We start from the raw sequence: 57,671 nt of genomic DNA, 5'->3' as shown, positions 1-57,671 counted from the left end.
AACTACAACAATTACATTAGGAGCAGAAAGTGTTACCACACCTGCATTACCTTGTGGAACATTAGTGGAAAATTATGACGGTTTGGGTACAAGCTCTTGGTATACAAGTACCACAGCACCTCGCACGGGAAGTAACCACATGCGTATTGATAAAAACCCTGACAACACTACAAATTTGGATGATTGGTTTTTTTCGCCACCAATTAATGTAACAGCCGGTAAGGCATATCGGGTTACTTGGTATGACAGAATAGCAAGCGGTACAACTATGGAATATTTTTCGGTTTATTTTGGAGTAAGTTCAGCTGATGCCAGCACTATGACTGGTGCTACACCCGGATTTAATGGTATGGCGAACAGCACTACCTATCATAAGGATTCAGCTACCGATTTTTTAGCAACAAGTACCGGACAAATTTACTTTGGCTTTAGAGCAACAAGCCCACATAATCAAGGCAGTCTTTATATTGATGATATCGAAGTTAAGGAAATGCAAGTAACAGCTCTTACATCGGGTTCTTGCAATACAACTCTAAGCTCAAGTAATACAATAAATGTAACAGCTGTTACAGGCGCTACAAATTATCAATACAAGTTTGTAGGGACTGGAGGGCAATCTGGCTATAATTATACACATGGAACCTTTAATTCAGCAACAAGTTTTGATATTATTAGTAAAGCACCCGGAGTTATATATGGCTATACCTATAATGTATCTGCTTCTTTCAAGAAAAACAATGTATGGAGTCCATTCGGTGTTTCTTGTCCGGTAACACTTTCAGCTTTTCCGCAAAATAAGTTAGCCGACAATCCATCAACTCCGGGATATTGTGCATACACAGTAACGGATCAACATGATTTAATAGGAGTAACAACCATTCCGGGCGCAAGCAAATACCAATACAAAATTATTGAAAATGACACTACTAATAGCTATGTCTATGACACCACATCAACCACTTTCAACGCAGTAGGTGAATTACGATTGGACATGACCACCATTAGCCCAAAAGTGAGGTACGATTATTATTACAATGTGCAAGTGCGTGGACTTGTTGGAAGTACAAACTCTACTTATGGAAGCAGACCGGGTGAATGGGGCACTTATGGACAAACTTGTGTTGTTCACGTTTCAGGAAAACCAACAACTTCCTTAACATCCACTTATTGCAATACTAATTTAACCACCTTAAACGATGTCTTTTCTATTACACCAATAAGTTCGGCTTCGATATACCGTTACCATATTACAGCAAGCGGATACGATAACACCATTGCAACTTCTAACTCAAATACTGATTTCCGATTGACTTTAATCCCAACTTCGGGTTCACCGGGCGGCGTTAAATATGGAACGGTATACACAATTGAAGCGGCTGCTTATGTTGGTGGTGAATGGCTCCCTTATGGATCAAGCTGCACTCTGACAACTCCAACCGCACCAACAACTAAATTACAAACTTCGGATTGTAATATTTCAATCAGTTCCGGTGCAACCAGTTTGCATTGGAATTCAATTTATGGAGCAAGCAATTATCAATACAAGGTTTCAGGAGATTACAGCAATGGATATCGTTCACATGAGGTCTATAGGAATAACGCTTTAACTGATTTTCATCTGTCACAAGCCAATCAATCAGGAAGTACCATACTTGCCAATAAAACCTATTATGTGCAGGTTAGATATTATGCAGGCCAATGGGAAGCTTATGGAGATTCTTGTAGCATCACAACAAACTCAAATTATTCTAGATACCTTGATTCCTTGCTTTTTGAGGAATCGAAACTTTCAATCTTATCTATGAATGTCTTTCCAAATCCCAATAGCTATTTAAATGAGTTTTCGGTGGAATTTGATGGCTTAAAAGAAAGCAATCAAAAAGTTGATTTATCAATTTTTAATGCATTGGGTAAAAGTGTCTATCATGCAAAAATTGTTACAAAGGAGGAAACTCAATTTGTAATAAAGCCAGATGTAAAGCTTCCTCCCGGACTATATGTAATTATGGGAGAAGTAAATGGCGAGCGGCTTCAGAGGAAGTTTGTTGTGGATTAAATTAATAGTAATTGATAATCAAAAAGCAAATTGAATTGAAGTAGCGCAAATTTCAAAAAGTAAAAATTGTTTAAGAATTTTTTTAAACGCAGTTTTCATTGAAAATTTTGATAAAACTATTATTGATAGGAACCTGCCTCTTCGATTGAATAAATGAGATGTTACACATAACTTACAATCAAACACTAAAAAACTTACCTTCATCGGAATTTACTTATCGCACTTTTTTATTACAAAATGTGAATATTTAATTATTTTATTACATTTGCGTAATATAAAATACAAAATGTACACACCTGAAGAAATTCAAAATTACTTTAAAAGCAGGACTGATAGCGAACTATCAGCCGAATTGCTCACCATTTTTCCTAAAGCTTTTCATGCTATAATCCCACTTGGAAAAACAGATGTTTCTCCAAGAACCTTTTTCCATTGGAAGGAAAAAGGACTTATCCCCGAATTAGCCAGCGATGATTCAGAATCAAGAAAATGGGTTAGATTGAATTTAATAGAGTATTTATGGGTAAAATTTATTCAGACTTTACGAGATTTAGGAATCGGATTAAGCGAAATAAAAAAAATAAAAGAAAGCCTTCTTGTTGATCCTTTGAAGGGAATTTTAGAGAATTTAGACTCCCCTTCGTTTCTTGAATTTTTTAGGAATTTTTCTTTTGTAAGAAAAGAAAACCGCGATATCCTAATACAAACTAGAAAAGCATTCTCTACGATGCCGCAAAGTCATAAGATTTTCGGTACTATGTTTGGCGGATTAATCAAGGAAATTTATGTGAATAAGGATGATATTTCAATTTTAATTTTTTCCAAAAAAAGCGAAGTTCAAGCAGTAAAATCAACTAAAAAGCCAACCCAAAAGGAGAAAATCATAACCAAAACAGAATTGATTATTACCGTTGAAGGCAAAAATGCAAATCATTTACCTAAATATATAATTGATGAATTAACTACACTTCCACATATTAAGATTCCTTTAAAGCAGCTAATGATAGGCTATTTTGAGGATGAATCAAATTTGAAACATTCGAGCGATTTTGGTATCATAAATAAAGAAGAGATGGCTTTACTTGAATGTGTTAGGAAAAACGATTTTAAGGAAATTATCATAAAAAAAGACAAAGGACAATTAATTCTCGAAATAGTTAAGGAAGAAGATTTGAAAGAAGAAAAACTAAAAGAACTCAGAAAAATATTAGGGTTAAAAGATTATCAAAAAATTTCAATCACATATAGAAATGACAAACACGCCTATATCGAAAATAAAGTGAAAAAAGTATTATGACCTGATGGACTCAGCTCAATAATAAATAAGCCTAAGACCTCCGAAAGAGCTCCATGGTAGTTTACAAATTTAAATGTTGCCAATTGATGAATGCAGAAAATTATTAAGTGAAGAATACCAGAATGTTTCAGATGAGGAAATTATAGAACTGTGCAAGATACTTGATACTCTTGCAGAAGTAGCTATTAAAACATTTTACTATGATGATAACTAAACTAAAACGTGCCGCTCTAATGTGCAGAGTAAGTAGCGATGAACAGGTAAAAGGATATTCATTGGATATCCAAGATGAAGCATTACGCAAGTACTGTGAGAGGTATGGTATTGAGATAGTATATACTTTTCGTGAAGACCACTCAGCAAAGGATTTCAAAAGACCTGAGTTTACTAAGTTTTTAAACTTTCTAAGCAAGAACAAGGGTAAAGTAGATTGTTTACTATTTACTTCGTGGGATAGGTTCTCAAGAAATGTGACGGACTCACTTATCATGTTGAGAAGGTTAGAGAGTTATGGTATTACTTCTCAAGCAATAGAGCAACCTATAGATATGTCTATCCCGGAAAACAAAGCTATGCTTGCGATATTTCTCACACTTCCTGAAATTGACAATGACCGAAGATCAATAAAAATAAGAGGTGGAGTGAGAGCTGCATTAAAAGCAGGAAGATGGTCACGAATTGCACCTGTTGGATATATTAACTCTCGTGATGCTAACAACAAGCCTTTAATTACACCTTCAATAAAAACTGCCCCACTTGTAAAAAAGGCATTTGAGTATGTTTTATATGGCACCCCACAAGTTGAGATAATCAGTACATTAAGAATGAAGGGCTTAAATACCAATAAATCAACATTATCAAGCTTATTACGTAATCCAATTTACATGGGAAAAATTGCGGTGCCAGCTGAAGGTGAAGAATTATTTACCCTTGTGAATGGAGTTCATGAAGCAATTGTTTCTGAGGACTTGTACTATAAAGTTCAGGATTTATTGAAGTCAAAACAAAGAAATCTCAACAAGGCTTTCTTTACAACTAAAAGAGAAGAGTTACCGCTTAGAGGAAATTTACTTTGCGCTCGCTGCGGAGAGCATGTCACAGGGAGCGCTTCGAAAAGTAAGACAGGTAAAAGGCATTTTTATTATCACTGCAATCACTGTCATTCTATTCGAGTTCCCTCTGAAAAAGCAAATACGCATGTAAAAGATATTTTGAAACTTCTAAAGTTTGAAGGTAGTTTTGATGAACTTTATTCAGCATTATGTGATAAAAGGTTAAAGAATTTAAAACCGATTGAAAAGAATCAAACAGTCAAAAAAGAAAGAATTGATGAATTAAAATCCCGTCTGATAAATACGCAAGATATGTTAGCCGATAACAAAATTTCTTATGAAGTTTATATTGAAATGAGGAATAGATATGCTTCAGAATTGGAGCAACTTGAATCAGAAACAAAAGAATTGGATACTATTTCCAAAGAAACAAAAGAGCGAATAAAACAATGTCATTCAATCCTCTCAAATCTCGATAACCTTTATGACAAAGCGAACTTAGAAGGAAAACAGAAAATAGTGAGTTCGATTTTCCCTGAAAAAATCATATTTGGCGAAAAGAAAAGTCGAACTCCAAGATTAAATCAAGCTGTACTTCTATCCCTCAATAATGGCAAGGCTTCCACAAAAAGAAAAACCGAACAACTCTCTGAAATATTTGAGTTGTCCGGTCTAGTGGAGTCGGAGGGAATCGAACCCTCGTCCAAACAAGGAATCAATAAGCCTTCTACATACTTAGTGAATTTTTAATTTTCGTCAAAAAGCAGGCAAACTCACACACCAACCTCTTGCTTATCTTCTTTATCTCGTTCCTGCATCGAAGCATGCAAAAACCAGCTTCACATTTGTGATGCTGCTACCGGAACGCTGTGAAGCGAAGCTTCCCGGGCAACATTGTTGGTTAATACCTAGTATTAAGCAGCAAGGGCGTAGTTAGACTCGCCATTTATAGATTTTGAGAATTAGGATTTTCGAGCCATATTCACAACACTCGGTATGCTTACTCACCAATCGCACTCGCTGTCGAAACCTGACGACCCCATTGGTGGTGCAAAGATACGGAATTTTGGCGGATTAATTTTTCTTCCTAATCAAATCGCTAAAGCGCACTAGGCATAAGTAATACCTAAGTTTTAATTCTGAAAAATTGTCCGTAATATTGTAAGCAAAACCAAAATAAGTATACACCCCAAATGAAATATAAGTTCACTAAAAGTGCGCTATTCAGTTTCGCCCTTCTTGTTCTTTGCTCTTTTGGATTTGCGCAAACCTGCCCCTATTCTCTCGGCAACGATACCGCCATTTGTCAAGGCGTTCCAATTAATTTTAGTTTAATTGTACCTGCAGCAGCCACCGGATTTACGCAAACGTATTTGTGGGATAACTCTACTACAACTGCCACGCGAAACGTAAACGCCTATGGCAATTACTACTGCAAAGTCACCCGAAAGGGAACCAATAAAGTTACAAATGGAAATTTTTCTTCCGGAAATAACGGATTTACTAGTGGCTACATTGTGGGAACAGGCGGTAGTTTTGGCCCAATATCAGCAGCCGGTACTTATTTGGTAACTACCAATGCCAGTATTGCGCATACCAATTTTCCTTCTTTCGGAAACCATACTACAACCGGCACGGGCAACATGATGGTGGTGAATGGTTCTCAAAATCCAAATACCTCGGTTTGGTGCCAAACAATTCCGGTTACACCGAATTTAAATTATAACTTTTCAACTTGGGTGGCAACCTGTAAAGGCACGCTTACCGCTGAATTGGCCGTATTACAGTTTTCAATAAATGGGGTTCCCTTGTTTTTAAATGGTTCTACTACTCAAAACACCTTCACTCCGCCCCCACAACCATTGCCTGCATCCAGCAATTTACCTGCACCTTGGGCATTGTTTGCGGCTACATGGAATTCGGGCGCAAACACCAGCGCATCCATTTGCATTGTGAATCAAAACACCACCGGCTCCGGAAATGATTTTGCCTTAGACGATATCTTTTTTCAGGAAGTGTGCGAATACACCGATACCTTAAAAGTTACTCCAAAACCCTTCCCGACTGGCTACAATGCCGGATTGGACGCGGTTATTTGTTCCGGACAAACTGCTAATTTAAACGCAAACAACGGCGATGGAAGTGCATTTTCCTGGTCCAGTGTTCCTCCTGGATTTAGTTCCTCAACGCTCAACAATACAGTGAATCCAACCGATACCACTGCCTATATTTTTACCTCGGAGTTAAACGGTTGTAAAAAATCAGATACAGCTACGGTCTACGTGGGCGCAACTCCGGTTCCCAGTGCAGGTACAGATGATGCAATATGCGAAGGGCAAAGCTATACCCTTAATGGTAATCCCGGTGGAGCAGCAGTTTTTGGATGGACCAGTTTACCTGCCGGATTTACCTCCAATCAAGCAACACCGCAAGTTTCACCATTGGTAACAACTGAGTTTATTTTGACGGCATCGAATGGTAATTGTGTAGCAACTGCCTCGGTAAAAATTGATGTAAACACCTCCCCTGTGGCTGATTTTACTGTGGCTCCGCTTGATTCTAGTTGTAATTCTTATTCTCTTTCCTTTACAAACAATTCCACCAATTCACTCAGCTATTTTTGGGATTTTGGAGATGGTGAATTATCTTCGGATGTGACACCTATTCACACCTACACTTCCCAAAATATCTTTAACCTACAGCTTACAGCAAAAAATACCGGATGCAGCGATACCAAAATTCTTCCGCTTAAAATCGCCTTTAGCGAAAATTCACTTTTTGTTCCAAACTCTTTTACCCCGAACAACGATTTAAAAAACGATACTTTTTATATTCCAAAAGGTTGCCTCAAAAGTGCGGTGGTGAGCATCTACGATCGCTGGGGCCAACTGGCAAAGCGCTGGGATACACTTAGTGGCAACTGGGATGGTAAAGTGGGCGGTTTTCCGGCTCCCGAAGGTGTTTATGTGTATACCATTGATGGCTTTTTCCTGAGCGGCGAAAGAGCGCGTAAAAAGGGTACTATAACTTTGTATCGTTAACATTAATCTCAGCAAAGCATAATTTGCCCCCTAGCCCATTTCTGCTATCTTTGCGCCCGTTATAAAAATTGCCTAAAATTTCATGATTAAGATAGGAATACTTCGAGAAGAAAAAATCCCGCACGATAAACGTGTACCCTTTACACCCGATCAATGCGTGTACATAGAATCCATTTTTAAAAATATTAAACTATTTGTTCAACCAAGCGACTTTCGCTCCTACAGTAATGAGGAGTACAATCGACTTGGTATTACCTTGCAGGAAGATGTGAGTGAATGCGATATTTTAATTGGTATTAAAGAAGTACCACCCCAATTTTTGATTCCAGAAAAAACATATTTATTTTTTTCACATACCATTAAGAAGCAAGCTCACAATCAAAAGCTGCTGCAGACCGCAATTAAAAATAAAGTTAAATTAATCGATTATGAATGCCTCACCGATGAAGAGCATAATCGCATTATAGGATTTGGTCATTATGCAGGAATTGTAGGTACTTACAACGGTATTTTAGGTTATGGGAAAAAATACAACTTGTTTGATTTAAAACCGGCTCACTTGTGTCACGATAGAGAAGAACTAAAAGCCGAGTACGATAAAGTGCGCTTGCCTAACATTAAAATTGTGGTAACGGGCAATGGTCGCGTTGCTAATGGTGCAATTGAAATGCTGGGTGCCTTGCAAATTCGCCGCATTACGCCTTTTGAGTTTACGCATTATTCATTCCGCGAGCCTACTTATGTTCAACTGCATTCGAACAATTACAACGAGCCCATTGATGGTTCAGCCTGGAATACCGAACAGTTTTATAAGCATCCTGAAAAGTTCAGAGGCACTTTTACAAAATATACCAAGCATTGCGATTTATTAATTCATTGCTCCTACTGGGCTCCGGCTGCACCGGTATTATTTACTAAAAAGGATATGCGTTCGCGCGATTTCAGAATTAGTGTTATTGCAGATGTTACCTGCGATATTAATGGTTCAATTCCTTCTACAACGCATGCCAGCACCATTGAGGATAAGTTCTACGGTTATAATCCGCTTACCGAAACAGAAGGAGATCCCTTTAATAACAATACAATTACGGTAATGGCTGTGGATAATTTACCCTGCGAATTACCACGCAATGCATCCGAAGATTTTGGAAAAGAATTAATTGACAAAGTGCTTCCCGCACTTATTATTACAGATGATGCAAAGATAATTGAGCGCGCTACGATTGCTAACCAGGGTAAATTAATGCCACGCTTTGAATACTTGTCGGATTACGCTTTCGAAAAATCGATGAATTAATTCACACGCACACCATGATGAATTCATCCCTTTCATCGCTAAAACAGCTGCTTAAAAGCCTATTGCTTGGGATGCTTTTATACAGTTTGTGTCGTTTTTTATTTTATGGATTCAATTTCTCCTACTTTTCTCACCTTTCTGTTGGCGAGCTTTGCCTGATTTTTTTGGCAGGATTGCGTTATGACTTATCAGTATTGCTGATGATTAATGCAGTTTTTTGCTTATTTGTTTTGCTTCCGCTGATAAATAAAGCGAACAAACACTATCAGCAATTTTTGAAACATTTTTTTGCCCTTAGCAATGCACTTGGCTTGTTGCTGAATTGTATTGATTTTTCTTACTTTAAATTTACTTTAAAGCGCACCACTGCCGAATTGTTTTTTATACGCGACGATGTCGGAAACCTTTTGCCACAGTATCTTATAGATTATTGGTACATTTTGCTTATTTGGATAGGAATGGTGTTTTTGCTCTATAAATTTTTCCCAAAAAGAACAGAAGCTGCGCCGCTAAAAATGAATAGATGGATTAATTTTTTGGGAGAAACAATTACCTTAATAATTGTTGCGCCATTAGTATTGATTGGCATTCGAGGCGGAATTCAAGTTAAACCCTTGCGCATAATTAATGCCGCCGAATATACCGATGCACGCAATATTCCTTTAGTAGTGAACACTCCATTCGCTGTCATAAAATCTATTAATTCGGATTATTTAGTAGAATATACCTATTTTAAAAAGGATGAAATCGAGAAGCTGGCTCCTTTCATACATCCTGCAAATGCAAAAGAATTTAAAAAGCAAAATGTAGTTATAATCATTCTCGAAAGTTTTTCGAAAGAGTACATTGGTTATTTTAATAATGGTAAGGGCTATACTCCTTTTTTAGATTCATTGGCAGCACATTCATTTGTATGTGAAAATGCTTTCGCCAACGGTAAAAAATCCATTGAAGGCATACCTGCAGTGCTTGCAGGTGTTCCCTCTTTAATGGAAAATCCTTATCTCACCTCTGTTTACGGTTCCAATCAAATCGATGGACTAGGTGCTCTTTTGCAGCGAAAAGGATACACCACTTCTTTTTATCATGGCGGCAATAAGGGAACAATGGGTTTTGATGCCTTTGCCAAACTAGCAGGATTCGCGAATTATTACAGCCGAAGTGATTATACTAATGAAGCCGATTTTGATGGCAATTGGGGGATTTACGACGAGCCTTACTTTCGCTACTTTGCGCAACAATTGCAAAAAACGGATCAGCCTTTTTGCAGTGCCATTTTTTCGCTTTCCTCCCATCATCCTTATCCAATTCCTGAAAAGTATAAAAATAAATTCCCCAAGGGGACACTCGAAATTCACGCCAGCATTGGATATACCGATTATGCATTAGCTCAATTTTTTGCACTCGCCAGTCGAATGGATTGGTTTAAGAATACACTTTTTGTGATTACTGCCGACCACACTTCTTTAGCTGAAACTCCATATTACCAAGGTAAAATCGGAAGTTATTCCATTCCAATTTTGTTTTACAAAGCTGATAACTCTATGACTGGAAAGTCAAATGAAATAACCCAACAAATAGATATTCTACCGAGTGTATTAGCTGCGCTTAATTATAACGAATCTTATTTTTCATATGGGAACAGTGTGTTTGACACGGTACAAAATCATTTCAACATCAATTACCTGAATGGAATTTATCAGTACATTCATGCAAAACATGCACTTCATTTTGATGGTGAAAAAACCAATGCATATTACGATTTAAGTATGGATAGCCTGTTGCAGAACAATATCAGCACACCGGACAATATCGCGCAAATGGAGCAAGAGAAGCACTTGAAAGCTTATTTACAACATTTTAATGCGGCACTCATTCACAATCAAATGACTGCTAAATCAGCAAAGTAAAATGCGGAAAAAAATTTGCTTCATCATAAATCCTATTTCCGGAATTGGCAAACAAAAAGTGGTCGAGCCGCTTATTGCGAAACTATTCAGCTCGCACGATTTTGAGGTAGAAATAAAATACACCACACACGCCAAACATGCTACCACACTAAGCCGTAACGCTGTGCTCGAAAAGTACGATACCGTTGTAGCCATTGGTGGGGATGGTTCGGTGAATGAAGTGAGTTGCGGATTAATTCACAGTGGCGTAAAACTCGGAATTGTTCCTTGCGGCTCAGGTAACGGTTTTGCGCGGCATCTGGGAATACCGATGGACATTACAAAATCGTTGGAAGTAATACGTAATGGAAATTTTATACTTTCAGATTCAGTAAAGGCAAACGAAAATATTTTTGTTAATATAGCAGGCCTAGGCTTTGATGCGCAAGTAGCACATCTTTTTGCTGACTATGGCAAGAGAGGGCTTATGAGCTACGTGAAAATTATTTTTAACCATTATTTTCAATCCAAAGAACAATCTTTTTCGTTCGAAATAAACAATAAAAATCACATTGAGAAAGCATTTATTTTTAGTGTTGCCAATGCATCCCAATATGGAAACAATGCCACTATTTCGCCGCTGTCGAATATACAGGATGGAAAAATAGAGCTTGTTCTGTTAAAAAAAATACCTTTCTACCTCTTGCCAAGCGCAGCTTTTCGCTTATTTAATAAAAGTTTGAAAGACTCAAGTTACTATCATCACTATTCATCGTCAAAAATAAAAGTTGTGGCACCTTCCGGAAAAATCCACTTAGATGGAGAGGCAATTGAAACTGATTCAGAAATTACTTTTGAAGTTTTACCCTTATCTTTGGCTGTGTTAGTGCCCTAAAATTTTGGCTTATGAAAAACAAAGAACGCATCAACGTGGTGTATTCCACCAACCCTAATTTTAAGTATCAATCGGATGAAGCTGCTGAACAAAACACCCTTCCGCCGCAGCAACAAAACTTAAGAATTCAACTTGATAAAAAGCAAAGAGCAGGAAAATCAGTTACGCTAATTACCGGTTTTATTGGGAGTTCAGACGATTTAAATGAACTTGGTAAAAAACTTAAAACAAAATGCGGAGTGGGTGGAACTGCAAAGGAAGGAGAAATTTTAATCCAAGGCGATTTTCGCGATAAAATTTTAGAACTGCTCACCAAAGATGGTTACAAAGTAAAAAAGATTGGTGGCTAACTATCATAAATAAATTCCGCACACCTAGCTATATTCCACCTCCTTCTTTAAAAGGATGAATATTTTTATAGGCTATCCAATTTTCAAATTGCTTTAAAATCGAAAAGGACCGGCCTATGAGAAATTGGCGTTAAGAAATTTAAATTCATTTTTAAGCGCGGGCCCTGTGTAAGCAATCCTCGAGCGAGCAAATTAAATATTTTCCTTTTACAGAATATGTCGAGCGCTTGGGTTGCGTGAAAAAATGAATTTAAATTTTAGCCAATTGCTCATCAGACTTGATTTTTTGCTTACTTTTTTATCAAGTAAAAAGTAAGAAATGCTCCTTGAAAGTACTGTCAACAATAGCTTTCAGCAAATAAAATTAATGCCTATAACAATCAGTTGAAAGCGAACTAATGCGCATGCGCTTTCTTTAAAACCCGGTCATAAAGCGCTTCATAAAGCGGCAAAATGGCTGCAATATCAAACTTCTTAGCCTGTTCAAAAGCATTGTGCTTAAATTGTGCAAGCACCTTCTCATCTTTCAAAATAGAAATAGCATGCTGCACCATGGCATCCACATCACCCACATCGCACAAATAACCCGAATACCCATTCACATTCACTTCGGGCAAACCACCGGTATTACTCGAAATCACGGGAACTTTACTCGCCATTGCTTCTAAAGCAGCCAATCCAAAACTTTCGGTTTCAGAAGGCAATAAAAACAAATCTGCTCGTGATAAAATTTGAATGGGATCCGTAACTTTCCCCATCATCCGTATATCGTTAAAGGAATCTAATTCCCTGCTCATTCTTTCAATATTAGCACGCTCAGGGCCATCTCCCACCATAATTAATTTTGCAGGAATTACCTTTCTCAATTTATCAAACACATGCAACACATCCTCAACCCGCTTTACTTTCCTAAAATTCGAAATGTGCATGACCACCTTCTCGCCTTTAGGAGCAAAGAGTTCGTGACTGCAGTCGGAGCTATGCTTTTCGTAATCCGATATTTTTACAAAATTTGGAATCACCTCAATTTCGCGGGTTACTGCAAAATGTTTAAAGGTATCGGCCTTTAAACTCTCCGATACAGAGGTAACCGCATCGGATTGATTGATGGCAAAAGTAATTACCGGTTCAAAGGAGGCATCCCGTCCAACCAAGGTAATATCGGTACCGTGAAGTGTTGTAATAAATGGAATATGTATGCCTTGAGATGCCAATATTTGCTTTGCCATGTACGCTGCTGATGCATGTGGAATGGCATAATGCACGTGCAATAAATCCAACTTCTCGTATTTCACTACATCCACCAGTTTGCTCGAAAGCACCAGTTCGTAAGGCTGGTAATCAAATAAAGGATAATCGGAAACCGCCACTTCATGATAAAATATATTCTCCGAAACAAAATCAAGCCGCACCGGTTGACTGTACGAAATAAAATGAATCTGATGACCTTTGTTGGCCAGCTCAATACCAAGCTCTGTGGCCACTACTCCGCTACCGCCAAAGGTGGGGTAACACACAATTCCGATTTTCATAAATTAATGCACAATTATTTACCAAAGGTAATCTTCTGAATAGAAATAAAACAAAGTATGGCTACCTTAAAAAAAACAAAATCCGCCTAAAGCGGATCTGTTCAACTATTCAGCGGTGAGGGAGGGATTCGAACCCTCGGTACAGTTACCCGTACGACAGTTTAGCAAACTGTTCCTTTCGGCCTCTCAGGCACCTCACCAAATTTTGGGTGTGCAAAAATAGAAAATTGTAAGCTTTGTGCAAATTAATTATTTTTTCATTTCTAATTCCTTGTCATTACAGCAAATACAAATCAGTTGGGAATATTATATTTGTGCATATACAAGCCAATTATACTGTATGCATTTTAAAACCTTAATTTCTTACGTTTTAGCATTACTAACTGTGCTGTTGATTGCCTGCTCAGATGCCGGACATTCGGGCAATGGCAGTGCTGATGCACAATTAGGCGACTCGGGTAATTTTATTAAAAATAGCGATAATATGCCTTTTCAGGCGGATTGGTCGAAAGAAAATACCGTGGTTTTTCATTGCACCTCCTTGCCCGACGATATGCATCCCACCAATGGTAACTCCTCCGGAAGGGCGTTCATCAATAATTACACGCAAAAAAAGTTATTGGCGAGCGATATAATTAACCTTGGTATTCGTCCGGATTTAGTTAAAACAATGCCAATAATTTCAGATGATGAACTACATTTTACCTACGAACTGCGTGATGAGCCCTGCTGGGACAATGGAAAGCAGGTTACTGTTGAGGATGTGCTATTTACATTTAAAGCCAATGTCTGTGCTTTAACCAACAATCCTGCTGCCAAATCCTATTTGGAAAACATGAAAAATATAGTGCCGGATGCCTCAAATGCAAGGAAATTTAGCATTGAAATGAAGAAACGTTACATACAAAATCTCGTTTTCCTAACAGAAATCCCCATTTTGCAGCGCAGCTATTTCGACCCGAAAAATGTACTGAATAAATATACCTTTCTTCAATTGGCTGATAGCACTTTTAAAGCGGATAAACAGCCTGAACTAACTGCCTGGGCAAATGAATTTAATGAGGCACAATACGGGCATTCTTCTGATAAGTTAGTTGGATTGGGGCCTTACCAAATCAGCGCTTGGGAAAATGGACAAACACTTAGTTTAACTAAAAAGAAAAACCATTGGACACAAAAATTATCTGGCCAATCACCTTATGAAAACGCATATCCCGATAAAATCATTTTCAAATTAAATCAAGATGAAAATGCCCAAATACTTGAATTTAAAAATCAAAGTATGGACGCCTCCACCTGGCTTGCAACTAAGACCCTACTTGCCTTGCAAGAAGATTCAAATTTTAACCGCAATTATTATTCTCGCTTTACTGATTCTTTTGATTATACCTACATGGGATTTAACATGAAACCCGATGGAGTAAATCACAAAAAATATTTTACCGATCAAAAAGTGCGTAAAGCATTGGCCTACCTCACTCCTGTTGATCAATTTATTTCGCTTGTATTTAAAGGAAAAGCAAAACGCATGGCCAGTAACATTGTACCTGCTAAGAGAGCTGAATACAATTCAAATTTGGCAATTATCCCCTTTGATGTAGAGCAGGCTAAAAAATTATTAGACGAAGCCGGATGGAAGGACTCAGACGGCGATAACATTCGCGATAAACTAATTGATGGTGAAAAAGTACAGTTAAGCTTTAACCTGAATTATATGTCGGGCCCCTCGTTTATAAAGGATATTGTGACAATAATTACAGAAGCTATGTATAAAGCTGGTGTGAAAGCAAATCCGCAAGGCCTCGACTTTGCCGTGTTTTATGAAAAAGCCCAAAAGCACGATTTTGATGCCATGTTAGGTGCCTGGAGCGGCAGCTGTTTCCCGGATGATTTCACACAAACCTGGCACAGCAGTTCCTGGATTTCACAAGGCAGCAACTATACTGGATTTGGAAACGCAGCCAGCGATGCGCTTATTGATTCTATAAAAGTTACCTTAAACGATGCATTGAGAATTCCAATGGTAAAGCGACTTCAACGCATAATTTATGAAGAGCAGCCTTATGTTTTTTTATATTCAGCGCAACGAAAAAATGTGATTCACAAACGCTTCAACAATGCCAATATGTTTTTTGAACGACCGGGTGTGATGCTAAATAATTTGCTAGTGCGAACAAATTAATTTTTTAAAACACGATTTATTGCATTGCACAATTTGCCATAGAGAAACACTAAACGCATAATTCTTATATTAATTTATTCCATGAGTACTAAAGCAGTATGAAGAAATATATACTTAAAAGAATTCTGCTTTTTATCCCCACTCTGTTTATTATTTCCTTACTCGCTTTTGCAATAAGCACAAACGCTCCGGGAGATCCTGTGGCGCGTATGACGGTAACTAGTCATGACGGTGGAGAAGAAGCAAATTCTAATACTAGCGCACAAAAGGAATTCTGGAACCGAAAGTTGGGCTTAACACTTCCTCTGTTTTATTTTGAACTATCCGATTGGTCAAGTCCCGATACACTTTATCGGATTTCAGATAAAGAGAAAAGGGAAACTTTAGCGCGTTTGCTTCACGGATGCGGAAATTGGGCTGCTGTTGCTAAATATGCAAGTGCTTTGCAAAATTTATCCATTTCTCTTAACAGCCTCAAGACTGATACATTTTTTTTAAATCAAAAATCGGCAACACTTCAGCAACTAAATTTGAATAGTTCTATTGCGTCAGTGAATTTTCTTCGCTACACACATATTAACAGTAGCATAGTATTTCAGTTTAAGAAACTCGATAATTCACTTGCGGCGCTTAAACACTTCAAGCAACTATCCGTTCAATTTAATGCCCTAAAGCAATGTTATCAGGGTCTTTCTCAAAATAAGAGTATTTGGAAAACCTATCTTCCTACAATGCACTTTCATCCCCAAAATCAATACCACCGTTGGATTTTTGGGGATAGTAACATGTTTACCGGAAGCGGAAGTGCATTTACAAAAGGCATTATTCGGGGCGATTTTGGGACCTCATTTGCCAGTAAAGAACCGGTTTCGGATAAAATTTGGAAGCGCATAAAAGTTTCACTTTTGTTTTCACTGCTTTCTATTCTGCTTGCCTACCTGATAAGTATTCCCATCGCTTTAAAAGCGGCCGAAAAACCACAGGGAGTCTTTGATACAGGAAGTTCACTGGTTTTGTTTGCGCTCTATGCACTGCCCTCCTTTTTTGTTGCAACTTTATTATTAATGACCTTCTCAAACCCTGATGTACTTAATTGGTTTCCGGCTTCAGGTTTGCAACCGGCTACCGGAATAGCCGAAAATACAAGCATTATCGAGCGTTTACGCATTCAAATTCCGTATTTAGTTTTGCCATTGATTTGTTATGTATACAGTTCACTCGCCTTTCTAAGCAGGTCTACACGTGCTGCTTTACTTGAGAATCTTCCATTAGAATACATCCGTACAGCAAGAGCAAAAGGCCTTTCGGAGCGCCGGGTACTTTACAAACATGCCTTCAAAAATGCGCTCTTGCCACTCATTACTTTATTTGCAAATGTGTTTCCTTATGCATTAGGCGGTTCTGTTATTTTGGAAAGTATTTTCACTCTACCCGGAATGGGACTCGAAACGTTCACAGCCATTCAAAATCAAGATTATCCTGTAATTGTTTGCGTATTTACCTTAGCTGGATGTATGACGGTTGTAGGTGCTTTACTTGCCGATTTGCTCTATGCTTTTGTTGATCCAAGAATTTTATTTCACAAAACACGATGAGTCAAACAGAAGCAAATTCGGGAGGTGCAGCAATTGTTTCATGGAAGCAATTTTCGCACAGGCAAAAAAACAAGGGCTTGAAAAAGGGGATTTTCTTACTTGCGCTTCTTGCTTTAATCGCATTATTGGCGCCTATTCTGGCAAATGAAAAACCACTCTACATGAAGTTAAAAGGAAAGCATTATTTCCCTGCTTTTACCGATTTAAATCCATTTAACGTTACAAAAAATTATGTTTTTGAATCCCAACGCGGGGAACATTTACCTGCGTTACAACTCGATATTGCAGATTGGAAAAAGCTACCTTATGAAACAATACTTTGGTGCCCTATCCCCTATTCGCCGGGGAAAAGTGATTTTTCCAATTCAAATTACGTTTCACCTTTCGGGGTGCAAGTTTCAGCTACAGGTGAAAATTTACCTTTTCGATTCCGACATTTTTTAGGTAGTGGTATGCGGGGTGAAGATGTATTTGCTGGATTAATTCACGGAACCCGCACCTCCATGAGCATTGGTATGTTATCAATGATTATAGCGGCTTTCATCGGACTTTTATTAGGCAGCCTTTCGGGATATTTTGGCGATGATGGTTTTAAATTACCACGGGCGACTTTAATTGCGCTTATTTTTGCTGTTAGTATCGGATACTTTTATGCATTCTACACCCGCAGGTTTCAGCTCCTTGATGCGATGCAGGTATCAACATTAACAATGCTTGCAGCGTTATTTACTAGTTTCATTTATTTTTTGGGTATTGTTTTATTGGGTTCACGAATTGCAACCCTTTTTAAACACACAGCTTGGGGAGGCCGCTATATTGCCATCCCACTCGATAGTATCATCTCCAGATGTATCGAAATCATTTTATCCTTACCTGTTTTTATATTGATTATTAGCATTGCCGCCATCTGCAAACCGTCTATTTTGAACATTATACTGATTATTGGTTTTACCTCTTGGACAAGCATAGCTAGACTAACACGCGCTGAGTTATTGAAAGTAAAAAAGCTCGAATATATCCAAGCCGCCCATTCGTTGGGCTATAGCCACACCAGAATACTATTTCGACACGCACTCATAAATGCTATGTCGCCTGCATTGGTGGCACTTGCTTTTGGAGTTGCTGCTGCAATATTAATAGAGTCATCCCTTTCCTTTTTAGGAATTGGATTGCCTTTCGACACTGTTTCCTGGGGGGGCATGTTAAGCGAAGGCCGACATCAATTTAGCGCTTGGTGGATGACTTTGTTTCCCGGGATTGCTATATTTTTGAGTGTTACACTTTACAATTTTTTAGGTGAAGCATTGCGCACAAACCAAAAACTGAATCTGAGTGAATGATGCATCATTATTCCACAGAAGAAGCAGAATTGAAAGCTGAATTTTATTAATCAAAATAAGAAATGTATACCATCTCCAACGAAAAAACACTTTACAAAGATCTTTTCACCATTCAGGAAGCAGAAATTCAACAACGTGGGAAGCGCTTCCGTCGGGTTAAGATAAAGAAAGAAAATGCAGTTGCAGTTTTGGTATTCAATCACCAAAGCAATAAAATTATTTTAACCAAACAATTGCGTTATCCAATTGCCGACCAGCATCCGGAACCATTACTCGAAATTTTGGCCGGCAAAATTGATGCAGGCGAAGATCCCTTGCATGCAGCTTTACGCGAAGCAAAGGAAGAAATCGGATATACTATTCAACCTGAAAACATTCACTTGTTGCTTTCCTGCTATCCAACACCAGGTTATAGTTCAGAACTTTTTTATATTTATTATGCAAGCGTAAACAATGCTGATAAAATTAATTCAGGTGGCGGAATGGACAGTGAAAACGAATTTATTGAAGTTGTTGAAATGGAAGCAGAAGAATTTTATGCTCAAATTAAAAACGGTGTGCTAAAGGATGCCAAAACCTATCTGGCTGCACTCTACATGCTAATTCATTCTTCTAAATAAAACTTTTTTGATTAGAAAAAGTCACAAAAAAACGCTGCAGAACTAAATCTACAGCGTTTTATTTTTTACAAATCTGTAAGCCGGGTTCTGTCTGCAAACTTTTCAGTTTGCAGTTCTATCATTTATCTGGGTGGGCCATTGCTGACACACTCTATCAACCTACCCTTCTCACCATCATTTTGCAATGAACAGAAGCGAGCAGCTCCTAATGTGAGGTTTATTTGGTCTTTCAACACCTGAGGTTTACCCGATTTTGATATCGCTACCAAAATCCGTGAGCTCTTACCTCACGTTTTCACCTTTTTCCACCAATGGCGGATAGTTATTTTCTGTGGCACTAGCTGTTCCCGCAATTAACGAGACCTTTCTGTTAGAAAGCAAGTTGCTCTGTGTTGCCCGGACTTTCCTCCCTTGTTGGCACGAATGCCAGCACTGACGATAGAACGATTTGTGCTGCAAAGGTAAGCAATCTTTATATTTAATTTATTTTACTGCACTTGTTCCTAAAACCCAATCCCTAGGCAAGTAGTGTTTACAAAGAAAACAAAGCATATTAAGCTGTTTTTTCTATTTTTACCGCACTAAAAAATGAAACGATTTTTTTTACTTTTTATACTATTTCTGTTTTTTAACTTTGAAAAAAGTAAGGGGCAAAACCAAGCCAATTACCAGCTTGGATTCCGCTATCACTATGGCTTTGTGATGGTGCATACGCCAAGCCTGCAACAATTTTCAAGCGCACATTTTCCGGTGTATGAGCTCACTTTTACAAAGCTAACACTAGGCAATAAGGAGTGGCAACGAGCCTATCATAATCCTGACCTAGGTCTTTCATTCTTTGCGACAGATTTTGGTAAAAATAAAGTGTTGGGAAGAGGATATGCGCTTTTCCCAAACATTAGTTTTCATTACTTGCGTAAGAAATGGATTCACGCCAATTTTCGATTTGGTGCTGGCCTAGGATATATTGAAAAGCCATTTGACCGCTTGAACAATTATAAAAACAATGCCATTGGTTCGCATCTGAATGCTGCAATAAGTGTTTTGCTTGAAACCAAATTTAAACTTGGTCCAAATACTAATTTGGGAATTGGTTTAGCCATGAATCACTTTTCTAACGGCGCAACTAAAACACCTAACTTGGGAATTAATCTTGCCACAGCAAACCTTGCATTAGCTTACACCTTTGCACACAAGTCTGTGCCTGCTTATGACAGTAATGCTACATTTAAAAAACGAATCGAATACTTTGTAGTGCTGTGTGGTGGCATGAAGGAGATAGCACCTGCAGGAGGAGATAAATATGCTATTTTAAATGCATCGTTCAATGTGGCACGATTGCATAGTATTAGAGGTAAATGGGGTTTTGGCTTAGATATTTTTCACGATGCATCAATTTACGAGCAATTTAAAAGAAATGAAGTGCCGGTGAGTCAAACTAATATTACACAAGCGGGCATAAATATTTCCTGGGAAGTAATTTTTGGAAAGGTTTCGTTTCCTATTCAAGCCGGAGTGTATGCCTTATCTAAATACAAAAGCAATGGCATAATTTATAACCGATATGGGATTCGCTATCATTTTTCGAAACGCTTTTTTGCAAACGTTTCACTTAAAACGCATTATGCCAAAGCCGATTATTTTGAATGGGGAATGGGATACAATTGGAACTAAAAAATGAAACGTAATATTGAATTAATTCCTTTACTCTTTGTCTTTATGCTGCTTTCATGCAATAAAGAAACAGCCCCGGACTATTTACAAACTACAGGAACATTAACAAGCGTAGAACGCGATGTTGCTGACTTTACGGAGATTGAACTTTTTAATAACATGGATCTTGTACTAACACAGGATACTTTTAATAGCTTAATTATTGAAGCCGGAGAGAATCTTATTCCAGACATTACTACAGAAATTAAGGACGGGAAAATGCAAATTAAAAACACTAATAAATTTAATTTTTTGCGTTCTTATAAAAAGAAAATTACAATTTTTATTCACTGCAAAAATTTGCAACACATTACATATAGAGGTGCCGGAAACATTAGCACCACCAATACTTTAAATGCTTCAGTTTTTAATTTCGATTGTCACAAAGGTACAGGCGATATTCAGTTAAATTTACTAGCGCAAGAAGGGCATTTTAATATTCATACAGGGCAATGTAAACTGGTAGTTAGTGGTACTATCGGACTCAATTATCTGTATCAAGCGGGCAATGGATATACGGATGCTTCGGAGCTAAAAACAGGCTATACTTATGTTACAAATAAGGGCACGAACGATTTGAAAATAAATGTCGACCATGTTTTGTATGCCAAAATAAATTATCTTGGAAACATTTATTACAAAGGAAATCCCTCTGATTTAGGTTCGGAAATAACTGACAGCGGAAATTTGATTAAAATCGAAGAATGAAAAGTATCCTCTTTTTGCTGAAAGTACTGCTCTTCTGGTTGGCTTTATTTTTTATTCAACGGGTATTCTTTCTTGTTTATAATTTAAATTTTGTAATAGAAAATGCAGTTCCTGAAGCTGCAAAGTCATTCTTTTATGGCTTGCGCCTAGATTTGGCAACGGCTTCTTATTTGAGTTTTATTTTCTTTATCGTAATGATTATTTCTTTTGCAATTCCTTCAAAGGCAATTTCGAAGTGGAATAATTATGTTGCGTTTTTGTTGATATTACTGGTGTTGCTAATTAGTTTAGGCAACACCCTCTTGTATAAGGAATGGCAAAGTTTACTGAGCAAAAGAGCACTGGCCTTTTTACTTTATCCGAAGGAAGTGATGGCTTCCCTTAGCCTTTCTTATATATTTATTGCCGTGTTGGTACTTGCACTAATGCAATATTTGGTGTTTCGAGCTTGGATAAAATTCATACACCTGCCGGAAAGCGAAATCAAATCAGGTGTTGTATTAAAAATTGTGATCACTTTACTTGTACCTCCATTTTTATTTATGGGAGCACGTGGCGGGTGGCAACTGATACCCGTTAATGAGAGCGCCGCCTATTTTTCTTCGCGATTGGCTATTAATCATGCCGCAGTGAATCCGGTTTGGTATTTAGGAAGCAGTATATGGAATCCGGTGGAGGAGGAAAATAAATTTCATTTCATGAACGATTCCATTGCAAATAAAGTGTGTGCTGAACTATTTCAATGCACTTTAGATAGCAACAAAATTATTTTAAAAAACAATCGGCCCAATATTGTTATTATTGTGATGGAAAGTCTTACTGCTGATGTAATTGGCGCTTTGGGAGGTGAAAAAGGAATTTGTCCGAATTTAGATAGTATTGCCGAAAAGGGAATTTTATTCAGTCATATTTATGGAAGCGGTTCACGCACCGATCAAGGATTAATTAGCATACTCAGTGCTTTTCCGGCACAACCGGATAAGTCAATCATAAAATACACTGCTAAATCGAATAAGCTTCCCTCCTTGTATCGCGACCTCATGGTGCAAAAATATAAGAGTTCATTTTATTATGGAGGCGAAGTCGAATTTGCCAATATTGGCGCTTATCTGCGTCAATCAGGTGTAGAAAAAATTTGTACAAAAAATGAATTTTCTGTCAATCAAATTAACAGTAAATGGGGAGCACACGATGAATTTGTATTGAGCAAACAACTTCAGGATTTAAGTACAGAAAAGGAACCCTTCTTTTCGGTACTACTTACACTTAGTAATCACGAACCCTTTGAAACTCCCGGTATTCCTAAATTTAAAGGCAATGATGATGGAACTAAATTTAGGAACACCGCCGCATATACCGATAAATGCTTAGGAAACTACTTTCGAGAAGCTTCCAAAACAAGCTGGTATAAGAACACTCTCTTCATCTTGGTCGCTGATCACGGTCATCGATTACCCCAGCAAAATGATATGAATATGGCAAAATCAAAACATATACCCATGTTATTTTATGGCGAGGTGCTAAAAGAGAAGATGCAAGGAATGCAATGCACAAAAATTGGAACACAGGAAGATATAGCTGCCACACTGCTGGCTCAATTGCAACTTAGTACTCAAAAATACACCTGGAGTAAAAACTTGTTTAACTCAACAACAAAGGATTTTGCATACTACAGCAATCAAAATGTAGTAGGTTGGATTTCTGCCAATGACTCGATTGCCTATTCCTTTGTTGAAAAGAAAAACATAGCTGCTACCCAAACAAATGAAGTCAGCCTAAGTCAAGCAAAAGCGTATTTGCAAAATTTATACGCTGAATTTTTAAACTTTTAGAAAGTTAAGATTCATTATAATTTATGCATGGAATCTAATTTCATAAATAAAAGAACTTTTGTTTCTTCATATTTTAATGAACTCAATGATTGAATTCATGCAACATCAAATCTTTCGATTCCATTTGAGTTTATAAGTATGATGCTTTCAGCATCAAAAAAAAATGACACACTATTCCATAAATGTGGGATGCTTTCAGCATCACATACAGGCGTCCAATCTACAAGTCATCATACATAACAATGTGAACTTTGCACTTTTACTGCAAACAATAAATTTAATGCAAGCATTCTTTCAAAAATAAAAAACAAAATAGATGTCAAAGACATCACACCTCTATAACCAAACCAAAACACAAATCAAGATAGATGTCAAAGACATCACACCCCTATAACCAAAACACGAATCAAAAAGGATGTCAAAGAAATCCCACCCCAATAACCAAAACACGAATCAAAAGGATGTCAAAGACATCACACCCCTATAACCAAAACACAATCAAAAAGGATGTCAAAAACATCCCACCCCTATAACCAAAACACGAATCAAATGGATGTCAAAGACATCACACGTCTATAACCAAAACACGAACAAAAAGGAAGTCAAAAACATCCCACCCCTATAACCAAAACACGAATCAAAAGGATGTCAATGACATCCCACCTCTATAACCAAAACACGATCAAAAAGGATGTCAAAAACATCCCACCCTTATAACCAAAACACAATCAAAAAGGATGTCAAAAACATCACACCCCTATAACCAAAACACGAATCAAAAGGATGTCAAAGACATCACACCTCTATAACCAAAACACGAATCAAAAAGGATGTCAATGAAATCCCATCCCTATAACCAAAACACGAATCATAAGGATGTCAAAAACATCCCACCTCTATAACCAAAACACGAATCAAAAAGGATGTCAAAGACATCACACCCCTATAACCAAAACACGAATCAAAAGGATGTCAAAGACATCCCACCTCTATAACCAAGCAAAGCCGAGTAAACACGATGCAGACAGCATCGTACAAAGTCATCATCGAATTCGAAAACATTAAAATAAAAAACCGTAGCTCTTATTAATCGTAAAGGATTTGGAGTAATTATACTATATAGCACTCAACGTTCCAACCAATCAAAAAGGTACTGGTCTTCATAGGTTACATCAAATTTTTTTAGAAACTCCGTGTATTCGTTTCTAAACGATTGTTTTCGGTGATGATCCTTTTGATTTTGTATATATCTTATTACATTCCCAATACTCGAATGACTGTAAGAAAATGCGCCAAAGCCCTTTTGCCAGGAAAAACTACGTTGAGAGAGCAGATTTTCGTTTATAAACTCATTCGAAGATTTTTTTATTTCTCTAACCAAATCCGACAAACAAATTGATGGCCGCATACCTATAAAAATATGTATATGGTCGGGCATCCCATTTATGGCCAACATTTTTTGACCCTTATTTTGAAGAAGGCCTGTGATGAATTTGTACAGCCTTTCCTCCCATACAGCATCAATTAAACATTCTCTGCATTTAACAGCAAAAACAATTTGTATATAAATTTGGGAATATGATCCTGCCATGAAAAAATTTTATGGCAAAAATAGCCCGTCAAAAAAACAGTAACAAACATCTTTTATCGTCTTTTTGAGTGAAATTTGAAGTGAAGATTAAGGCTTCATCAATAAACTTAAAACAATTCTACATTAAAAAAAATGCTACGTTTCTTTTCCTTCAATTTATATCTTTGCGCCACAAAAACAATAACATGAAAGATACAGCCCTCACACAAACACACATTGCACTTGGTGCCAAAATGGTTCCCTTTGCCGGATACAATATGCCCGTTTCTTATGCAGGAATCAATTCTGAGCACGAGTGTGTGCGCAATGCGGTGGGTGTATTCGACGTAAGCCATATGGGCGAATTTATTTTAAAAGGCGAAAATGCCCTTGATTTAATTCAGCGTGTAACGAGTAATGATGCAGCGTTACTCACCGATGGGAAAGTTCAATACTCTTGTTTTCCGAATGAAACAGGAGGAATTGTGGATGATTTATTAGTCTATCGTATCGATGCCAAAACCTACATGTTAGTTGTAAATGCATCCAATATTGAAAAAGACTGGAACTGGATTACAAAATTCAATTCCAAAAATGTGGAAATGCATAATATTTCTGAAAAGACTTCTCTGCTTGCTGTTCAAGGACCTAAAGCGGTTGAAGCCTTGCAAAAATTAACCGACATGAATTTAAAAGACATGGTCTATTATACCTTTGCGAAGGGTACTTTCGCAGGTGTTGACAATGTATTGGTTTCTGCCACAGGATATACCGGTGCCGGAGGATTTGAAGTGTATTTTGAGAATCAGCATGCCGATAAAATTTGGAAAGCCATTTTTGACGCCGGGAAAGAATTTGGTATTGCTCCCGTTGGACTTGGCGCGCGCGATACGCTTCGTTTGGAAATGGGTTTTTGCTTATATGGCAACGATATTAATGACAGCACGTCTCCCATTGAAGCAGGTTTGGGTTGGATAACAAAATTCACGAAAGAGTTTACAAATAGTAAAGCCTTACTGGCACAAAAAGAGCAGGGTGTTGCATCGAAATTGGTAGGTTTTGAAATGATTGACCGCGGTATTCCTAGACATGATTACTTGATTAAGGATGCATCAGGTGCTATAATTGGAAAGGTAACTTCCGGCACACAGTCACCATCACTTGGAAAAGCAATTGGAATGGGTTACGTAGCACCAGCATTTGCTAAAGCAGGTTCAGAAATTTTTATCGACATCCGCGAAAAATTAATTAAAGCACAAGTAGTTAAAATACCATTTTATAAAAAGTAATCGTTGCCTTGCAAACTTCGCTAAAAAGCACCCGGCTGCAGCTGCACCCGCTAAGCACAGGCGATACAGCTTTTATTTTTGAATTGGTGAATACACCCGATTGGATAAAATTTATTGGCAACCGTAATATCAATAGTTTAGGTAATGCATTGGGTTATATTCAGCGGATTCTCGACAATCCTGCCAATACCTATTGGGTAGTAAAATTAAACGAAAGCCTTGAATCCATTGGTGTAATAACTTTAATAAAAAGAGACTACCTGGAACATCCTGATATAGGCTTTGCATTTCTTCCGCAATTTTATGGAAAGGGGTATGCCTATGAAGCCGCACGTGTAGTACTGTTGCAACTCTTAAATAATAATTCAATCACACAGCTTTTTGCTACCACACTGGCTACAAATGAAGCCTCGATTCGCTTGCTTAAGAAATTAGGATTATTTTTTAACAAAGAAATACGTGTTGAAAATGAATCGCTACTCTTATATTCAGCAACAGCCGATACACTGGAAATAGAGCATATTACCGAAACTTTTTATAGCCTGTTCACCAATAAATACAAGAGGCAAGCAAAACTCGAAGACCTATACAGTTTGTGTTTAAAAAATATAGAAATAATTAAGAAAGATGGTTTGCAAGAAGAAAAATTCAACCTTGGCTCTTTTGTAGAGCCGCGTAAAAAGCTACTCAGTGATGGCACTATAGTTGAATTTGAAGAAAAGGAAACAGGTAGTGAAACAAAAATTACCGAATCCACAGCGCATCGACATAGTAATTACAAAAAATCAGGAATACTAAATGGCAGTTCTTTTGAACTAATGGGTAAAAAATATTTTCAATATAAAAAAACACCCTATGGCTGGAAGATAGCCGCAATCATTTGGGAGGATGAGAAAAAATAAGTACCATCAAATTAATCTCAAAAATAAAACAATAAGTCATTACATTTGTTCACAAGCTGCTATCATAATCATATAAAAATTAAAAGAAAATTTGATAGCCTTACAAACCGAATCAGCAAACATGCAGTGAAAAAAAAGCACTACCGTTTCTTCTTCCTATTAATACTGGCACTTTCATCGACTGCGGTAAGTGCGCAAAACTCAGAAATAGATAGTCTTAAAAAGGTTATCGCGTCACTTCCCGACGACACCAATAAAGTAAATACACTTAACACTCTTGCCAAAAGTTACTTCAGTACCAATGCGGATGAAGCTATTCAAACCAGCAACAAAGCGCGTGATCTAGCTGAAAAAATTAATTTTACCAAAGGAGTTGCACTTGCATTAAAAAATTCGGGGATTGGCTTTTATAAAAAGGGACAATACGTGGAAGCGCTTAACGATTGGGAGCTTTCCAAAAAAATTTATGAGAAGGCAGGTGATAAAAAGGGAGTTGCGAATATGCTCAGTAACCTTGGAGTTATTTATCGCGATCAGGCAGATGATGAAAAAGCCCTGGACTTATATCTGCAGGCATTAAAAATTGCTGAGGAGATTAAGGATTCCGTGCGCACCATGACTGTATTACTTAACATTGGAACCATCTATGGCGAAAAGCCATCAACTTACGACAAAGCCATAAATTATTACGAAAAGGCATGGCCTTATGCCGAAGTAATGTTAGATAATGATGCAATAGGTACCATTAGTGGAAATTTGGGTGAAATTTATTTAAAAAGCAACAAGGATTCACTTGCGTTGATAAATCTTGAGAAGTCTTTAAAAGCTTATGAGGGAACCGAGAATGTGCCTTATGCGTTAAATTTAATTGGTCAAGTTTATGCTAAAAGAAAAGAATACGACAAAGCTCTTGTTTACCAACAAAAAGCGCTAAGTATAGCAGAAAAACTGGAAGCAAAATTGGACATGGCCAAGTCTTTATTAGGAATTGCCGATACCTACAAACACCAAGGAAATGTTAAGGATGCACTGACAAATTTTCAACAAGCCGAAATAATTGCCCATGAAATCGGTGCGAATTTGGAATTAAAAAAATCGTATGAAGGATTAGCTTTTTCTTATTCGGCGTTGAAAGATTTTAGCAATGCATTTAAATACCAGGCATTGCTCACCGATATTAAGGATACCTTATACAACATCGACATCGATAAAAAATTAGGGACCTTATTATTTAATTTTGAAATTGAAAAAAAGCAAGGCGAAATCAATTTGCAGCAAAAGGAAATCAGTAAGCAAAAAATTGTGCGCAATAGTTTTATTGGCGGATTTGCCATTGTGTTGTTATTTGCCGCAGTATTTTTTAAACAACGAAATCGCATCTCCAAAGAAAAACAACGCAGTGAAGATTTACTCTTAAATATTTTACCATCTGAAACCGCCGATGAACTAAAGGCTACAGGGGCTGCTAAAGCTAAAAGTTTTGACAGTGTTACCGTTTTATTTACCGATTTTAAAAATTTTACCCGTGCCAGTGAGTTGCTTAGCGCAGAAGAATTGGTGCAAGAAATTAATTTCTGCTACAGCGAATTCGATCGCATCATTACCAAATACGGCATCGAAAAAATAAAAACCATTGGTGATGCCTACATGTGCGCCGGCGGCTTACCCGTTATTAATACAACGCACCCCATTGATGTGGTAAAAGCAGGTTTAGAAATGGTTGAATTTATTGAGAGAAACAAACAAGAGCGTATTGCACTCAACCAACCCTATTTTGAATTACGTCTTGGAATACACACAGGACCTGTTGTTGCCGGTATAGTTGGAATTAAAAAGTTCGCCTACGACATTTGGGGCGATACAGTAAATACTGCCTCCCGCATGGAAAGCAGCGGAGAAACAGGCAGAGTTAATATTTCTGAAACCACTTACGAATTGGTGAAAAATATTTTTGCTTGCAGCCATAGAGGTAAAATAAAAGCCAAAAATAAAGGCGAAATTGATATGTATTTTGTGGATGGTGTGATGTAACAAAATGCAATCTACCTAAAAGAATGTGGCTAATTAATACCTCTAATAACTACTCTATATAACACGCTTTCCTGATTTTAAAATTAAAACGAATCTTAAAAGCAGGATGATTCTTCAAGTCAAAAGCACCTAATTTGCCAGAATTCCCTTCCCGGATTTAACCGAAACACAGGAAAGGACTATCAACATTAGGAAATGCTTTTGAGTTTGTTGTAATTAATACCCTATGTTTGTCCAAATATCCTTGAGGCAAAAGAATTAAATAATACTTCAAGAAAATTAGTTTCAAAACGAATGGAAAACGAAAAATCAAATCCCAAAATATTAAAAAACAAGTACATCCCAACGGCTGAGTTTTACAGTCAAATTATTGATAGCTTACAAGATTATTCCATTTTTACGTTGGATAACGATTTTATCATTAATAGCTGGAGTTCCGGAGCTGTTAAAATATTTGGGTATGAAACCGATGAAGTGATTGGCGAACACTTTAATTTAATTTTTACCGAAGAAGATATAAAAAATGAAATTCCAAATAAAGAAATTCAAACCGCATTAAAGGAAGGCAGAGCTACTGATAACCGCTGGCATATTGCTAAAGATAAAAGTACATTTTATGCCTACGGTTTAGTTTTTCCGCTTACCGGGATAAATGGTGAGATGCTGGGATTTGTTAAGATTCTCCGTGATTTAACAGAAAGAAAAAAATCGGAAGATGCCATAAAAAAATACATGAAAGAGTTGGAGGAACTCAATACGCACAAGGAAAGTGTATTGGCCATTCTTTCGCTTGATTTAAGAAGTCCTTTATCCGCAATTATAGGAACAGCAAAATACTTGAAATCACATTTTAAAAAAATGGATCCCGAAAAAGTACAGGAAATGCTGGATATGTTATATAAATCCTCCACAGATGAGCTGGATATGCTGGACTATTTGGTAGAATGGGCGCGCATAAAATATGCCTCAGAAGTATTTAATCCAAGCCAAATTGAGCTGGCACACTATGTTGATAAAGTTTTCGAAAATTTGAGTGATACTGCGTCCGTTAAAGCAATAAACCTGCATCACGAAATTGAAGCAAATACAAGTGTCTTTGCAGATAGTAAAATGCTTATTTCAATCATTCAAAACATTGTTTCAAATGCTATTAAACATACTGAAAAAGGTGGTGATATTACAGTAACTACCAAACGAACAGAAGAGAAAATAATTGTTCAGATAAAGGACACCGGAATTGGAATTTCCAAAGAAATGCAAGAAAAATTGTTTGCTCCTCAAGTCAAAGCGCTGAGTGAGGCACGAAAGCAAGATAAGGGGGCGGGAATTGGATTACTCTTGGTGAAGGGATTTTTAGAAAAGAATGCCGGTGAAATTTGGGTGGAAAGTGTAGAAGGTGAAGGTTCCTCCTTTTATTTTACCTTGCCCATTGAAAAGCCTTTTAAAATAGGTAGTTCAGATGAAATTATGTTTGATGAAAGCCCTTAGTATGGGCAATCATTAGCACTATATAAACGGGGTCACTTTCCTATTTAACTGCTAAAGTTTCCATTAAAATAAGTAGTAAGAAAAAGCGATTAGGAGGTAATTTAACTATTCCTCCTTTTTTAGTTGGATAAAATCTGCAGCACTGGTAAAATATTCCAAGCCCAACATCCAAATTAAAACAAAACCGAGCAACACTTTCTGCATGATGGGTAAATAAACTAATTGGAAACTGAAATAATACATGCTGTTGCAACAATAATATACAAGTAAAGTGACTACGGAAAGTACCTTAAAAAAATGGAGATTTGTTTTGAAAACTAGTGCTGTGATATAAAACATGCTGATGAGTTCAAGCGTCCCTGAAAGGGTAACCATTTGATTATGCAAAGGACTAGCAATTAATGGTGTAAAACACATGGCACCAATACCCGTGAAGCGAATAATTTTTGAAGGTTTTGCCAAGGGAATTTTTTTAGAAAAACGATAAAAAAACAAGGCAAATCCCACACAAAAAAATAGCATTCCAGCTATAGCCCAATAGTGTGAGGCATTCTCAGCACCATTTACCGCTTTCTCTCCAAAAAGATTACAGAAATAATTGCTTGAAAAATCATAACCAATAGAATTTGAATTTTCTTGTGAGCCACCGGGATAATAGCGGGTTGCTATAAATAGCAATAATAGTGCGCAACATACGCATATTAAGATGAAATACTTTTTTAGCATATTTGAATCCAAGCGGTTTTCAACTTCATTAATTTTCTATTAAATTCTTATTTAACGTTTATCCAAAAAAAGCTGCGGTTTCCGACCGGACTCGCTTCCTTGTAGTTTAGTAATTTCTTCAACTGAACTCAAAACAATACTTGGACTGAAGCGAAGTTTGGCTCTGAAATGATCTTTAATTTCGTGTTCAAAATTTTCGGGAACATAGCGGCAGCCAATGCGAATCAGTATTTCGTCAGTTCCTAAGGAATTGGTACTCGCTTCCACTACATAATTCTCTACATGCGAAATGTTGTTTAAAATATCGTAAAAGGCCGAAGGGTAAATACTAGTGCCTTTATACTTTATCATCTGCTTCTTACGCCCTAAAATCGGTCCAATGCGCAAAGTGGTTCTTCCGCAAGTACAAGCTTCGGAATAATGCATGCACACATCGCCGGTTTTGAAACGCAGCAAAGGCATGCCTTCCACGCCCAAGGTGGTCACTGTAACTTCGCCGGCTTCATGTGCTTTTACAGGATTATCTTGCTCATCCAGAAATTCAACTATCACTAATTCGGGATGGTGATGTCCACCTTTACCGGCACTGCATTCGGTAAACGCTGCCCCCATTTCGGTTGAGGCGTAGGTGGAAAACAATTCGATATCCCATTTTTCCTTAATTTTTTTTCCCAGTGTATTCAACTCAAAATCCGCACTTCGTATGGGTTCTCCAATACATATTGCTTTTTTGATGCTGCTGTTTTTATAATCGATTTGATGTGCTTCACCGTATGCTATTAGTTTTAAGATAAAAGATGGAACTGTAATAATTGCACTAGGCTTTATACGTGCAACAGTATCCCACTGCAATTCAGGTATTCCCGAGCCTACCCTTACCACACCTGCACCCAGCATGCGTGCACCTGAAAAATACGCCAAACCCGCCATAAATCGCCTGTCGAGCGTAGCCATTAATTGATATATTTCGTTTTCATTGCCACCTGTGCAGGCTAAGGAAATGCACTCATTGTAAGCTAAACGCTGCAAATCCTTTTCAGTAAGGCAAAATGTTACCGGGTCACCTAAGGTTCCGGAGGTGGTAACATAATCAATAATTTGAGCAGGTGAAACACAAACAAAATCCGCGTTAAAGCTTTGCAAATCTTCCTTAGTGGTGACAGGAATGCGGGCTAAATCAGCTATTGATTTTATAGTAGAAAGCGATATGTTATGTTTCTTAAAATGGTTTTGATAAAAAGTGGAATGTTCATTTAGGTACTGCAAGTGCTTTTGTAACGCAATTTCTTGAATAGCATTAATCTCCGCAACCGATTTTTGTTCTATTTCAGGAAGGTGCATAAGGCTATTGCTACTGATTAGGGATGCTTTTGATTGTATAGGGCAACAGCTTCTTTTAGATTTTTGTATTGAAAAAATTCAACGGTATATCCTCCGGCCTGACCTAAGACAAGTACAGCCACTCCGGCACCTGCCAACGTTTTTTGCTCTGGCGTTATATCGTTATAGGTATTTGAACTTATGCCTAACACAATAAGCCCAACCACTCCGCAAGGTATCGAAACAATTTTTAATACAGGTGCAAACACTGAGCATACAATGCTTCTTGATACCAAGGAATTTATTTGAGCATTTTTTTCATTTCGCAATAAACTATACAAACGGCTCTTGCCCAATCGCCTATTGTGATAATAAAATTTTCGTCCTTCTACGCCAATGTTATCGCTCACTTTTATTTCTTCGATAGGATCAGTTTTAACATAATCGGGTTCAAGAGTAGCATTAAACACATCCTTACTCCCATTTGCATAGCGTATCATAAAAACCTCAGTTTTAGCGATGGTCTGCACTTCAGGGCGTATAGAATCATTCGCAGGAATCTGCGTGTAATTAATAGTGCTGCTGCCTACTTCCAACACTTTGCAATTCAGTTCATCGCCATTTTTTTTCAGTATAACGTCTTGGGCAAGTAGCCATGAAGATGCAAGTAATATATGTAGAAGTAGAAGTGTTATATGTTTCATAATAAGATTGGCTTGGTGTTCAAATATAATAAAAGCTTTTTTGCGATGATATGCCATTTCATTTTTTGACACAAATTAATTAAATAGCAATTAACAGCTAATTTTATGAATACAAAGACATCGGCTTTAGCAAGGTTGGATTAACGCACTATGCTTAAGAGTATATAGCTTCTTACCTTACATTAAAATGCACTGAAAAAAATATTCATCCAAAAAAGAATTCCCTTTTCGCTGCCATTCCTTTTTAGTTCCATTCTTTTCAAACCCACACTTTTCAAAAAGTGCAATACTGGGAGCGTTCTCGGATAAAATAGTGCAATATAGCTGATGTAAATTCAGTTTTTCTTTGGCATAGCTTTTTAAAAGTGATAAGGCTTCACTAGCATATCCTTGCAATCGGGCAGCCTTGTCGGCTATTAAAACCCCCACTCCTGCGCGTAAATTTTGAGGATCAAAATCAAATAAATCTATGCAGCCAATTGCTTTTCCAGAAAGGTCGCAAATCATTAAGCGCAATTGTTTTGTGGTGTAGATGTCATGGTGCGCCTGCTCAAGATAGGTTTTAAGAATTTTTTTTGAAAACGGTACAAGGGTATTGCTCAGGTGCCAAAATTCGGTATCGTTTTCCCAAACATATAGTAATTCCAAATCTTCCGGCTCGAGCGCCCTTAAGCTAATCAGTTTTCCATTTAGCATACATCAAATATTATACATCCCTTTATACACAAATTCAGCAGGTCCGTGTAACCATATATCTTTAAATGAAGTATCGGCTTGTTGCTCAAAACTTACTTTTAGTTTACCACCCGGAGTGGCTATAGAAAATTGTTTTGCCGCCTTTTTTATTCCTCTAAATGCCGCAACTAAAGCCACCGCGGTTACTCCGGTTCCACACGATAAAGTTTCATCTTCTACTCCCCTTTCGTATGTTCTTACTTTAAGCACAGTTCCAGCTGGCTCCACAAAATTTACATTTGTACCAAGCTTTTTGAATCGGCTACTGTTCCTTATTTTTCTTCCTTCGCCAACTACATCATAGGCGGCTAAGTTCTCTACAAAGCGCACGTAATGTGGTGATCCGGTATTCAAGTAAAAGTCCTTTCCTATTTTCTCAATGCCTATTACATCGGCCATTTTAAGCATTATAAGCTTGTCTTTAAGCAAGGCTTCATGTTTTCCATCACTTGCGTGGAAGGCTGTTTCGGTTTTAATCAACTTTAGTTCTTGCGCAAATGCAGCTACACAACGTCCACCATTCCCGCACATCGAACCAATGTTTCCATCGGCATTAAAATAAAGCATTTCAAAATCCAATTTTGCATGATTTTGAAGCAATATCAATCCATCGGCACCCACACCAAACCTCCTGTCGCAAATCCTTTTAATTAATTGGGTATTATGCTCAGGAAAATTCAAGTCGCGATTATCCACCAACACAAAATCATTACCGGCACCTTGGTATTTATGAAACTCAATTTTCATCGCACTTCTTGCTAGAATAGAACTTGATTATTTATTTAATAAAGCAATCACTTGTGGGTTTGAGACCTTTTCAAAAGCCTTGTAATCGTTATAATTATCGAGCTTAAAAAAAGTATCGGCGTATTTAAGATAAGTGCTTTCGTTGAGGTAAAATAATTTCAATGGCGCATCTTGATCTAATCCATAAACCACCAGTTTATTTTTGGCCATTTTATACCCTTTGTAATTAATGGGTGATTTCCAAAGTTCAACCTGGTAGCTATATTTAGCTAAGTTCATTTTAGAATTATCGCGGATTCCACTTGCGGTTTGCAAAAGCGAATCAGTATGGTTGTTTTGCTTGGCTGATGCAAAATCGAGGTTTATCAAATCCACCATTTTTGTAATCAGCATTTCATCTTTTTTGATAATGATTTCGTCATTCAAATTAAGCATCGCAACTGCACCGGAAGCAGCCGAATCAACAGAAGCAGAATCAATTGATGCTTGAACATTAGCAGCAACAACACTTGTGCTGTCCAATACTTGAGGACTCTTTTTATCGTTCGATTTGGCTGACAAAACTTCTTTATTTTTTGAATTTTTGTCAGGCGTTTCTGCCTTTGCAGATAGGGAATCATTTGCTTCTTTTTTGCTTGAAACTAAACCGTAAACCTTATTCACAATTTGTTCAATCATATTTTCAGAAACCTCACCGTTGCTATCGGGCTTAGGACTGGATACATACACAACTGTTGCACCAACCAATAATCCTATGGTGATTCCTAAAGCAAAAAGTAATGCCCGAGACTTTTTTTCGTTCATGTTATTTGAAAATTTCCCCCGCCAAAAATAGAATGCAAATGTAGGTAAAATTCCTTACTTTTGCTTAACAATAATTAACACACAAGCCACGCTCCAACTGCAATAAGGAAAGGCGCCTTTCGTTATACTTGCATCAAATTTGTTAGGAACAATTTTTGATTTTTCAAGCCAAAACTAAAATTAAAAACATGAACTCAATAAAAAAATTAGCAGGTATTTTAATGGTCTCTGCAATAGGAGGCGTTATGGGTGTAGGAATTTATTCATCGTTTGAAAAAAAGCAAGAAAGAACTCAATTAGGTGCAAATGCCGCACCGGTGCGAATAGTAAATAATGCAGGTGGATTGCCGGATGGAACTGTAAATTTTGTGGAAGCTGCTGAATTAACGGTACATACCGTCGTGAACATTAAAACCGAATATCATCAAGACAGCTTTAACAACAATTTCTTTTTTAATGACCCTTTCCATAATTTCTTGTTTGGCGATCGTGGTCGTGGTGGAATGTATCCTCCGCAAACACAAATGGCGAGCGGTTCGGGAGTTATTATTTCTGAGAATGGATATATCGCAACCAATAACCATGTGGTAGATAAGGCCGATAAAATTGAAGTTACTTTAAATGATAAACGCACCTACACCGCCGAAGTAATCGGTAAGGATCCTACCACCGATTTAGCTTTATTAAAAATAAATGAAAAGGATTTACCTTTTATCACTTACGGAAATTCCGATGATGTAAAAGTGGGTGAATGGGTGCTGGCAGTGGGCAATCCCTTTAATTTAACAAGCACAGTTACCGCTGGTATTGTAAGTGCCAAAGGCCGTAACATCAATATACTTGAAAACGATCCTTCTAAAGGAATTTATCCTATCGAAAGTTTTATACAAACCGATGCTGCCGTTAATCCCGGAAACAGTGGTGGTGCATTGGTAAACACAAGTGGACAACTCGTTGGAATTAACTCTGCCATTGCCTCCAACACCGGTTCCTATGCGGGATACTCCTTTGCTATTCCGGTTAATATTGTAAAGAAGGTAATGAATGATTTACTCGAATTTGGTAGCGTGCAACGTGCATTTATAGGTGTGAGTATTCGCGATTTAGATTCCAAATTGGCGGAAGAAAAAAATATTAAAGACTATAAAAAAGGTGTATTTGTAGCTGGTTTAACCGATGATGGTGCAGCTGAAAAAGCGGGTATTAAAGAAGGGGATATCATCACAAAAATCGGAAAATCAGAAGTAAATAATTCTGCTGAATTGCAGGAGCAGGTGAGCAATTTCCGTCCGGGCGATAAAATATCGGTTTCCTACCTGCGCAATGGGGAGGTAATGGTTTCGGACCTTACTTTGAAAAACAAATATGGAGGCATTGAAGTGAACAAAGAAGAAAAAGTTGAAACCGCTACCTTGTTAGGTGCAACATTTGAACCGATCTCGATTGACGACAAGAAAAAATTACACATCAACAACGGCTTACGCATTAAAAAACTCGAAAGCGGTAAGCTCTTTAATTCCGGTATAAAAGAGAATTTTATTATTGTAAATATTGATAAAAAACCGGTTGATTCCTTGAGTGATTTAACTACCATTTTAGAAAACAAAAAAGGAGGCGTGCTCATTGAAGGTGTTTATCCAAATGGGATGCGCGCTTACTATGGTTTCGGATTATAATCATCCAAAAATAATCCAACTCAATAGCCTTTGGTTTTCCAAGGGCTATTTTGTTTTGTATCTTCGTTGCAAATGGAAAGCATACATCAAATTTTAAAACAATACTGGGGACACACTGCTTTTAGGCCCTTGCAGGAAGATATTATTGGCTCCATTTTAAGCGGAAACGATACGCTTGCGCTTTTGCCAACCGGAGGAGGAAAATCCATTTGCTTTCAAGTGCCTGCTTTAGCCATGGAGGGCATTTGCATTGTAATTTCTCCACTGATTGCATTGATGAAAGACCAAGTGGATAATCTCAACAAAAGAGGCATAAAAGCGACTGCAGTTTTTTCAGGCATGAAAAAAAACGAAATTGATGTAGCGCTGGACAATTGTGTGTATGGCAAAGTAAAATTTTTATACTTATCGCCCGAACGCCTTGGTACTGAACTTGTGCGGGTGCGCTTACAAAAAATGAAAATTTGCTTTTTAGCGGTGGACGAGGCACACTGTATTTCACAATGGGGCTATGATTTCAGACCGGCCTATTTACGCATCGCCGAGTTGCGTGAATTGTTGCCCAAATTAAATGTATTGGCTTTAACAGCTACAGCTACGCCAGATGTTGTAAAGGATATTCAAGCCAAATTAGCCTTTAAAAAAGAATGTGTATTTCAAGCAAGTTTTGAGCGCAAAAACTTAGCCTATGTCGTTTTACAGGAGGAGGATAAATGGAACCGTTTGTTGAAGGTTGTAAATAATATTCCGGGGTGTGGAATTGTGTACGCGCGCAACCGCAAAAAAACGCAGGAAATTGCCAACTTCTTAAATCGAAATAACATACGCTCCGATTTTTACCATGCCGGCTTGGATCCCAAAGTACGCGACGAAAAGCAAAGTGCTTGGATGAAAAATACTTGTAGAGTTATAGTATGTACTAATGCATTTGGAATGGGTATCGATAAACCTGATGTGCGTTTTGTGGTGCACCTGGAATTGCCCGATAGCTTGGAAGCTTATTTTCAAGAAGCAGGAAGGGCAGGTAGAGATGGAAATAAATCTTATGCGGTGCTGTTGTTTCAAGGTATCGATGCCGAAGAAAGTCGCTTCCGATTGCAACAAAATTTTCCTGAAATTGCCGAAATAAAAATTGTTTATCAAGCTTTAGCCAACTATTTAAAATTAGCAATTGGCGCCGGTTTAGATGCTGTTTACGATTTTGATATTGCTCAATTTTGTTCCTCCTTTAACCTCAAGGTGAACAATGTTTACAACTGTTTAAAATTTTTAGAAAAGCAAGAATACTTAGCTTTAAGTGAAAATGCGAACAACCATTCTAAAATAAAATTGCGGATGAATAAAGCTGATTTGTACGCATTTCAAATTGGCAACGCGAAGTACGATGCATTTTTAAAAACCATACTCCGCTCTTACTCCGGTGCATTCGACGATTTTATCAGCATCCACGAAAGTGACCTGGCTAAAAGAAGTGAATTAAAAAAGGAGGATGTTGTAACAAATTTAATGCAGCTGAATCAACTAAATGTGTTGCACTATTTGCCTCAAACTTTTCTTCCACAGCTTTGTTTCACAAGAGCGCGGGTGGATACAAAGCAATTGACCATCGCTCCTGAACTATTGCAAGTAAGAGAAGAAATTGCCATAAAAAAACTTAGCGCAGTAATCAAATATGCCGAAAGCACCCAACTCTGCCGCAGTCAGCTGCTCTTGCAATATTTTGGCGAAACCAATACCCAAGCATGTGGTGTATGTGATGTATGTTTAGCAAAAAACAAGTCGAACGAATTAAGCGCTCCTTTGTTTGAACAACTTGCAAAGAAGGCACAAACCCAACTCGAAGCAAAAAAACTTTCGCTAACTGATTTGGTGAAAGCCTTAAATTCCAAAAAAGAAGCACAGAGTATACAAGTTATTCAAAACCTGATTGACAGTGGAAAAATAGTTAGTGAGAATGAGCTCTTGACTTGGAAACGCTAAAGGTTTATGTTCAAGTAAAACGAAATCGGAAAAACAAAAAGATATTTTTGAAGGGCTGTATGCAATATTGAATTCTCGATAGGCTTTGTCAAAAAAGAGGATTTTGTAGTAGCATTGGCTCTTTCTCTCGCTCTTGGATCTGAGTTTCCGGTAGTATAAATGACCGGCACATCCGAAAATTTACGAATCTCTTCCATCGTTTCTATGCCATCCATATCGCCGTTTATTTTCAGGTCCATTAAAATGATGGTAGGTTGATTTTCCTTCACAAATTGTATTGCCTTCTCACCGCTATCCACAATGGTGACTTGGGTATGGCCCATTTTTTCGATACTTTTTTTGGTAGAGAGTGCAATGATTGCTTCATCTTCCACGATTAAAATTTTTGCCATGTGTTAGGTGTTAAAAGTTAATTGAAAACTTGATCCATTTGAATTCTGATGCACCATATTTCCTCTGATTTGGCTCACCAACGAACTTACAAGCGTTAGGCCCAATGAGGTGCTGTTTGTTATACTTGTATGCTCACTCATACCTATTCCATTATCCTTAACGGTCATCGAAAGTTGCGAACCGCTCTTATAAATATCAATTGCAATAAGTCCTTGCTCTTGTCCTGCGAAAGCATGTTTGTATGAATTGGAAATAAGCTCGTTTAAAATAAGCGCACAAGGAATAGCATGTTTCAGTTCGAGGTGAACATTTTTGATATTGGTAGTCACCGTAATTGAAGTATCAGATGCATTGTAAGAACCCTTAATGGAATCAACAAGCGCAATAACATAGTCTGAAAAATCAATTTTTTCCAGTGATTCGTTGTGGTACAATTTCTCATGAATAAGCGCCATGGATTGAATGCGTCTGCGGCTTTCATCAAATATTTCCAACAATTTCTTATCCTCAATTTGGCTCGATTGTAAATGCAATAAACTCGAAATGATGGCAAGATTATTTTTAACGCGGTGGTGTATTTCATCAATTAGGATTTCCTTTTCTTTTAAGGAAGATTGCATTTGGGTTTCATGATGCTTTCGTTGGGTAACATCTGCTACACGAACCAACTGATAAGGTTTAAGAGACGTTTCAATTCGTTTAACAGATAAATCGCCCCAAAAGCTGCGGCCTTTTAGTGTTTCAAATTCGATTTCGCCATTCCAATATTTACGGAGTTTCAGATTTTTTCGAATTACGATAAGTTGCTCCGTATTAAATTTATCCTTGTGTAAATCCGGAACCTGTTTTCCGATTAAATCTTCCTTATCGTTACCCTCAAAAAGCTCCACAGCAAAGCGATTTACATTGCTTATCAAATTATGATCGGTATCGATTACTAAAAGCGCATCCGATGAGTTTTCGAAAATGGTTTGCACTTGCTCCTCCAGCAAACTGTTCATGGAGGTGAGCGATTGCTCTGACTTTTGATTTAAACGGGAATAAAAATAGATCACTAAAAAGAATACTATCACGGCACTCAACTGCACCATATTTCGCATAATGGCAATGTCGGTATCACTTATTTTAAACTGTGCAGGATTAGATATCCCCGAAAGGTTAATCCCCACAAAGATTAGGAACGGAATAACCAAAGTGATCAAAATAAATTTACGCTGTTTTATATCAAAAATAAAAAAGGGCACTTGCAGCACCGGAAACAGGAGTAAATTGGTTTCGAAGGTTTTACCATAAAAAAACAGCATGATAAAAATGCCGAAATACAAAATACTACATAGGAGTAATTTTGCCGCATTATTTTTACCGCTATGATTTAAATAAAGCACACCCGGAAAAAACAATCCGGTTATAAAATAATCAAACTGAAAAATGGGTATTTGAAAAATTAAAAAGGATATATCAAAAAGTAAATAGCACCCAAAGGCAAGCAAACACAATTGATTGGTGATTTTAATGCGTTTTATTTCTGAATCAGAAACAAATGAATTAATCCCGCAGTTTGTAACAAAATACCAAAAGCTCTTTAGTAAATTCATGGTGATGCTATTAACCCCCTCCCCCCGATATATTTTTTCTAAAGTAAGCACTAAGTCATTAATCTTTAGCATTTTTAGACTTAGCAAGTAAAGCAACTTGACAAATTATTGCTTTACAGCGATGAATCTTTCATTTTTAATTTATAATGTTGCACCGAATTCGTAAAACCCTTCAATGGATTACCCCTTTTTATTTCGATTAAGCAGTTATTTTTTCGACCGTTTGGTGTATCAAACACATTCGGTGCACAATGCTGAATTAAGGGTAATGCTGCATCACAATAAATTTATTTTGGATTCCGGTAGGGCAAATTATTCTTTTGGGAATTTGCATCAAGCATTTCAACGGGCATTTGCGGTTACAAAACTGCGCAACAAATCACCCAAAAATGCCTTGATACTGGGATTTGGAGCAGGCAGTATTGCCCACATCCTGCAAAAGGAATTGAAATTTAATTGCAGCATCACCGGAGTTGAAATAGATAGTGAAGTGCTTAAATTGGCTAAACTGTATTTTGATTTTGACAAGTTGAGAAACTGCAGTGTGATAGAGGACGATGCCTTGCATTACCTTGAAAGCAGCTACGAAAAGTTTGATTTAATAGCGGTGGATTTATTTCAAGAAATTGATGTGCCTGAACAATTTCAGCAAACACATTTCATTACCTTGCTAAAAGCGCATTTAGCGGATGCCGGGAAGCTCTATTTTAATTATGTACTCGATAATCCCCTTCACGAAAGCCAATTTGCACTAGTGGCGGAGCGATTCACTGCTGTTTTTCCTTTCGCAAAAACACTTGTCATTCCGGGTGGCAATCGAATGTTGATGAACTATTAAAGTGAATAATTTCATTTACGGCAAAGCACGTAAAGATCGCGCAAGGTTCGCGAAGTTGATATTCTTTTTATTATAATCTTCGCACCCTCTGCGTCTCCTCAGCGCACTCCGCGGTTAAACACAATTGCTCTTTCAGCTAAAGCACACACTTGCAGATTCGCACTTTTAGCTTAAATTTGCGGCTCTAAAAAAAATAAATTAGTAAAAATTTGTATGGCAACAACTTCTGACATTGGTGTAGGATCTTTTATCCGATTTAATAATGAATTGTGTTTGATAACTGAATATCAGCACCGTACACCCGGCAATTTAAGAGCATTTTACCAAGCTAAAATGAAAAATTTTAAAAGCGGAAAATCGGTTGAATATCGTTTTCGTTCGGGCGAAGAAGTGCAATTGGCGCGTGTGGAATACCGTATGTTGCAATACATTTATGCCGAAGGTGAAAATATTGTGTGTATGGACAATGCTACATTTGAGCAATTAGAAATAGCCTCAAATTTATTTGGCGAAGGATTAAAATTCATGAAAGAAGGCATGGAAGTAAAAGTGGCCTTTGAAAATGAGATTGCAATCGCAGCCGAGCCACCTACGTTTGTGGAATTGGTAATCACCTACACCGAACCGGGTTTAAAAGGCGATACTGCTACAAACACATTGAAACAAGCAACACTTGAAACAGGCGCCATTATTAACGTTCCACTATTTTGCAACGAAGGCGATAAAATAAAGATTGATACCCGCACTTTTTCCTACAATGAGCGTGTTAAATAGTAGTTTATAAAAATCAGAAAAGGCTAATTCCGTTTTAGGGGTTAGCCTTTTTTTAATTAATATTCGTAAATTTAAAGTGTCATTTTTCTACAAAAACAACATTCATGAAGTTAAACGAAGTGCAATCGCTGCAGCGAATAGCTGAACTTATAAACGCTAATTACCACGGAGCTGCTGATTTTAAGATTAGTGGAATAAATGAAATTCACAATGTTGAAAACGGGGATTTAACTTTTGTGGACCATCCTAAATATTACGACAAGGCGCTTCAATCCAAGGCTACCACCATTATTATAAATAAGGAATTACCTTGTCCGGAAGGCAAAGCACTCATTATTTCGGATGATCCATTTCGGGATTATGTTTACCTGTGCAAGCATTTCCGCACCTTTCAAGCAGCTACTAAATTTATTAGCGATACAGCAAAAATTGGAGAAGGAACCATTTTACAACCCGGCGTTTTTGTGGGCGAACATGTTGTAATTGGTAAAAATTGTATTATACACTCAAATGTGAGCATTTACGATCACACCCTAATTGGCGATAATGTTACCATTCATGCAGGAACCGTGCTTGGCGCAGATGCTTTTTATTTTAAGAAGCGACCAAGTGGTTTTGATAAAATGTTTTCTTGCGGCAGGGTAGTCATTGAAGACGATGTAGAAATTGGTGCCTTGTGTACAATTGATAAAGGAGTATCAGCGGATACCCGCATTGGAAAAGGAACGAAACTCGACAATCAGATACATATCGGTCACGATACAGTGGTGGGGCAAAATTGCTTAATGGCTGCACAGGTGGGCGTTGCCGGGGTAGTTACCATTGAAGACGATGTTACCCTTTGGGGACAAGTGGGCGTGCAAAAAGATTTAACGATTGGCAAAGGTGCTGTAGTGTTAGGACAATCGGGAGTGGGCAAAAGTATTGAAGGCAACCGCACCTACTTTGGTTCTCCGGTGCAAGATGCCCGTCATAAAATGAAGGAAATTGCCTACTTGAAGCGTATCAATGAATTGTTTGAAAATGAAAATCAATAAATGAAATTCACTACATTAATTTCTGCTGCATGAAGGACGATCGCAAAGAGCGCGGAGAAGGAATTCTGTCACGCAGAAAAATGAATAATCTTAAGCTAAAATCGCTTTTGGAAATTACCAAGGCGATTAATAGCAATGTTCCTACACAAGATTTATTCAACATTTATGAGCAGATTTTAGTAAACGATTTAAAGATTGGCAAACTGGCGCTATTTATTCATGCCACTAATTGGATTTGCGTGCTCAAGCAAGGGATGGATATGGATATGGACGATGAGATTAAGTTTGATGAGAGCATACTTCGCTTTAAAGAAATTACCGAAATAAATGTTTTTGGAAATTCCACCACTTTTGATGTGGTGATTCCTGTTTTTCACAATTCTAAAGCAATTGCTTATTTGCTTATCGGAGATATTGATGAAGATAAGTTGGAAATGAGTCCAACTATTAAGCATTTGCCTTTTATTCAAACGCTTACCAACATTATATTAGTTGCCATCGAAAACCAAAAGCTCACCCTCGAAAATATTCGTCAGGAAGGAGAACGTAAGGAAATGAAAATGGCTTCGGAGATGCAATCCATGTTGTTTCCCAGCTCATTGCCCAACGACGATAAATTGGAGATAGCAGCCTATTATCAGCCGCATCAGCAAGTGGGTGGTGATTATTACGACTTTATTCGTATCAATAAAAATGAAGTGGTATTTTGTATGGCCGATGTATCGGGAAAAGGGGTTTCGGCAGCTTTGTTGATGGCTAATTTTCAGGCTAATTTGCGTGCTTTGTTTAAGCACAATTCTTCTTTACCGGAAGTAATCCTCGAACTAAATGAATTGGTATTTAACAATGCCAAAGGCGAGAAATTTATTACCTTATTTGTTGCCAAATACAATACGGTGACCAAGGTACTTACCTACATAAATGCAGGTCATAATCCCCCTTTACTTATTTCCAAGCACAATCCTATGATGCTCACAACAGGTTGCATAGGTTTAGGGATGATGGAGGAAATTAAACGCATTAAAGAAGGCATCATTACCGTAGCCCATGGCAGTATTTTATTGTGTTACACAGATGGTTTGGTGGAACAAAACAACAACATGGATGAAGAGTTTGGATATGAAAAAGTGGCAAGTATGCTGGTTAAAAAATCCGAATTGCCGATGCATGAAGTGAATTCCTATCTTATAAATTCGCTAAACAAATTCAAGCAAAATAGGCCTTATATCGATGATATTGCTTTGCTGAGTTGTAGGTTTAATTAAGTCCACTTAGATTATAAAATCAGATAGTAATTTCTGTTTTTTCGATGGACATTTTCTCACTTTTTGCTTGATCAAAATTAAGCAAAAAATCAAGGCTGATGAGTAATTGGCTAAAATTTGAATTTAAGCTGAGATTTTTTTAAAGAATGGTGTGCATTTGCCTAATAGAATTCCTTCCTTATAAAAAGCGAAATATTGAAGCATTTTTTTGTTAATGTATAAGTTTAATTAAACATATATACACTTCACTAAATCAATCCTTTATCAATTAGAGTTATAATGTCTTCAATCTTGCGGTCATCCCCATCCGCATCATAACGTTTTTTCATATCGGACGAAAATATTTTTGCTATTCCCTGCCAAAAAAAGGCTGAAAAGGAACCGCGCAATTCTTTCACAATTTCGTAGGAAGTATTTCCGGTTTCCCGATCGATGAGTTTCATCAGCAATTGACCTTGGTTCATGGTTAGGTCGCTTAATTTGGGGCCAAATTCATCTTTTAATTCGCGCTCTACTTTTTTCATGAGTGCCTTCCTTTCTGACTCAGACTTGCCTGCCAGCATATCGTTGTAGTTGCGCAACTTTATTCCTGCCAGTTTTGCATAGGGATAGGTAATTTTAACATCCCGCACCAAGCGATTCCACTTATTTTTTTGCACTTGATTGGCAAATGTGCGGTCTTCGATTTTATAGGCGGGCCTGAGGTAAATGAGCGGAATGGTGTCGCCATCAATTACGGTGGCATAGGTGCGAATGTGGTTTAAATCAACAGAGGGTGCTTTTTTATCGCCAATCACTTCGTTTTGAGCAAAGCCTTGAATGGCAAAGAGAACAAAAACAAAAAGAGAAATACGTTTCATGATATGTAGCACATTAAGCTTTCAAGATTTGTGCCAAAAGCATTAGTCTTGCGAAAGCCTGTTTCTTTTCCATTTGCTGTTATTTCCATCATTGTTTTGAAGCACAACCTGAGTTGCTTTTTTTGCATGGCTAAGAAAGTGGGCAGCAAGTAAGGCTCCTATTTCTTTTTCAGCAGCATCATCCGTTTGCAGCGATTGTGGTGTAAAATACTTTTTTACAAAATGTGTATCAAAATCACCCGAAATAAAAGCATTGTGTTGGAGTACAAATTTACAAAATTTCAAAGTGGTTTCCACACCCACAATTTCATATTCATCAATTGCTCTAATCATTTTGGCAATGGCCTCTTCCCTATCCTTACCATAAGATATGAGTTTCGAAATCATAGGGTCGTAATAAATGGGAATGCTCATTCCTTCTTCAAAGCCATCGTCCACCCGCACACCATTGCCTTGCGGACGACGATAAGTTTGAAGGGTTCCGATGTCGGGTAAGAAATTAGTTGCGGGATCTTCGGCATACACGCGCACTTCGATGGAATGTCCTTTAATTTTTAAATCCTTTTGGGTAAACGATATTTTTTTGCCGCGGGCAATTTCAATTTGTTCTTTTACCAAATCCACACCGGTAATCATTTCGGTTACTGGATGCTCCACTTGCAGGCGGGTATTCATTTCGAGGAAATAGAAATTTTTATTTTCATCGAGCAAAAACTCAACTGTACCGGCACCTACATAATTGCAAGCGCGCGCCACATCCACAGCACATTTGCCCATGGCTTCACGAATTTCGGGTGTGAGTACACTCGATGGGGCTTCTTCAATTACCTTTTGATGGCGGCGTTGCACACTGCATTCGCGCTCAAAGAGGTACACTATATTTCCATGCGTATCGCCCAACACTTGAATTTCGATGTGTCGGGGACCGGCAACATAGCGCTCGATAAAGACTGCTCCGTTGCCGAAAGCTGAAGTAGCTTCACTCACCGCTAATTTCATTTGTTCTTCAAAATCCTCCATACGTTCCACAATGCGCATCCCTTTACCCCCGCCACCTGCTGATGCCTTTATAAGAATTGGGAAACCAACTTTTGCGGCTGTTTTTTTAGCCTCATTCACATCGTCGATAGCCCCATCGGTGCCGGGAACCATGGGAATATTGTATTTTTTCGCAGCTGCCTTCGCTGATAGTTTATCGCCCATAATGTTCATGGCTTCTGGCGAAGGGCCAATGAATGTGAGTTTGGCATCGCTCACTTTTTGAGCAAAATCGGCATTTTCGGAAAGGAAACCGTAACCGGGATGTATGCCGTCTACGTTTAATTTTTTACACACTTCAATAATTTTTTCGCCGCGTAAATAGGATTGATTGGATGGCGGAGGACCAATACACACTGCTTCATCGGCATATTTAACATGGGGTGAATTACGGTCTGCTTCGCTATACACGGCCACCGTTTTAATGCCCATTTCTTTACACGTGCGCATTACGCGAATGGCTATTTCTCCCCTATTTGCTATCAATATTTTTTTCATATCCTGATTTACTATCTCTTTTTTGGGTATCAATTTATAACCAAAGTACGTGTATACTGCCTGCCATTGCTGTTACTTAACTGAATTAAATAAATTCCAGCAGGAAGGTAAGTTGAATTTATAGTTATGCTTTTCTGAGTTTGATCAATTTTTAAAGTCTTCAACTTTTCACCAAATACATCATAAATGGCAATTGTGGCATCCAACATTGTTTGATCCGAAACCCTGATTTCAAAACTTGAATGTGCAGGATTAGGAAAAAGTTCCATCTCAAAACTATCATATATCTCATCACTTCCTATAACCAAGTTGCATTGGGAATAAGTATTTCCTGCGCTATAGTTTTGTCCATAGCTACCATGATCTGCAATTGGGATGGCAATGCTATCGTTAATATTCCAAAGATTAACAGCCAATCCGCTATCCACTACATAGGCACTTAAAGAATTACTTGGATCGCCGCAAGAAACGCCAAATTCAGCAATTATCTTAACTTCGATATTATCAGAAGAATTAAAGCGGTCGGAGCGCCCACACATTAAAAATTGCTGAAAAGGAAGGGTGAGATCATACTTGTTAATTATTGAATTCATAACCGAATTTCTATTGGTAGAATCGTCATAAATTGTATTCCACAGCACATTGCCGCTGGCGTCGTATTTAACCAGTAAGGAAGGGTTATTATTGTTGTAGTTTTGAATAAATCCGCAAGCAAATATATTGTTGAGTGAATCTGCTGCAACACCAAAAAATTCGATCAATTGAAAGGTAGGTAAACTAAAGGTACGTGACCATTTTTCGTATCCTCCGGTATCGAGAACAGTTAAATAGGCAGAAGTGCTGCCACCTCCGGAACCATAAGATTCGGTTCGTCCGCAAATTGCGTAACCACTATCATTGTTCAAAATTGCAAGATTGTTGGCCTGATCGAATTTTGTTCCACCCAAACGTTTTGCCCAAATGAGATTGCCTGTTAGATCGCATTTAATGAGAAACATATCATAAAACATAGGGTTACTGGTAATGGCAGGAATCATGTAACCGGTTAACAAAATATTGCCATAGGCATCGCATTTCACGGCAACAGGAACTTCAGCAAAATAGGTATCAATGATATCTTTTGTCCAAAGAATGTTACCTGAGGAAGAAATTTTCACCAGCATTAAATCGATAGCAGATCCGGGGTTTTTATTGGTTTGCACCGCTACAATAATTCCACCATCGGGGCACATATCGGCTGCATAGGCAGTTTCATCACTTGAATTGTTACCGATTATTTTTTGATAAATAACGGTACCATCCAATTTTACTTTAGCCATAAATATTTCGAAATTGGCTAAAGCGGAACCCGTATTGGCATAGCCCAATATAACGAGACAACTGTCGTTGGTTTGCACCACCGAAAAAGCTTCACAGGAATAGGGGGTGTTGAAAATTTTTGTCCAGCTAAGCGTTCCAAAACCATCGTATTTATATAGCAAAGCCCGCTTTTTAAAGGCTGAATCGGATCGGCCACAAACGGCATATCCGTGCTCATCAGTTAATACAGCAGATTTTGCATCTTCATTTGCATTATCAATTCCATTGTAGGAAGTTACCCATTGGGCAAAAGATGAAAACGCAATAACATGAAACAGTATCAAGAGTAAAGTTTTTGTTTTCATATTACAGATTTTATGAATTAATACCGATTAGCTTAACACTAATCTTCGTGACCTTTCACTTTTTCGAGGGGTTTTCCATTCCTCCATAAATATTCCTCAGCGGCATTGGCTTTGCGCAAGGAATCAGATACTTCTTTGGTATCGAGTCTGTCAAGATTGGGTTGCCCTGCATTTACCCATGCCGTGTACCACATACTTCCCACAGTAATAATGCTTGCACGCATGCGACGCTCTACCATGCCATCGAGCATTTTATCGTAAGCATTGGTGTATTCGGGCGAATATACTTTAATTGCTGATGCGCCACGGTTTTCGAAACTGTATTTTTTATCGCCCGAAAATTTTTTGTTTAATTCTGCTTCAAAAAGCAAAACAGAATCTTTTTCTGAAAAACTCACTTCCACCGTTTCCCAAGCTTTTTTTATAGGACTTTCAATGTATTCTGCACGACCCACAAAATAGTCATACTCCTCCGCTTTCATTTCGGGAATGCGGCTTTCCCAAAAACCGTGAATTCCTCTTTGACCGGTAAGCTGCCCGTTATAATTTTCGGTTGTATGCAATGGAACATGCGAATCGCCAATGTAATGGCCTAGTTCTGCTGAAATTTTTAAAATTCGATCAATGTTACCTTGTTTAAAAGCATCGGTAAGTCGGCGCATCATCACATCAATGTGCCAAGGCACAATGCCATAGGCTTTAAGCGAATCTTCAGAATATTTTTTAACGGCATCCTTCCAGAACCGGGGAATACTGTCGAAAGGATGTTCTCCATAGTGATCGCAGTCGATGTAGTGGCGTGGTGCTTCGTCGGGAACCACATTCCGACGACTATCGGGATCGGTAGCGTGTTCGGTAATGTAATCGATGTGTTTCTTGTAAAAGCTAAGCATATCCGGCGGAAGCGTAAACACAGCCATGCGGTTAATGCGCTTGTGTGCAAAAAATCCCCACGAAAATAATAGCTTGGAGGAAAGCAGGCAAAGCATAAACAGGCTAAGGCCGAAAATCAGTTTTTTATTCATGGGCAATTAAACCAAGTCTTTTTCTAATTTAACCAATGCAGCTTCTTTTAATATGGGGATGCAGCGGGTTTGATTGGGTGTGAGGCAATAACGTATGTCTTTATCCAAATTTAAGCGTCCCAATCGGTTGCGATGGGAAGAGTTGCGTAAAAAGGGATACAAATCTTCGGAAGCAAAATTCCACAAATGCACAGCAGCGCGAGCGGAGTCGCAATCGGAAGTGAACTTTTTAGTGATGAGTAATTGTTCGGCAAGAGCTCCTGCAAATAAGCTATCTTCCATATTAAATTTATCTTTCCATCCGGCGCAAAGCAAAATAACATTGCGCTCTTGCTCTATCAACCATTCTGCTAAAGCATCTAAATTAAGAAAAGAACCAATTGCCACTTTATGGGCATTTTTTGCTGCGTTAATCGCTTTGGTTCCATTAGTAGTGGTTAATACAATTGTTTTTCCTTGCAGGGATTCATCCATATAGCTAAAAGGCGAATTCCCTAAACTAAAACCTTCCACAATCGAACCATCGCGCTCAGCAGCAACTAGAAAGCCTTGTTTTTTATATTCAAAGGCTTCTTCAAGTGTTGAGATGGGAATCATTTTTTCGACACCGTGTTCAAAGGCTGTACAAATGGCAGAAGTGGCGCGCAATACATCAATTACAACAACAATAGCTTCATCGTCCCTAAACAAGGGAAAGGAAGCGGGCGAAAAACAAACTTGAACATTATTTGGCATTACACTATTGAGCATAAGAATTGATTTACAAATAAAAGAAATTATGCTGGAAATAAATATTTGTTTGGGATATTGGTTTTAATTTGTTTTTTTGTACCTGTCAGAACCGAAACCCTAATTACTTGAGCATAGCCCCCCATACTGAGAATTTTTTTGAGCATTGTCCGCTTTGCACTTCTACTGAATTGGTCATTTTAAAAGCTTATTCCTCTAATCACCTGGCACAGTGCAACAATTGTTCATTTGTATTTGCACGAAAAATTCCGAGCATTGAAGAGCTTATAGCACATTACAATACCTATCCACGCGGAAATAAAATATCGGCCATTACCATAAAACGCTACCACGAATTGTTGGATAAATTGGAGCCTTATCGCAAAACAAATAACCTAATAGATGTAGGATGTGGCGATGGCTTTTTTTTAGAGACAGCAAGAGAGCGGAAATGGAATGTGTATGGAACGGAATATACGGATGAGGCTATAAAAATATGCAGTGCCAAAGGAATTAACATGCAGCAAGGAAAGTTAAATCCCGAGCATTACCCTGCTGATTTTTTTGATGTGATTACCTCATTTGAAGTATTAGAACACATAAACAATCCGCAAGAAGAGCTTCGAAATTTTCACCGCATATTGCGTTCGGGTGGAGCCGTGTATGTTACCACCCCCAATTTTAATTCGGCATCACGGTACTATTTAAAAAACAAGTGGAACATTATTGAGTATCCCGAACATTTGGGTTATTTCACACAGCGCACATTAACAAAATTATTTCACAGTTCGAATTTCAAAACGATACATTTCGAAAGCAGTGGAATTTCGTTTAGTAGGTTTACCAAAAGCATTTCCAATACAGCCAAAGCAGATACTTCTATTCTTTACCAAGATGAATCACTACGGGAGAAAACAGAGACTAACTTTGTTTTTAAGCTGGCAAAAATTTCGATAAATTTTACTTTAAATCTATTTAATGCGGGTGATACTTTGAAGGGTACTTTTGAAAAAAAGTAAGGTTTTGCATTGCGCTTTTTTTGAACCACATAGTAGCATAGGAAACATAGGGTTTACATAGGGTTGGACTATGTGACTATGTGTTTGTTTTTTCGTTTAGCATTTTTTGAAACACATAGTATCATAGGAAACATTGGTTTTACATAAGGTTGGGCTATGTGACTATGTGTTTATTTTTTTCTTTTAGTTTTTTTTGAAACACTTAGTAACATAGGAAGCCCTATCTCTTGTCATTTAGAACTACTTTGCTTCTTTAATTATAAATTAATTATAAATTAATTTATTGTAGGATTATGGATATGCCTGTGAATTTCAATAAAAAAGAAGCATAAATCACAAATTTATTACTTCTGCTTTTTTTATCTTTGTATCGAAAATAATTACTCCTAAATGCCTGAATATAAACTGAAGCAAAAAAATACCGTTTTGCTTTTACTTTTACTTCTTTGTTTTTTTACGTCAGGTGCACAAACTGTGTTGTTAGATAATTTTACGCGGGCAGATAATAATACTGTGGGTGCTCCTTGGATAGAAACCGAAACCAGTGCACCCGGTTCGGCAACCTTGTTGAGCAACCAATTGCGTTTGGGCAGTGCTACAAGCGGCCGTGATTATGTGTATGCCGATATTTCGGCACAGTATAATTCGGTGTATTCGACCAATACAGCTTCTCTTACCTGGTCATTTAACATCCGCCACACCCGCACCGATCCATCAGGATTTGACGCAGGAAATTACGGAATAGGCTATGTGCTTGGATGCAACACAAATAATTTTTTAACCGGAAGTGGATATGCCGTTGTGCTTGGAAATTCAGGTACATCCGATAATTTGCGATTGGTAAAATTTGCCGCCGGTGTAATTTCGAATGCGGGTATTACCAATATTATTGCACCTGCGTCGGATTATAGTACAGATTATTTAACGGTTAAAGTAATCTATAATCCGATTGGAAACAATTGGAGTTTATATATTGGCACTAACCTAGCTGCCTTTGTGGATCCTACGGTTGCCACCTATACTCAGCTTGGAGTTACTACCAGCGACAATACTTACACTGGAACCGACTTATTGTATACCGGTTGTTTTTGGAATCACGCAACGGGAGCCAGTGATTTCGCTTATTTCGATAACATTAATATTCCTTCCTTGTGTTCGCTTGCACCGGAGCCCACTACACAGTCGGGTGTAATTACAGCTCCCACAGTAGGCGCCAATAGCATTACGTTAAATTGGCCGCGTGGAAATGGAAGTGAATGTATCGTTATTGCGCGTCAAGGTGCTGCGGTTACAGCGAATCCTGTTGATGGATCTGCATATGCTGCATTAGCTGTTTTTGGAAGTGGAACTGCAATTAGTGCCGGACAATTTGTGGTGTATACCGGCAGTGCGGGTGCAGTAACGATTAGTGGCCTTTCGCCGAGCACGCCCTATTATTTTAGCATTTTCGAATACAATGGTTCGGCCTGCACCGTAAACTACTTACTTCCCTCCGCTCCCACTTTTAGTGTGAGTACAATTGCGTGTATTATAGCAGCGCAACCTACTGTAGCTGCTAGCTCTTTAACGATTACAAATATTGGTTCCAATTCGCTCGATTTAAATTGGACTCGAGGCAATGGGGCTTTTTGCTTGGTAGTTGCGAAAGAAGCAGGTGCGGTTACCGGTGCACCTTTAGATGGCAGTAGTTACGCGGCGAGTTCAACTTTTGGGGTAGGTGCAAGTGTAGCTCCTGCCGAATTTGTAGTGTATTCCGGAACGGGTACATCGGTTGCCATTACCGGTTTGCAAGCAGCAACGGCCTATTATTTTTCGGTTTTTGAATTTAATGGAAGCGGATGCAACAGCAATTATTTTGCGACGGCTATAAATAATAATGCCACCACATTAAATGCGGTTACCTATAATTATTATTTCGGCAATCTGCATTCTCATTCCGATTATTCGGATGGGGATATGGACAATGTTTGCAACGGTGCATCGAGTGCTACCTGCTGCTATGACATAGGAAATACGGCTTTAAATTTTAACTATATGGGCCTATCCGACCATAATCATAACGAAGGTCCGGTGATGAGCTTAGCGAAGTATGCTAGCGGTATTTCCGAAGCAGCTGCCTACAATAGCAGTCACAGTGATTTTGTTGCCTTATATGGCATGGAATGGGGAACAATATCCACAGGTGGGCACGCCAATATTTACGGAATTGACCAATTGGTTGGATGGAATGCAGGTAACTATTCCATTTATTGCGCAAAAGGAAATTATGCTTCTCTATTTAATTTAGTAGCCTCCACACCAAATGCTTTTGCCACGCTTAACCATCCCAATTCAACCGATTACGGAAATTTATTGGGCAGTGCTTACAATGCTACTTTTGACAATGCTATTGTGGGTGTTGCCTTGCGTAATGGTCCTTATAATTCAACAAGTGTAACCTATAATGATCCATCCACATCTAATTATATTTCCTACTACAATACCTTATTGGCAAAAGGATATCACTTGGGACCTTTGGCCGATTTGGATAACCACAATTCGGCTACAATGGGAAAGAGTAGTCAGCAGCGCACTGTTTTACTTGCCACCACTTTAACTAAAGCAGCCATTATTGATGCGGTATTAAACATGCGTTTTTATGCCAGCGACGATTACAACGAGCAAGTGAGTTTTAAGATTAATGGTTCCATTAACATGGGAAGCATTACTACACAGTTTAGCAATCCAACTTTAACAGTGAGTGCAAGCGATCCGGATGGGGATGCCATTACCTCTATTAAAATTTATTACGGTGTGCCCGGAAGTGGCGCCAATCCTACCCTACTCACTTCGGTTAGCAACAATGCAAACTTGAGTTACACGCATTCCTTTAGTAGTGGTACTTATTATTACTATGCTGAAATAACAGAAGCAGATGGAAATTTAGTTTGGACAGCCCCCATCTGGTACACCAAAAACATTTCGTTGCCCATTGAACTGCTTTCCTTTAATGGTTATCCAACCGCAAAGAGCAATCATTTGTTTTGGAGAACGGCTTCTGAAAAAAACAATAATTATTTCACGCTACAGCGAAGTACAGATGGCGTAAATTTTAAAAACATCACAAAAATAAATGGCAGCGGAAATAGTAGCGACATCCGTAAATATGAGTTTGAAGACTATACTGCGAGTGGCAATTACAATTATTACCGGTTGATGCAAAGCGATTACGACGGTACTGCCACCTTTTCATCAATACTATTAATTCATAGTCCGCGTATGCTCCCATTTAAGTTTTATCCCAATCCTGCTAAAGGTGAGCTAACGGTGGATTTAAGCAGTATTGAAAGTCGTTGCGAAATTAATATCCGCAGTATGGAAGGGCAATTGCTGTTTCGTTCGGAAGGCAATCCCGGTCAATTGTATCGCTTCTCACTTCCGCAATTATCGGCCGGAATGTACTTACTTCAATTAAAAACTGAATTTGCAGAAAGCACGCAAAAGTTAGTAATTGAGAAATAAAATTTCATCCATTTCTTTTTTGAATGCTATTCCTTCGTGAAAGAATAACTCTTTTGCAGCTGATAAGAAATTTTAAGGTTGGTTCAGCTTTTAACTTTGATATTTCTTATTTCTTTTTTGAAACTAGTTGATTGTCAAGTTTAATAAAAGGCTAAAATTGCTAAAGCGGCTTTAACCATAAACCTGACTAAACTATCCGAAATTAAGATAAGTGAGTTTTTAGTGTCGATTAATTTTGATTTTACCTAATTCTTTAATTCCTTTGTGGATAATAATTTAGCTATTAAGCGCCTCTTATTAACTAAAAAATGACCCCACATTCCTCTGCAACAGTTATTGAAACCACTATTTCCAGGCATTGGTTAGATAGCAATGGAATTGTTTGTTCTGTTTCGAAGCCGGGTGAAAGAACTTTATCAAAACTAAAAGAAACGGTTAAAATCTATGCTCAACTTACCGCAGACAAAAAATGCTGCCTTATTGTTGATTCGAGTCATACCGGAATTATGAACAAAGAAATGCGAGATTATATCTCGGCGCAGCTTCCAAAATTTTTTAAAGCAATGGCAGTTATTTCTAATAAACCCTTGCATGCAACCCTGGCGAATGTTTTTTTAAAATTTAGTTGGAAGCGATTTCCTATAAAATTATTTACAAGCGAGAAAGAGGCGCGCGAATGGTTGAGGGAGTATTTGTAAAAGCGATTGCCTGAAGCTATTGAATTTACTACTTTTATTGAAACTTCTTAAAATAGTAAGGTCAATCTGCATCAAAATAAATCATCCAAAAATCATCACATCCTAAAAGCTTTCATAGTCTATTTTAGCAGCCTAGATTTATTATAATGAAAGCTCAAGCAATTTTACACAAAGGTCAAAAACGCATTGTTGTTTATTTTGAAAACACACCATCTTTAAATGCTCGCTTTAAAAAGCTCGAAGGAGCGCGCTACAGTGTTAGCATAAAAGCTTGGCACCTACCCGATACTGAAGAGTATCGAAAAAGATTTAGGGTGGGTGAAGCGCCAATCCAGAAGCCTGAAAGAAAGGCACCCCCGATTGAAGCAATTCAACCCAAATTATCCAGTATTCCAGCACCAGCAGCGGAACCAGCAATTATTTCGCCACCCATACCAGACGAAATTTTGCAAAAGGTTGAATCGTTTAGACGATGGTTAAATTCGAGAAGATACAGCAGTAATACTATTAAAACGTATACAGATGCATTGAGGTCATTCTTGAAATTTTTTCCTGGACGCAGTTTAGACAGTTTTTCGAATCAAGATGTTATTTCTTACAACAACGATTATATAGTAAAGAAAAGATTATCGGCATCGTATCAAAATCAGGTGGTTAATGCATTAAAGTTATTTTTTAGTACGATTGAAAACAGGCAAATTGAAATTGATTTGATACATCGCCCCAAGCGCCCTAAATTATTGCCCAATGTGTTGAGTAAAGACGAAGTAAAAGCAATTTTAACCGCCTCACTCAACTTGAAACACAGGGCAATGTTGAGCATGATATACAGTTGTGGTTTGCGTTGTGGTGAGCTTCTGAGTTTAAAACCGGAGCACATTGATTCGAATAGGTGTTTGGTTATAGTGAAGCAAGCAAAGGGAAGAAAAGACAGGATTGTTCCTTTAAGTTTAAAGATGTTGGAATTATTGCGGGAGTATTATAAATGTGTGAGGCCAACAGTTTATATTTTTGAAGGGCAAATAAAGGGTGAGCGCTATGATGAGCGCAGTTTGCAATTGGTATTAAAGCAGAGTTTAGCAAAAGCAAATATTACAAAACCGGCCACCTTGCATTGGTTAAGGCACAGTTATGCCACACATTTGTTAGAAAACGGAATTGATTTGCGTTACATTCAAGAAATTTTGGGACACAGCAGCAGCAGAACAACGGAAATTTACACACATGTAAGCAATAAGGAATTGCAAAGAATAAGATCACCCTTCGACAGTTTATGAAAACCTCCAAAAAACAAATCCCACCAACCTTCGGCAATCCCCGCGGGGATACCAATATATTACTATTTTTGCATCGGCTACAAGTTAGT

43 protein-coding genes, 1 tRNA gene, 2 other RNA genes and 1 pseudogene (1 of these 47 running past the window's edge) are annotated in these 57,671 nt (G+C 37.9%); 29 read left to right on the top strand and 18 right to left on the bottom strand.

Annotated elements, in window-relative coordinates; translation table 11 throughout:
* From IPP32_08670 to IPP32_08660, 3 genes and pseudogenes are all read left to right on the top strand, one after another.
* Positions 1-2,056, top strand: partial view of a T9SS type A sorting domain-containing protein gene (locus tag IPP32_08670; protein ID MBL0048148.1) — the 3' end only. It extends 7,985 nt beyond the left edge of the window; 2,056 of the gene's 10,041 nt are visible here — the last part of the coding sequence; its start codon lies off the left edge, out of view; it ends in the stop codon at positions 2,054-2,056.
* A gap of 286 nt (positions 2,057-2,342) precedes the next feature.
* Positions 2,343-3,353 carry a hypothetical protein gene (locus tag IPP32_08665; protein ID MBL0048147.1) on the top strand — a complete coding sequence of 337 codons (1,011 nt, stop codon included), beginning with the start codon at positions 2,343-2,345 and terminating at the stop codon, positions 3,351-3,353.
* A 200-nt stretch (positions 3,354-3,553) separates the two neighbouring features.
* A pseudogene (locus IPP32_08660) lies at positions 3,554-4,024 on the top strand (recombinase family protein).
* Between the two features lie 1,054 nt (positions 4,025-5,078).
* Here IPP32_08660 and ssrA read toward each other — a convergent pair.
* Positions 5,079-5,446, bottom strand: a transfer-messenger RNA (tmRNA) gene (gene ssrA / locus IPP32_08655).
* A gap of 152 nt (positions 5,447-5,598) precedes the next feature.
* Here ssrA and IPP32_08650 point away from each other — a divergent pair.
* The 5 genes from IPP32_08650 (at position 5,599) to IPP32_08630 (ending at position 11,877) form a co-directional block, all read left to right on the top strand.
* Positions 5,599-7,446 carry a gliding motility-associated C-terminal domain-containing protein gene (locus IPP32_08650; protein ID MBL0048146.1) on the top strand — a complete coding sequence of 616 codons (1,848 nt, stop codon included), beginning with the start codon at positions 5,599-5,601 and terminating at the stop codon, positions 7,444-7,446.
* A gap of 82 nt (positions 7,447-7,528) precedes the next feature.
* On the top strand, positions 7,529-8,743 hold the full coding sequence (locus IPP32_08645) for an alanine dehydrogenase (GenBank protein ID MBL0048145.1): 1,215 nt from the start codon (positions 7,529-7,531) through the stop codon (positions 8,741-8,743).
* Between the two features lie 14 nt (positions 8,744-8,757).
* Positions 8,758-10,653, top strand: coding sequence for a sulfatase-like hydrolase/transferase (locus IPP32_08640; protein ID MBL0048144.1), 1,896 nt, complete (start codon positions 8,758-8,760; stop codon positions 10,651-10,653).
* 1 nt (position 10,654) lies between these two features.
* A complete protein-coding gene (locus IPP32_08635) occupies positions 10,655-11,527 on the top strand; it encodes a diacylglycerol kinase family lipid kinase (protein ID MBL0048143.1) in 873 nt (290 codons plus the stop codon).
* Between the two features lie 11 nt (positions 11,528-11,538).
* Entirely contained in the window at positions 11,539-11,877 is a 339-nt protein-coding gene (locus IPP32_08630; GenBank protein ID MBL0048142.1) for a translation initiation factor, read from the top strand.
* A 395-nt stretch (positions 11,878-12,272) separates the two neighbouring features.
* Here the strand turns inward: IPP32_08630 and bshA are convergent, their stop codons facing one another.
* Positions 12,273-13,409, bottom strand: a complete 1,137-nt coding sequence (gene bshA, locus IPP32_08625) for an N-acetyl-alpha-D-glucosaminyl L-malate synthase BshA (GenBank protein MBL0048141.1) — start codon at positions 13,407-13,409, stop codon at positions 12,273-12,275.
* Between the two features lie 113 nt (positions 13,410-13,522).
* Positions 13,523-13,609 (bottom strand) — tRNA-Ser (locus IPP32_08620).
* A gap of 140 nt (positions 13,610-13,749) precedes the next feature.
* Between IPP32_08620 and IPP32_08615 the strand changes: the two genes are divergently transcribed.
* The 4 genes from IPP32_08615 (at position 13,750) to IPP32_08600 (ending at position 19,146) form a co-directional block, all read left to right on the top strand.
* A complete protein-coding gene (locus IPP32_08615; GenBank protein MBL0048140.1) occupies positions 13,750-15,591 on the top strand; it encodes a hypothetical protein in 1,842 nt (613 codons plus the stop codon).
* Between the two features lie 98 nt (positions 15,592-15,689).
* Positions 15,690-17,186, top strand: a complete 1,497-nt coding sequence (locus tag IPP32_08610) for an ABC transporter permease (protein ID MBL0048139.1) — start codon at positions 15,690-15,692, stop codon at positions 17,184-17,186.
* On the top strand, positions 17,183-18,526 hold the full coding sequence (locus IPP32_08605; GenBank protein ID MBL0048138.1) for an ABC transporter permease: 1,344 nt from the start codon (positions 17,183-17,185) through the stop codon (positions 18,524-18,526). Before IPP32_08610 ends, IPP32_08605 begins: the two co-directional genes overlap by 4 nt.
* A 62-nt stretch (positions 18,527-18,588) precedes the next feature.
* Positions 18,589-19,146, top strand: coding sequence for an NUDIX hydrolase (locus IPP32_08600; protein MBL0048137.1), 558 nt, complete (start codon positions 18,589-18,591; stop codon positions 19,144-19,146).
* Positions 19,147-19,206: 60 nt separating this feature from the next.
* Here the strand turns inward: IPP32_08600 and rnpB are convergent.
* An RNA gene (rnpB, locus tag IPP32_08595) (RNase P RNA component class A) lies at positions 19,207-19,601 on the bottom strand.
* Between the two features lie 133 nt (positions 19,602-19,734).
* Between rnpB and IPP32_08590 the strand changes: the two genes are divergently transcribed.
* Genes IPP32_08590 through IPP32_08580 form a run of 3 tightly spaced genes read left to right on the top strand, consistent with a single transcriptional unit; the run spans position 19,735 to position 23,399 of the window.
* The gene (locus IPP32_08590; GenBank protein MBL0048136.1) at positions 19,735-20,820 is read left to right on the top strand and encodes an acyloxyacyl hydrolase; all 1,086 of its coding nucleotides are present in this window, start codon (positions 19,735-19,737) and stop codon (positions 20,818-20,820) included.
* A 3-nt stretch (positions 20,821-20,823) separates the two neighbouring features.
* The gene (locus IPP32_08585; protein ID MBL0048135.1) at positions 20,824-21,567 is read left to right on the top strand and encodes a DUF2807 domain-containing protein; all 744 of its coding nucleotides are present in this window, start codon (positions 20,824-20,826) and stop codon (positions 21,565-21,567) included.
* Positions 21,564-23,399: a sulfatase-like hydrolase/transferase gene (locus IPP32_08580; GenBank protein ID MBL0048134.1), complete on the top strand. Its 1,836-nt coding sequence runs from the start codon at positions 21,564-21,566 to the stop codon at positions 23,397-23,399. The genes IPP32_08585 and IPP32_08580 overlap by 4 nt, the downstream gene beginning before the upstream one ends.
* Positions 23,400-24,525: 1,126 nt before the next feature.
* On the opposite strand, the gene tnpA is transcribed toward IPP32_08580, so the two are convergent.
* Positions 24,526-24,990, bottom strand: a complete 465-nt coding sequence (tnpA, locus tag IPP32_08575; protein ID MBL0048133.1) for an IS200/IS605 family transposase — start codon at positions 24,988-24,990, stop codon at positions 24,526-24,528.
* A 185-nt stretch (positions 24,991-25,175) separates the two neighbouring features.
* On the opposite strand from tnpA, the gene gcvT reads away from it, so the two are divergent.
* The 4 genes from gcvT (at position 25,176) to IPP32_08555 (ending at position 30,679) form a co-directional block, all read left to right on the top strand.
* Positions 25,176-26,258, top strand: coding sequence for a glycine cleavage system aminomethyltransferase GcvT (gene gcvT / locus IPP32_08570; GenBank protein ID MBL0048132.1), 1,083 nt, complete (start codon positions 25,176-25,178; stop codon positions 26,256-26,258).
* Positions 26,259-26,266: 8 nt separating this feature from the next.
* The gene (locus tag IPP32_08565; GenBank protein ID MBL0048131.1) at positions 26,267-27,160 is read left to right on the top strand and encodes a GNAT family N-acetyltransferase; all 894 of its coding nucleotides are present in this window, start codon (positions 26,267-26,269) and stop codon (positions 27,158-27,160) included.
* 126 nt (positions 27,161-27,286) lie between these two features.
* Positions 27,287-29,191 (top strand): tetratricopeptide repeat protein, encoded by a 1,905-nt coding sequence (locus tag IPP32_08560; protein MBL0048130.1) that lies wholly within the window; start codon positions 27,287-27,289, stop codon positions 29,189-29,191.
* Between the two features lie 294 nt (positions 29,192-29,485).
* Positions 29,486-30,679 carry a PAS domain S-box protein gene (locus tag IPP32_08555; protein MBL0048129.1) on the top strand — a complete coding sequence of 398 codons (1,194 nt, stop codon included), beginning with the start codon at positions 29,486-29,488 and terminating at the stop codon, positions 30,677-30,679.
* A gap of 105 nt (positions 30,680-30,784) precedes the next feature.
* On the opposite strand, the gene IPP32_08550 is transcribed toward IPP32_08555, so the two are convergent.
* The 6 genes from IPP32_08550 to IPP32_08525 form a co-directional block, all read right to left on the bottom strand.
* Positions 30,785-31,357, bottom strand: a complete 573-nt coding sequence (locus IPP32_08550) for a hypothetical protein (GenBank protein ID MBL0048128.1) — start codon at positions 31,355-31,357, stop codon at positions 30,785-30,787.
* A gap of 99 nt (positions 31,358-31,456) precedes the next feature.
* The gene (locus tag IPP32_08545; protein ID MBL0048127.1) at positions 31,457-32,746 is read right to left on the bottom strand and encodes an AMP-binding protein; all 1,290 of its coding nucleotides are present in this window, start codon (positions 32,744-32,746) and stop codon (positions 31,457-31,459) included.
* A 17-nt stretch (positions 32,747-32,763) separates the two neighbouring features.
* Positions 32,764-33,429 carry a hypothetical protein gene (locus IPP32_08540; protein ID MBL0048126.1) on the bottom strand — a complete coding sequence of 222 codons (666 nt, stop codon included), beginning with the start codon at positions 33,427-33,429 and terminating at the stop codon, positions 32,764-32,766.
* A gap of 177 nt (positions 33,430-33,606) precedes the next feature.
* Positions 33,607-34,125, bottom strand: coding sequence for a GNAT family N-acetyltransferase (locus IPP32_08535; protein MBL0048125.1), 519 nt, complete (start codon positions 34,123-34,125; stop codon positions 33,607-33,609).
* 3 nt (positions 34,126-34,128) lie between these two features.
* Entirely contained in the window at positions 34,129-34,911 is a 783-nt protein-coding gene (locus tag IPP32_08530) for a diaminopimelate epimerase (protein MBL0048124.1), read from the bottom strand.
* A 27-nt stretch (positions 34,912-34,938) separates the two neighbouring features.
* On the bottom strand, positions 34,939-35,715 hold the full coding sequence (locus IPP32_08525) for a hypothetical protein (GenBank protein MBL0048123.1): 777 nt from the start codon (positions 35,713-35,715) through the stop codon (positions 34,939-34,941).
* Positions 35,716-35,903: 188 nt separating this feature from the next.
* Between IPP32_08525 and IPP32_08520 the strand changes: the two genes are divergently transcribed.
* Positions 35,904-37,391, top strand: a complete 1,488-nt coding sequence (locus tag IPP32_08520; protein MBL0048122.1) for a Do family serine endopeptidase — start codon at positions 35,904-35,906, stop codon at positions 37,389-37,391.
* A 72-nt stretch (positions 37,392-37,463) separates the two neighbouring features.
* Positions 37,464-39,371: a RecQ family ATP-dependent DNA helicase gene (locus IPP32_08515; protein MBL0048121.1), complete on the top strand. Its 1,908-nt coding sequence runs from the start codon at positions 37,464-37,466 to the stop codon at positions 39,369-39,371.
* Here the strand turns inward: IPP32_08515 and IPP32_08510 are convergent.
* Positions 39,368-39,763: a response regulator gene (locus IPP32_08510; GenBank protein MBL0048120.1), complete on the bottom strand. Its 396-nt coding sequence runs from the start codon at positions 39,761-39,763 to the stop codon at positions 39,368-39,370. The two genes, IPP32_08515 and IPP32_08510, sit on opposite strands and share 4 nt — an antisense overlap.
* 3 nt (positions 39,764-39,766) lie before the next feature.
* On the bottom strand, positions 39,767-41,359 hold the full coding sequence (locus IPP32_08505) for a PAS domain S-box protein (protein MBL0048119.1): 1,593 nt from the start codon (positions 41,357-41,359) through the stop codon (positions 39,767-39,769).
* Between the two features lie 175 nt (positions 41,360-41,534).
* On the opposite strand from IPP32_08505, the gene IPP32_08500 reads away from it, so the two are divergent.
* The 4 genes from IPP32_08500 (at position 41,535) to IPP32_08485 (ending at position 45,273) form a co-directional block, all read left to right on the top strand.
* Positions 41,535-42,197 carry a fused MFS/spermidine synthase gene (locus IPP32_08500; GenBank protein ID MBL0048118.1) on the top strand — a complete coding sequence of 221 codons (663 nt, stop codon included), beginning with the start codon at positions 41,535-41,537 and terminating at the stop codon, positions 42,195-42,197.
* 213 nt (positions 42,198-42,410) lie between these two features.
* Positions 42,411-42,971: an elongation factor P gene (gene efp, locus IPP32_08495; protein ID MBL0048117.1), complete on the top strand. Its 561-nt coding sequence runs from the start codon at positions 42,411-42,413 to the stop codon at positions 42,969-42,971.
* Between the two features lie 104 nt (positions 42,972-43,075).
* Positions 43,076-44,008: a UDP-3-O-(3-hydroxymyristoyl)glucosamine N-acyltransferase gene (locus tag IPP32_08490; protein ID MBL0048116.1), complete on the top strand. Its 933-nt coding sequence runs from the start codon at positions 43,076-43,078 to the stop codon at positions 44,006-44,008.
* Positions 44,009-44,037: 29 nt separating this feature from the next.
* Positions 44,038-45,273 (top strand): PP2C family protein-serine/threonine phosphatase, encoded by a 1,236-nt coding sequence (locus tag IPP32_08485; protein MBL0048115.1) that lies wholly within the window; start codon positions 44,038-44,040, stop codon positions 45,271-45,273.
* A 248-nt stretch (positions 45,274-45,521) separates the two neighbouring features.
* Here IPP32_08485 and IPP32_08480 read toward each other — a convergent pair whose 3' ends face one another.
* The 5 genes from IPP32_08480 to IPP32_08460 are packed head-to-tail and all read right to left on the bottom strand — an operon-like array spanning position 45,522 to position 51,093.
* The gene (locus tag IPP32_08480) at positions 45,522-46,133 is read right to left on the bottom strand and encodes a DUF4294 domain-containing protein (protein ID MBL0048114.1); all 612 of its coding nucleotides are present in this window, start codon (positions 46,131-46,133) and stop codon (positions 45,522-45,524) included.
* Between the two features lie 42 nt (positions 46,134-46,175).
* A complete protein-coding gene (accC, locus tag IPP32_08475; protein MBL0048113.1) occupies positions 46,176-47,669 on the bottom strand; it encodes an acetyl-CoA carboxylase biotin carboxylase subunit in 1,494 nt (497 codons plus the stop codon).
* Between the two features lie 29 nt (positions 47,670-47,698).
* Positions 47,699-49,333 carry a T9SS type A sorting domain-containing protein gene (locus IPP32_08470; GenBank protein MBL0048112.1) on the bottom strand — a complete coding sequence of 545 codons (1,635 nt, stop codon included), beginning with the start codon at positions 49,331-49,333 and terminating at the stop codon, positions 47,699-47,701.
* Between the two features lie 38 nt (positions 49,334-49,371).
* Positions 49,372-50,358: a S1/P1 Nuclease gene (locus IPP32_08465; GenBank protein ID MBL0048111.1), complete on the bottom strand. Its 987-nt coding sequence runs from the start codon at positions 50,356-50,358 to the stop codon at positions 49,372-49,374.
* A gap of 6 nt (positions 50,359-50,364) precedes the next feature.
* Complete coding sequence (locus IPP32_08460; GenBank protein MBL0048110.1) at positions 50,365-51,093, bottom strand: 2-phosphosulfolactate phosphatase; 729 nt, start codon at positions 51,091-51,093, stop codon at positions 50,365-50,367.
* Between the two features lie 122 nt (positions 51,094-51,215).
* Between IPP32_08460 and IPP32_08455 the strand changes: the two genes are divergently transcribed.
* The 4 genes from IPP32_08455 (at position 51,216) to IPP32_08440 (ending at position 57,582) form a co-directional block, all read left to right on the top strand.
* Complete coding sequence (locus IPP32_08455; GenBank protein MBL0048109.1) at positions 51,216-52,106, top strand: class I SAM-dependent methyltransferase; 891 nt, start codon at positions 51,216-51,218, stop codon at positions 52,104-52,106.
* A gap of 390 nt (positions 52,107-52,496) precedes the next feature.
* Positions 52,497-55,607, top strand: a complete 3,111-nt coding sequence (locus IPP32_08450; protein ID MBL0048108.1) for a T9SS type A sorting domain-containing protein — start codon at positions 52,497-52,499, stop codon at positions 55,605-55,607.
* 308 nt (positions 55,608-55,915) lie between these two features.
* Positions 55,916-56,305 carry a hypothetical protein gene (locus tag IPP32_08445; protein MBL0048107.1) on the top strand — a complete coding sequence of 130 codons (390 nt, stop codon included), beginning with the start codon at positions 55,916-55,918 and terminating at the stop codon, positions 56,303-56,305.
* A gap of 146 nt (positions 56,306-56,451) precedes the next feature.
* Entirely contained in the window at positions 56,452-57,582 is a 1,131-nt protein-coding gene (locus IPP32_08440; GenBank protein ID MBL0048106.1) for a site-specific integrase, read from the top strand.
* Positions 57,583-57,671 lie beyond the last annotated feature (89 nt).

Source organism: Bacteroidota bacterium, from assembly GCA_016721765.1.
GTDB lineage: Bacteria > Bacteroidota > Bacteroidia > UBA4408 > UBA4408 > UBA4408.
The sequence above is the reverse complement of the archived record's forward strand: the minus strand, read 5'-3'. Positions and strand labels throughout refer to the sequence as shown.

Bases quoted from the DNA above. Each gene is read 5' to 3' on its own strand.
- IPP32_08665 (MBL0048147.1), top strand. From the start codon at position 2,343: ATGTACACACCTGAAGAAATTCAAAATTACTTTAAAAGCAGGACTGAT.
- IPP32_08650 (MBL0048146.1), top strand. From the start codon at position 5,599: ATGAAATATAAGTTCACTAAAAGTGCGCTATTCAGTTTCGCCCTTCTT.
- IPP32_08645 (MBL0048145.1), top strand. From the start codon at position 7,529: ATGATTAAGATAGGAATACTTCGAGAAGAAAAAATCCCGCACGATAAA.
- IPP32_08640 (MBL0048144.1), top strand. From the start codon at position 8,758: ATGATGAATTCATCCCTTTCATCGCTAAAACAGCTGCTTAAAAGCCTA.
- IPP32_08635 (MBL0048143.1), top strand. From the start codon at position 10,655: ATGCGGAAAAAAATTTGCTTCATCATAAATCCTATTTCCGGAATTGGC.
- IPP32_08630 (MBL0048142.1), top strand. From the start codon at position 11,539: ATGAAAAACAAAGAACGCATCAACGTGGTGTATTCCACCAACCCTAAT.
- bshA (MBL0048141.1), bottom strand. From the start codon at position 13,409: ATGAAAATCGGAATTGTGTGTTACCCCACCTTTGGCGGTAGCGGAGTA.
- IPP32_08615 (MBL0048140.1), top strand. From the start codon at position 13,750: ATGCATTTTAAAACCTTAATTTCTTACGTTTTAGCATTACTAACTGTG.
- IPP32_08610 (MBL0048139.1), top strand. From the start codon at position 15,690: ATGAAGAAATATATACTTAAAAGAATTCTGCTTTTTATCCCCACTCTG.
- IPP32_08605 (MBL0048138.1), top strand. From the start codon at position 17,183: ATGAGTCAAACAGAAGCAAATTCGGGAGGTGCAGCAATTGTTTCATGG.
- IPP32_08600 (MBL0048137.1), top strand. From the start codon at position 18,589: ATGTATACCATCTCCAACGAAAAAACACTTTACAAAGATCTTTTCACC.
- IPP32_08590 (MBL0048136.1), top strand. From the start codon at position 19,735: ATGAAACGATTTTTTTTACTTTTTATACTATTTCTGTTTTTTAACTTT.
- IPP32_08585 (MBL0048135.1), top strand. From the start codon at position 20,824: ATGAAACGTAATATTGAATTAATTCCTTTACTCTTTGTCTTTATGCTG.
- IPP32_08580 (MBL0048134.1), top strand. From the start codon at position 21,564: ATGAAAAGTATCCTCTTTTTGCTGAAAGTACTGCTCTTCTGGTTGGCT.
- tnpA (MBL0048133.1), bottom strand. From the start codon at position 24,990: ATGGCAGGATCATATTCCCAAATTTATATACAAATTGTTTTTGCTGTT.
- gcvT (MBL0048132.1), top strand. From the start codon at position 25,176: ATGAAAGATACAGCCCTCACACAAACACACATTGCACTTGGTGCCAAA.
- IPP32_08555 (MBL0048129.1), top strand. From the start codon at position 29,486: ATGGAAAACGAAAAATCAAATCCCAAAATATTAAAAAACAAGTACATC.
- IPP32_08545 (MBL0048127.1), bottom strand. From the start codon at position 32,746: ATGCACCTTCCTGAAATAGAACAAAAATCGGTTGCGGAGATTAATGCT.
- IPP32_08540 (MBL0048126.1), bottom strand. From the start codon at position 33,429: ATGAAACATATAACACTTCTACTTCTACATATATTACTTGCATCTTCA.
- IPP32_08535 (MBL0048125.1), bottom strand. From the start codon at position 34,125: ATGCTAAATGGAAAACTGATTAGCTTAAGGGCGCTCGAGCCGGAAGAT.
- IPP32_08530 (MBL0048124.1), bottom strand. From the start codon at position 34,911: ATGAAAATTGAGTTTCATAAATACCAAGGTGCCGGTAATGATTTTGTG.
- IPP32_08525 (MBL0048123.1), bottom strand. From the start codon at position 35,715: ATGAACGAAAAAAAGTCTCGGGCATTACTTTTTGCTTTAGGAATCACC.
- IPP32_08520 (MBL0048122.1), top strand. From the start codon at position 35,904: ATGAACTCAATAAAAAAATTAGCAGGTATTTTAATGGTCTCTGCAATA.
- IPP32_08515 (MBL0048121.1), top strand. From the start codon at position 37,464: ATGGAAAGCATACATCAAATTTTAAAACAATACTGGGGACACACTGCT.
- IPP32_08510 (MBL0048120.1), bottom strand. From the start codon at position 39,763: ATGGCAAAAATTTTAATCGTGGAAGATGAAGCAATCATTGCACTCTCT.
- IPP32_08505 (MBL0048119.1), bottom strand. From the start codon at position 41,359: ATGAATTTACTAAAGAGCTTTTGGTATTTTGTTACAAACTGCGGGATT.
- IPP32_08500 (MBL0048118.1), top strand. From the start codon at position 41,535: ATGGATTACCCCTTTTTATTTCGATTAAGCAGTTATTTTTTCGACCGT.
- efp (MBL0048117.1), top strand. From the start codon at position 42,411: ATGGCAACAACTTCTGACATTGGTGTAGGATCTTTTATCCGATTTAAT.
- IPP32_08490 (MBL0048116.1), top strand. From the start codon at position 43,076: ATGAAGTTAAACGAAGTGCAATCGCTGCAGCGAATAGCTGAACTTATA.
- IPP32_08485 (MBL0048115.1), top strand. From the start codon at position 44,038: ATGAAGGACGATCGCAAAGAGCGCGGAGAAGGAATTCTGTCACGCAGA.
- IPP32_08480 (MBL0048114.1), bottom strand. From the start codon at position 46,133: ATGAAACGTATTTCTCTTTTTGTTTTTGTTCTCTTTGCCATTCAAGGC.
- accC (MBL0048113.1), bottom strand. From the start codon at position 47,669: ATGAAAAAAATATTGATAGCAAATAGGGGAGAAATAGCCATTCGCGTA.
- IPP32_08470 (MBL0048112.1), bottom strand. From the start codon at position 49,333: ATGAAAACAAAAACTTTACTCTTGATACTGTTTCATGTTATTGCGTTT.
- IPP32_08465 (MBL0048111.1), bottom strand. From the start codon at position 50,358: ATGAATAAAAAACTGATTTTCGGCCTTAGCCTGTTTATGCTTTGCCTG.
- IPP32_08460 (MBL0048110.1), bottom strand. From the start codon at position 51,093: ATGCCAAATAATGTTCAAGTTTGTTTTTCGCCCGCTTCCTTTCCCTTG.
- IPP32_08450 (MBL0048108.1), top strand. From the start codon at position 52,497: ATGCCTGAATATAAACTGAAGCAAAAAAATACCGTTTTGCTTTTACTT.
- IPP32_08445 (MBL0048107.1), top strand. From the start codon at position 55,916: ATGACCCCACATTCCTCTGCAACAGTTATTGAAACCACTATTTCCAGG.
- IPP32_08440 (MBL0048106.1), top strand. From the start codon at position 56,452: ATGAAAGCTCAAGCAATTTTACACAAAGGTCAAAAACGCATTGTTGTT.